Annotated in this window: 49 protein-coding genes (2 of these 49 only partly in view); 20 read left to right on the top strand and 29 right to left on the bottom strand. The window is 75.2% G+C overall.

Annotated features, from left to right (window positions below; translation table 11 throughout):
• The 6 genes in view from ACFYZY_RS24685 to ACFYZY_RS24710 are tightly spaced (at most 48 nt apart) and all read right to left on the bottom strand, a layout consistent with a single transcriptional unit that may run on beyond the window.
• Positions 1–238, bottom strand: the beginning of a protein-coding gene (locus ACFYZY_RS24685; protein WP_388697936.1) for an MFS transporter. Its footprint begins 1,028 nt before the window's first position; only the first 238 of its 1,266 coding nucleotides appear in the window; its start codon is at positions 236–238; its stop codon lies beyond the left edge, outside the window.
• Positions 239–286: 48 nt separating this feature from the next.
• Positions 287–1,492 (bottom strand): acyl-CoA dehydrogenase family protein, encoded by a 1,206-nt coding sequence (locus ACFYZY_RS24690; protein ID WP_388697939.1) that lies wholly within the window; start codon positions 1,490–1,492, stop codon positions 287–289.
• A gap of 22 nt (positions 1,493–1,514) precedes the next feature.
• Positions 1,515–2,498, bottom strand: a complete 984-nt coding sequence (locus ACFYZY_RS24695) for a 3-oxoacyl-ACP synthase III family protein (protein ID WP_388697942.1) — start codon at positions 2,496–2,498, stop codon at positions 1,515–1,517.
• Positions 2,499–2,515: 17 nt separating this feature from the next.
• Positions 2,516–3,853, bottom strand: coding sequence for an aminotransferase (locus ACFYZY_RS24700; RefSeq protein WP_388697944.1), 1,338 nt, complete (start codon positions 3,851–3,853; stop codon positions 2,516–2,518).
• Positions 3,854–3,882: 29 nt separating this feature from the next.
• Positions 3,883–4,620, bottom strand: a complete 738-nt coding sequence (locus ACFYZY_RS24705; RefSeq protein WP_388697947.1) for an SDR family oxidoreductase — start codon at positions 4,618–4,620, stop codon at positions 3,883–3,885.
• Between the two features lie 5 nt (positions 4,621–4,625).
• Entirely contained in the window at positions 4,626–5,624 is a 999-nt protein-coding gene (locus ACFYZY_RS24710) for a hypothetical protein (RefSeq protein WP_388697949.1), read from the bottom strand.
• Positions 5,625–6,107: 483 nt separating this feature from the next.
• Here ACFYZY_RS24710 and ACFYZY_RS24715 point away from each other — a divergent pair, with 483 nt between their 5' ends.
• Positions 6,108–7,079, top strand: coding sequence for a LuxR C-terminal-related transcriptional regulator (locus ACFYZY_RS24715; RefSeq protein ID WP_388697950.1), 972 nt, complete (start codon positions 6,108–6,110; stop codon positions 7,077–7,079).
• A gap of 115 nt (positions 7,080–7,194) precedes the next feature.
• On the opposite strand, the gene ACFYZY_RS24720 is transcribed toward ACFYZY_RS24715, so the two are convergent.
• Complete coding sequence (locus tag ACFYZY_RS24720; RefSeq protein ID WP_388697953.1) at positions 7,195–8,637, bottom strand: purine-cytosine permease family protein; 1,443 nt, start codon at positions 8,635–8,637, stop codon at positions 7,195–7,197.
• Positions 8,638–8,774: 137 nt separating this feature from the next.
• Between ACFYZY_RS24720 and ACFYZY_RS24725 the strand changes: the two genes are divergently transcribed.
• On the top strand, positions 8,775–9,407 hold the full coding sequence (locus ACFYZY_RS24725; protein ID WP_388697954.1) for a TetR/AcrR family transcriptional regulator: 633 nt from the start codon (positions 8,775–8,777) through the stop codon (positions 9,405–9,407).
• Between the two features lie 392 nt (positions 9,408–9,799).
• Here the strand turns inward: ACFYZY_RS24725 and ACFYZY_RS24730 are convergent, their stop codons facing one another.
• Entirely contained in the window at positions 9,800–10,714 is a 915-nt protein-coding gene (locus ACFYZY_RS24730; protein WP_388697956.1) for an MBL fold metallo-hydrolase, read from the bottom strand.
• A gap of 22 nt (positions 10,715–10,736) precedes the next feature.
• Positions 10,737–11,999 carry an MFS transporter gene (locus ACFYZY_RS24735; protein WP_388697958.1) on the bottom strand — a complete coding sequence of 421 codons (1,263 nt, stop codon included), beginning with the start codon at positions 11,997–11,999 and terminating at the stop codon, positions 10,737–10,739.
• Between the two features lie 130 nt (positions 12,000–12,129).
• Here ACFYZY_RS24735 and ACFYZY_RS24740 point away from each other — a divergent pair, with 130 nt between their 5' ends.
• From ACFYZY_RS24740 to ACFYZY_RS24800, 13 genes are all read left to right on the top strand, one after another.
• Positions 12,130–12,339, top strand: coding sequence for a hypothetical protein (locus ACFYZY_RS24740; RefSeq protein ID WP_388697960.1), 210 nt, complete (start codon positions 12,130–12,132; stop codon positions 12,337–12,339).
• Entirely contained in the window at positions 12,326–13,717 is a 1,392-nt protein-coding gene (locus ACFYZY_RS24745; protein ID WP_388697963.1) for an amidase, read from the top strand. The genes ACFYZY_RS24740 and ACFYZY_RS24745 overlap by 14 nt, the downstream gene beginning before the upstream one ends.
• A 182-nt stretch (positions 13,718–13,899) precedes the next feature.
• Complete coding sequence (locus ACFYZY_RS24750) at positions 13,900–14,463, top strand: TetR/AcrR family transcriptional regulator (RefSeq protein ID WP_388697965.1); 564 nt, start codon at positions 13,900–13,902, stop codon at positions 14,461–14,463.
• Positions 14,464–14,840: 377 nt separating this feature from the next.
• Complete coding sequence (locus ACFYZY_RS24755) at positions 14,841–16,442, top strand: FAD-dependent oxidoreductase (RefSeq protein WP_388697967.1); 1,602 nt, start codon at positions 14,841–14,843, stop codon at positions 16,440–16,442.
• A 149-nt stretch (positions 16,443–16,591) separates the two neighbouring features.
• Complete coding sequence (locus ACFYZY_RS24760; RefSeq protein WP_388697968.1) at positions 16,592–17,377, top strand: hypothetical protein; 786 nt, start codon at positions 16,592–16,594, stop codon at positions 17,375–17,377.
• A 2-nt stretch (positions 17,378–17,379) separates the two neighbouring features.
• Positions 17,380–17,859: a phage holin family protein gene (locus tag ACFYZY_RS24765; RefSeq protein ID WP_388697970.1), complete on the top strand. Its 480-nt coding sequence runs from the start codon at positions 17,380–17,382 to the stop codon at positions 17,857–17,859.
• Positions 17,835–18,506, top strand: a complete 672-nt coding sequence (locus tag ACFYZY_RS24770; RefSeq protein WP_388697973.1) for a DUF3618 domain-containing protein — start codon at positions 17,835–17,837, stop codon at positions 18,504–18,506. Before ACFYZY_RS24765 ends, ACFYZY_RS24770 begins: the two co-directional genes overlap by 25 nt.
• A gap of 278 nt (positions 18,507–18,784) precedes the next feature.
• Positions 18,785–19,027 (top strand): hypothetical protein, encoded by a 243-nt coding sequence (locus ACFYZY_RS24775; RefSeq protein WP_388697975.1) that lies wholly within the window; start codon positions 18,785–18,787, stop codon positions 19,025–19,027.
• Between the two features lie 110 nt (positions 19,028–19,137).
• The gene (locus ACFYZY_RS24780; protein WP_388697977.1) at positions 19,138–20,148 is read left to right on the top strand and encodes an SDR family NAD(P)-dependent oxidoreductase; all 1,011 of its coding nucleotides are present in this window, start codon (positions 19,138–19,140) and stop codon (positions 20,146–20,148) included.
• A 13-nt stretch (positions 20,149–20,161) separates the two neighbouring features.
• A complete protein-coding gene (locus tag ACFYZY_RS24785) occupies positions 20,162–20,608 on the top strand; it encodes an SRPBCC family protein (RefSeq protein WP_388697979.1) in 447 nt (148 codons plus the stop codon).
• Positions 20,605–22,185: a phytoene desaturase family protein gene (locus ACFYZY_RS24790; protein ID WP_388697982.1), complete on the top strand. Its 1,581-nt coding sequence runs from the start codon at positions 20,605–20,607 to the stop codon at positions 22,183–22,185. The genes ACFYZY_RS24785 and ACFYZY_RS24790 overlap by 4 nt, the downstream gene beginning before the upstream one ends.
• A 172-nt stretch (positions 22,186–22,357) precedes the next feature.
• Entirely contained in the window at positions 22,358–22,648 is a 291-nt protein-coding gene (locus tag ACFYZY_RS24795) for a hypothetical protein (protein WP_388697984.1), read from the top strand.
• A 167-nt stretch (positions 22,649–22,815) separates the two neighbouring features.
• Positions 22,816–23,103, top strand: a complete 288-nt coding sequence (locus ACFYZY_RS24800) for a WhiB family transcriptional regulator (RefSeq protein WP_388697987.1) — start codon at positions 22,816–22,818, stop codon at positions 23,101–23,103.
• A gap of 233 nt (positions 23,104–23,336) precedes the next feature.
• On the opposite strand, the gene ACFYZY_RS24805 is transcribed toward ACFYZY_RS24800, so the two are convergent.
• Positions 23,337–23,705: a PRC-barrel domain-containing protein gene (locus tag ACFYZY_RS24805; RefSeq protein ID WP_388697989.1), complete on the bottom strand. Its 369-nt coding sequence runs from the start codon at positions 23,703–23,705 to the stop codon at positions 23,337–23,339.
• Positions 23,706–24,123: 418 nt separating this feature from the next.
• Between ACFYZY_RS24805 and ACFYZY_RS24810 the strand changes: the two genes are divergently transcribed.
• On the top strand, positions 24,124–25,017 hold the full coding sequence (locus tag ACFYZY_RS24810) for an SDR family oxidoreductase (protein WP_388697991.1): 894 nt from the start codon (positions 24,124–24,126) through the stop codon (positions 25,015–25,017).
• A 60-nt stretch (positions 25,018–25,077) separates the two neighbouring features.
• Here ACFYZY_RS24810 and ACFYZY_RS24815 read toward each other — a convergent pair whose 3' ends face one another.
• The 9 genes from ACFYZY_RS24815 to ACFYZY_RS24855 all read right to left on the bottom strand — a co-directional run bounded on the left by ACFYZY_RS24815 (position 25,078) and on the right by ACFYZY_RS24855 (position 36,028).
• Positions 25,078–25,902: a metallophosphoesterase gene (locus ACFYZY_RS24815; RefSeq protein WP_388697994.1), complete on the bottom strand. Its 825-nt coding sequence runs from the start codon at positions 25,900–25,902 to the stop codon at positions 25,078–25,080.
• Positions 25,899–26,150, bottom strand: coding sequence for a BON domain-containing protein (locus ACFYZY_RS24820; RefSeq protein WP_388697997.1), 252 nt, complete (start codon positions 26,148–26,150; stop codon positions 25,899–25,901). The genes ACFYZY_RS24815 and ACFYZY_RS24820 overlap by 4 nt, the downstream gene beginning before the upstream one ends.
• Positions 26,151–26,345: 195 nt before the next feature.
• Positions 26,346–27,611, bottom strand: a complete 1,266-nt coding sequence (locus tag ACFYZY_RS24825; protein WP_388698000.1) for a cation:proton antiporter — start codon at positions 27,609–27,611, stop codon at positions 26,346–26,348.
• A complete protein-coding gene (gene nrfD / locus ACFYZY_RS24830) occupies positions 27,608–28,552 on the bottom strand; it encodes an NrfD/PsrC family molybdoenzyme membrane anchor subunit (protein WP_388698002.1) in 945 nt (314 codons plus the stop codon). The genes ACFYZY_RS24825 and nrfD overlap by 4 nt, the downstream gene beginning before the upstream one ends.
• Positions 28,549–29,520, bottom strand: a complete 972-nt coding sequence (locus tag ACFYZY_RS24835; protein ID WP_388698005.1) for a 4Fe-4S dicluster domain-containing protein — start codon at positions 29,518–29,520, stop codon at positions 28,549–28,551. Before ACFYZY_RS24835 ends, nrfD begins: the two co-directional genes overlap by 4 nt.
• A complete protein-coding gene (gene fdh, locus ACFYZY_RS24840; protein ID WP_388698007.1) occupies positions 29,517–32,795 on the bottom strand; it encodes a formate dehydrogenase in 3,279 nt (1,092 codons plus the stop codon). The genes ACFYZY_RS24835 and fdh overlap by 4 nt, the downstream gene beginning before the upstream one ends.
• A gap of 276 nt (positions 32,796–33,071) precedes the next feature.
• Positions 33,072–33,299 (bottom strand): hypothetical protein, encoded by a 228-nt coding sequence (locus tag ACFYZY_RS24845; protein WP_388698010.1) that lies wholly within the window; start codon positions 33,297–33,299, stop codon positions 33,072–33,074.
• A gap of 153 nt (positions 33,300–33,452) precedes the next feature.
• The gene (locus tag ACFYZY_RS24850; protein ID WP_388698078.1) at positions 33,453–34,706 is read right to left on the bottom strand and encodes a cytochrome P450; all 1,254 of its coding nucleotides are present in this window, start codon (positions 34,704–34,706) and stop codon (positions 33,453–33,455) included.
• A gap of 131 nt (positions 34,707–34,837) precedes the next feature.
• The gene (locus ACFYZY_RS24855) at positions 34,838–36,028 is read right to left on the bottom strand and encodes a zinc-dependent alcohol dehydrogenase (protein WP_388698012.1); all 1,191 of its coding nucleotides are present in this window, start codon (positions 36,026–36,028) and stop codon (positions 34,838–34,840) included.
• A gap of 180 nt (positions 36,029–36,208) precedes the next feature.
• On the opposite strand from ACFYZY_RS24855, the gene ligD reads away from it, so the two are divergent.
• Entirely contained in the window at positions 36,209–37,129 is a 921-nt protein-coding gene (ligD, locus tag ACFYZY_RS24860; protein WP_388698015.1) for a non-homologous end-joining DNA ligase, read from the top strand.
• On the opposite strand, the gene ACFYZY_RS24865 is transcribed toward ligD, so the two are convergent.
• From ACFYZY_RS24865 to ACFYZY_RS24875, 3 genes are all read right to left on the bottom strand, one after another.
• Positions 37,077–37,454, bottom strand: coding sequence for a DUF6213 family protein (locus ACFYZY_RS24865; RefSeq protein ID WP_388698017.1), 378 nt, complete (start codon positions 37,452–37,454; stop codon positions 37,077–37,079). The genes ligD and ACFYZY_RS24865 overlap by 53 nt on opposite strands.
• Positions 37,455–37,825: 371 nt before the next feature.
• Positions 37,826–38,419: a cysteine hydrolase family protein gene (locus ACFYZY_RS24870; RefSeq protein ID WP_388698019.1), complete on the bottom strand. Its 594-nt coding sequence runs from the start codon at positions 38,417–38,419 to the stop codon at positions 37,826–37,828.
• 38 nt (positions 38,420–38,457) lie between these two features.
• Positions 38,458–39,444: a helix-turn-helix domain-containing protein gene (locus ACFYZY_RS24875; RefSeq protein WP_388698022.1), complete on the bottom strand. Its 987-nt coding sequence runs from the start codon at positions 39,442–39,444 to the stop codon at positions 38,458–38,460.
• A gap of 247 nt (positions 39,445–39,691) precedes the next feature.
• Here ACFYZY_RS24875 and ACFYZY_RS24880 point away from each other — a divergent pair, with 247 nt between their 5' ends.
• Entirely contained in the window at positions 39,692–41,446 is a 1,755-nt protein-coding gene (locus ACFYZY_RS24880; protein WP_388698024.1) for a serine/threonine-protein kinase, read from the top strand.
• 172 nt (positions 41,447–41,618) lie between these two features.
• Here the strand turns inward: ACFYZY_RS24880 and ACFYZY_RS24885 are convergent, their stop codons facing one another.
• Positions 41,619–42,182, bottom strand: a complete 564-nt coding sequence (locus ACFYZY_RS24885) for an SRPBCC family protein (protein WP_388698027.1) — start codon at positions 42,180–42,182, stop codon at positions 41,619–41,621.
• 359 nt (positions 42,183–42,541) lie between these two features.
• Between ACFYZY_RS24885 and ACFYZY_RS24890 the strand changes: the two genes are divergently transcribed.
• Positions 42,542–42,835, top strand: coding sequence for a hypothetical protein (locus ACFYZY_RS24890; RefSeq protein WP_388698029.1), 294 nt, complete (start codon positions 42,542–42,544; stop codon positions 42,833–42,835).
• Positions 42,836–42,908: 73 nt separating this feature from the next.
• Here ACFYZY_RS24890 and ACFYZY_RS24895 read toward each other — a convergent pair whose 3' ends face one another.
• Positions 42,909–43,124, bottom strand: a complete 216-nt coding sequence (locus ACFYZY_RS24895) for a hypothetical protein (RefSeq protein ID WP_388698031.1) — start codon at positions 43,122–43,124, stop codon at positions 42,909–42,911.
• A 407-nt stretch (positions 43,125–43,531) separates the two neighbouring features.
• Here ACFYZY_RS24895 and ACFYZY_RS24900 point away from each other — a divergent pair, with 407 nt between their 5' ends.
• Positions 43,532–44,017, top strand: coding sequence for a flavin reductase family protein (locus tag ACFYZY_RS24900; protein WP_388698033.1), 486 nt, complete (start codon positions 43,532–43,534; stop codon positions 44,015–44,017).
• A 61-nt stretch (positions 44,018–44,078) separates the two neighbouring features.
• Here the strand turns inward: ACFYZY_RS24900 and ACFYZY_RS24905 are convergent, their stop codons facing one another.
• From ACFYZY_RS24905 to ACFYZY_RS24925, 5 genes are all read right to left on the bottom strand, one after another.
• Positions 44,079–45,935 carry a hypothetical protein gene (locus ACFYZY_RS24905; RefSeq protein ID WP_388698036.1) on the bottom strand — a complete coding sequence of 619 codons (1,857 nt, stop codon included), beginning with the start codon at positions 45,933–45,935 and terminating at the stop codon, positions 44,079–44,081.
• Positions 45,932–49,906, bottom strand: a complete 3,975-nt coding sequence (locus ACFYZY_RS24910) for a DUF5682 family protein (protein WP_388698038.1) — start codon at positions 49,904–49,906, stop codon at positions 45,932–45,934. Before ACFYZY_RS24910 ends, ACFYZY_RS24905 begins: the two co-directional genes overlap by 4 nt.
• Entirely contained in the window at positions 49,903–51,057 is a 1,155-nt protein-coding gene (locus ACFYZY_RS24915; RefSeq protein ID WP_388698041.1) for an AAA family ATPase, read from the bottom strand. Before ACFYZY_RS24915 ends, ACFYZY_RS24910 begins: the two co-directional genes overlap by 4 nt.
• 168 nt (positions 51,058–51,225) lie before the next feature.
• Positions 51,226–56,181 carry a DNA-binding protein gene (locus ACFYZY_RS24920; protein ID WP_388698043.1) on the bottom strand — a complete coding sequence of 1,652 codons (4,956 nt, stop codon included), beginning with the start codon at positions 56,179–56,181 and terminating at the stop codon, positions 51,226–51,228.
• Positions 56,178–56,636 carry the 3' portion of a DUF4132 domain-containing protein gene (locus tag ACFYZY_RS24925; protein WP_388698046.1) on the bottom strand. Its footprint extends 399 nt past the window's final position, so the window shows 459 of its 858 coding nt (coding positions 400–858); its start codon lies beyond the right edge, outside the window — the gene reads right to left on this strand; it ends in the stop codon at positions 56,178–56,180. The genes ACFYZY_RS24920 and ACFYZY_RS24925 overlap by 4 nt, the downstream gene beginning before the upstream one ends.

The raw sequence follows: 56,636 nt of genomic DNA on the forward strand, positions 1-56,636 counted from the left end.
ACCGGTCGACGAGCAGCCCGGAGAAGAGGGCGAAGAGCAGCCACGGGAGGCGGGACATGGCGGCCACGAGGGCGACGCCGTCGGCACCGCCGCCCAGGTGGACGGCGGTGGCCGGCAGGGCGACCTGGTAGACGCCGTCCGCCAGGTTCGAGCCCGCGCACGCGTTCCACAACCAGAAGAAGGGGCGCCCCAGGGACGTCCGCGAGGGGACGGCGGGATCGGTTGATGTCGCGGTCATCGGCTCCTCGTTCCGGGTGCGTGCGCGGGTCGTCCGGGCGGACCGGGATCAGTCCGTGCGGTGGGCCAGCATCTGGTTCAGGATGTTCTTGCGCTGCATCTCGCTGGTGCCCCCGGCGATCAGGGTGCCCAGCGCGTCCTGGACGATGCGCGTCAGGGGGCCGCGCATGAACCCGGCGTGGCCGTGCAGCCGCATCAGGTCCTGGGCGGCCTCGACCAGACCCTCGGAGCCCACCAGTTTGGCCACCGAGCAGCGCAGGGACGCCTCGGGGTCCCCGGCGACGAGGGCGTCGATGCCGGCCAGGGCGGTGGCGCGGGCGACCTCGACGGTGACGCGGATGTCGGTGACGCGGCCCTGGACGTACTGGTGGTCGAGGATCGGCACGCCGAACGCCTCGCGGCGGCGGGCGAAGTCGATGACCCTGTCGAGCTGGGGTTCCAGGAACGCCGCGATGACGAGGCCGTACAGGGCGCGGTCGAAGCTGATGACGTCGTACAGGGTGCGCAGGCCGTCGCCCGGTTCGCCCAGGACGGCGTCCGGGTGCAGCAGCACGTCGCGCAGGTGGATGGCGCCGGTCGGGCTGGTCCGCAGGCCGAGGAGCTGTTCGGCCGGGCCGCGGCGGACGCCGGGGCTGTGCAGGTTGACCAGGAAGAGGGAGATGTCCCGGCGGCCCAGTGCGGGCACGCGGCCGAGGATGAGGGCCCGGTCGGCGACGGGGGCGTTGGTGATGTGGTCCTTCGTGCCGCTGAGGCGCCAGCCGTCGGGGGTCCGCTCGCCGACGGTCCGGGTGCGGGCGACGTCCGATCCGCCGTGCGGTTCGGTCAGGGCGGTGGCTCCGACCGCCCCCTTCATGAGCGGGGGCAGCACGGTCCGGTGGTGGTGCTCGTTGCCGTGTTCCACCAGCGCCCGCACGAGGCCGGCGTGGGCGATGAGGGACAGGGTGAAGCCCAGGTCGTCGCTGCCCCGGGCGATGTCGGCGATGCCCTCGGCGAGGTCGCGCCAGGTTCCCCCGGCGCCGCCGAGGTGCTCGGGGACGCCGAGGCGCCACAGGCCCAGGTCGGCCAGGCGCTGCCAGGACAGGCGGTCGAGGACCTCGGCCTCGTAGGCCGTGTCGGCCCGGGGGGCGATGTGGGTGCGGGCGAACTCGGTGAAGGCGGACCCGCCGGAGGGTGTCCGGGGCGGGGCGGGGTCCGGGGTGGTGGTCGGGCCGGCGGGGGCCGTGGTGGGCGCGGTGGGCGCGGTGGGCGCGGTCATGTGAGGGTCTCCAGGGTGGGGTTCAGTACCAGCGCAGGACGAGGGCGCCGGCGGTCATGCCGCCGCCGACCGCCGCGAGCACCACGACGTCGCCGCGGCGCGGCGTGCCCGCGGCGCGGGCTTCGTCGAGGGTGATGGGGACCGAGGCGGCCGCGGTGTTGCCGTAGCGGTCGACGGTCATCGGGACGCGGTCGAGCGGGATGCCGGCCCGGTCGGCGCACTCCTCGATGAGCCGGGCGTTGGCCTGGTGGGTGATGAGGTGGTCGACGTCGCCGACGTCCAGGCCGGCGGCGGCGAGGGCGCCCTTGACCACGCGGGGGACGGCCTGGGTGGCGAAGTCCCACACCCGGCGTCCGTCCATGTGGAAGTAGTGGCGCCGCTCCTCGACCGTCCGCCGGCTCGTGGGCTCGCGGGTTCCTCCGGCCGGGATGCCGACCACGTCCAGCCGGGTGCTGTCGGCCATCAGGTCGCAGCCGAGGATGCCGTATCCGTCGGGGACGTGTCCCAGGACGGCGGCGCCGGCGCCGTCGCCGAAGAAGACGCAGGTCCCCCGGTCCTCGTAGTCCAGGATGCGGCTGTACGCCTCGCAGCCGACCACCATGACGTGCCGGTACTGGGGGAAGGCGCCCATCAGTCCGGCGGCGGTGGCGGTGGCGTAGACGAAGCCGCTGCACACGGCGCCGACGTCGAAGGCCGGCACCTGGTTCAGGCCCAGCTTGGCGTGGACGTTGCAGGCGGTGGAGGGCTGGATCTGGTCGGGCGAGCTGGTGGCCACCACCAGCGCGTCGAGCTGGTCGGGGGCGAGGCCGCCGTCGTCGAGGGCGGCCAGGGCGGCGCGGTGCCCCAGGTCGGAGGTGTGCTGCCCCGGGTCGGCCCGGCGCCGCTGCCGGATGCCGGTGCGGGAGGTGACCCAGGCGTCGGAGGTCGGCACCACTTGGGCGAGGTCGTCGTTGGTGACGACGTGGTCGGGCAGGTACGAGCCGGTGGCGAGGATGCCGATGGCCATCGGGCTGCTCCTTGCGGTCAGGCCGCTCGTCGGCCGAGCGAGTCGAGCACGTCGTGGTGGGCTGCGGTGAAGCGTTCCATCAGGTCGTCGATCTGGTCGGGCGTGATGATCAGCGGGGGCGCGAAGACCACGGTGTCGCCCATGGCCCGCAGGAGCAGGCCGCGCTCCTTGGCCGCCCGCAGGACGGCCTGTCCGATGCGGCCCGGTTCGTGGTCCCCCTGGGAGGGGTCGAACTCGACGCCGCCCAGCAGGCCGTGGTGGCGTACGTCGCGGACGAGTTCGGCGCCGCGGAACTTCTCCAGCGCGCGTTCGAGGTGCGGGGCGACGTCGCGGACGTGGCCGGGGATGTCGCGTTCCCGCAGGATGGCGAGGGTCTCGCGGGCGACGGCGGCGGCCACGGGGTGCCCCGAGTAGGTGAAGCCGTGCCCGAAGGTGCCGATCTGCCGGCTGCCCTCGGCCAGGACGGCGCTGACCTTCTCGCTCACCAGCGTGGCCGAGATGGGCAGGTAGGACGAGGACAGCCCCTTGGCGGTGGTGATGATGTCGGGGGTGAGGCCGAACTCGGTGGTGGCGAACATCGATCCGGTGCGGCCGTAGCCGGTGATGACCTCGTCCGCGACGAACAGGATGCCGTGGCGGTCGAGGACCTCCTGGAGGCGGGCGAAGTACCCGGCGGGCGGGATGATGAGGCCGCCGGCGCCGAGGATCGGTTCGGAGATGAACGCGGCGACGGTCTCGGGGCCGACCTCGTACAGCAGGTTCTCGAAGTCCTGGACGAGCCAGTCGACCTGCTCGGCCTCGTTCATTCCGCGCGAGGCGGGGTGCAGCGGGCTGGGGCAGTGCGCCGAGGGGAAGTCCTCGGTCGCGAACTGGAAGCCGTGGTGGATGTGCGGCAGGCCGGTGGCCGAACCGGCGGCCAGGGTGGTGCCGTGGTAGCCGCAGCTGTGGGAGATCACCTTGCGGCGCTCCGGCCGCCCCTGGGCCCAGTGGTAGTAGCGGGCGAACTTGATGGCGCTGTCGTTGGCGTCCGAGCCGGAGTTGCCGAAGAAGACGCGGCCCATAGGGATCGGGGCGATGTCGGCGATGTCGGCGGCCAGGGCGAGGGCGACGTCGTTGGTGCGGTGGTTGAACGATCCGTAGAAGGGGAGCCTGTTCATCTGTTCGGTGGCCGCGCGCACCAGGCGGGGCTCGCTGTAGCCGAGGGTCACGCTCCACAGGCCGGCCACGCCGTCGACGAACCAGTCGCCGGCTTCGTCGCGGACGGTGATGCCGGAGCCCTCGGTGATCACGTGCGGGGGCGTGTCGAGGTGGAGGGGGCTGTGGGGTTCGAGCAGGAAGGTGGGCGTGTCGGGCATGGGAGCTGCTTCCTTGTCCGGGGAGGGGGTCATCGGCCGCCGCCCACTTCGAGGACGGATCCCGTGATGTAGGAGGCGGCCGGGGAGAGGAGGAAGACCACGGCTTCGGCGACTTCCTCCGGTGTGCCGATGCGGCCCAGGGGAACGGTCGGCCGGAGCCGGTCGGGCCGGTCGGGGACGCCGTTGGCCCGGTGCAGTCCGGTGTCGATCAGTCCGGGGGCGACGGCGTTGACGCGGACGTCGTCGGCCGCCGCCTCCTGTGCGGCACCCCAGGTGTGGACGTTGACCGCGGCCTTGAGGGCGGCGTAGTGCACCCACTCGTGGCCGCCGCCGGTACGGGCTCCGGTGGAGGAGATGTTGACGATGCTCCCCCCGGCGCCGCCGCGGCCGCGGGCCATGCTCCGCAGGCCCCGGCGCGTGCACAGCGCGACGCTGCGCAGGACGGCGCGGTAGGCGGTGTCGAGCTGGGCGATGTCCAGGTCCGCGACCCGGGCCATGCCTCCGGTGACGCCGGCGTTGTTGACCAGGGCGGTGAGCGGGCCCAGTTCCTCCTCCGCCGTCGCGAAGAGGCGTTCGACCTCGTCCTCCTCGGCCACGTCGGCCCGGACCGCCATCGCCTCGACGCCGGACCGCCGCAGGTCGTCCACGACCCGGGCCGCGCCCTCGGCGCTCGACCGGTAGTTGACGCACACCGGCCGTCCCAGGTCCGCGGCGCGACGGGCGACGGCGGCCCCGATGCCCTGTCCTGCACCCGTGATGATGATCATGTGGGTCAGCCGTTGACCACGCCGTAGCGGTCGCCGAGGAAGAACTCCTCGAAGGCCCTGCGGGTGTGGACGTTGTGCGTCTTCAGCAGCCAGCGCTGCTTGAGCCCCTCGATGTCGTGGACGGCGTGCACCTCCCGGCCGTGGATGACGTGCCTGTTGGAGAAGGTGACCGAGTCGCCGGGCTTGGACACCCGCATCCGCTTGCGGGAGTGCAGCGCCGCGACGAAACGGTTCAGCACCTGCTGGGCCTCGTCGTCCAGGCCCCGGGTGCGGTCCTCGAAGACCCGGGCGCCCTCGTCGCCGTTGATGACCGCGTGGTCGTCGGCGCGCCGGTCGTGGAGGATGTTGCCCTCGCGGGTGGAGACGTCGTCGAAGGGCGTGTGGAACCTGGGCTGGGCGAGGACCTCGCGGTCGGAGTCGGTCAGCTCCTCCAGGGCGTCCAGGGTGACCGTGAAGGTCGAGTACACCTCGTTGGTGGGGGTGTCCCGGAGTGTGAGGGTGTTGACGAAGTCGGGGCTGACGAAGTGGTTGGCGAAGTCCCGGTGGAACTTGAGCGTTCCCAGCGTCTTCTGCGACTGGGTGTCGAACATGGACTCCTTGGGGTAGATGTCGTGGAAGAAGTCGCCGCCGTTGACGCTGAGGTGACCGATGATCTCGGTGCCCGTCAGGACCGCGTAGGCGGCCAGGAAGCCCTCGGCGACGAAGGTCTTCTTCAGCCGGTACTTCTCGTGCACGGGGTCCGCCGACCCGAACAGGGGCAGGTCCGGGTCGATGGGGGCGTTGCCGATGACGACCAGCGGTTCCTTGGAGAAGTCCCGCAGCATCGACCTCTCGCAGAAGTCGGTGAACCGGGAACCGAGCCGGCGGTCCCTGCGGAGTCCGGACACGTCGGCCATGTAGGTCTCGAAGTCGCTGTACGGGCTGGTGGCGACGTCCAGCAGGACCGCGCGCAGCGCGTCGCGCTCGGCGTCGGTGAAGACGAAGTCGTAGTCGATCTGCTGCATGGTGTGCGTTCCTCCGTCGGAAGGTGCCCGTGCCGGGGGCACGGGGACGAACGGTGGGATGGAGCCCGGCCGGCCGGGGCCGGGCGGCGGAGCGGCCCGGGCCCGGTCGCCGGGGCGTCAGATCCGGGGACGGGAGCCGTACCGGAGTCCGGCGGCGCCGTGTGCGGCGGGCAGCGGCCGGGTGCCGGACGGACGGGGCGCGCGGGCGCACGCGCCCCGGTCCCCGGGGGGCGGGAGGAGGTCCCAGATGTTGCCTTCTCCGCCGGTGGCCGCCGCCGGTGGCCGCCGGTGCGCGCGGCGGGCCCCGCGGGGGGCCGCCCCCGTGGGCGTCGGCGTGGCTCCCGCGGTCTCCCGTAGGCGTTTCATCCAGCTTCCCTTTCTGGTGTCACGGGTCGGGCAAGCCAACGGGTATCCGCGCCCGGGAGGGGCATGCGTTCGTCATGTGACAGCTAGTGGTAAGGCCACTACTGGACAGGGGGACGGATGTCATTGATCTTCGACCGGGTGGACGTGGAGCTCTATCGCGCCGAGGTGCAGAAGCCCCGGTACACCGACGCCGAGCTGGCCGAACGCCTGGGCGTGGAACCCGAGGAGGTGCGCGAACGGAGGAAACGGCTGGCCGACGCGCGCCTGCTGCAGCGGATCGACGAGGACGCGTGGGTGGCCCGCAGCCCCCAGGCCGCCGCCGACGCCCTGCTGGCGGACGAGGAGGAGGAGCTCGAACGGCGCCGCAGGGAACTCGCCCGGCGCAAGGAGGAGTTGCTGGCGCTGACCGCCGACTACCTCGACGCCCGCCGGTTACGTTCGAGCACGGGCCTCGTGGAGGTCCTGCACGGTGTCGAGACGGTCCGGGCCGCCCTGACCGAGCTGGCCGCCCTGTGCTCCCGCTCGGTGGACTCCATGGTTCCCGGGGGCGCGCAGAGCGAGGAGGCCGTCCGGGCCGCGCTGCCCCTCGACAGGGCCCTGCTGGACCGGGGCGTCGCCCTGCGCAGCCTGTTCCTCGACTCGGCCCGTTCGCACCCGGGCACCCACCGCTACCTGAAGGAGCTCCGGCGGGCGGGCGGGGAGGTCCGTACGGCCGCCCTCCTGCCCACCCGCATGCTGCTCTACGACGGCGCGACCGCCGTCGTCCCGCTCGATCCGCGCGACAGCGCCCTGGGCGCCGTGGTCGTCCACGACCGGCCGCTGGTCACCCTGCTGAGCGACCTGTTCCACCTGTACTGGACCCAGGCCGCGCCCCACCCGCCGGCCGACTCCGGCGGCGACCTCAACGAACTGGAGCGGTCCGTCCTGCGGCTCATGGCCGCGGGGCAGCTGGACGAGGCCATCTCCCGCCAGATCGGCCTGTCGGTACGGACCACACGCCGCATCATCAGCCAGCTGTCCGCCCGGCTGGGGGCCTGCAGCCGTTTCCAGGCGGGGGTCCTGGCCGTCGCCCGCGGCTGGGTGGACTGAGCGCGACGGGCGCGGGGGCGGACGGTGGCGGTGCGCTCGGGACGCGCCGCCGCCCGGGGCGGACCGTGCCGGTCCGCCCCGGGCGGCGTGCGGGAGCGTTCCCCGTCCGGTGGCCTCAGCGCCGTCCGGCCGCCTCCGGGATCGTGCCGAGGACGCGCGTCAGGACCGCGTACAGGGCCGCCGCGCCGAGGACGCCCACGGGGAGGGCGAGGTTGACGCCGCCCATCGCCGCGGCGAGGGGGCCGGTCCAGGAGGTCGAGCCGGCGCACAGGGCCGCCGCGCCGGCGCCGCCCAGGGTGGCGAGCATGCCGGCCCAGTTGACGCCCGCGCGGTACCAGAAGGGGCTGGTGCGGCTCTGGTCGTGGAGCAGTTCCCCGTCGTAACGGTTGCGCCGCAGGACGATGTCGGTGGCGTAGACGGCCATGCACGGGCCGGTGACGACCACGACCAGTTCCATCATGGTGTTGACGGCGGTGAGGAAGTCGAAGACCAGGAGCGCGAACAGGGTCATGGCGGTGCCGATGGCGCCGACGACGAGGACGGTGAACATCCGGGGCAGCCGTACGCCGATCGACTGCATCGACAGGCCGGAACTGTAGGCGGTGAGGCCGTTGTTCGCCATGGTGTTCACCACCACCGCGGTGACGAAGGTGGGGACGAACCAGGGCGGCATGACGCTCTCCAGCGCCGCCTGCGGGTCGCTCATGTCGAGCGTGGTGGCCGCGAGGGCCCCGACGCCCGTGAACAGGACGCTCGGCAGGTAGGCGCCGAACGCGGTCCACAGCGTGACGGCACGGCCGCTGGTGTGGCGCGGCAGGTAGCGGGCGAGGTCGGGGCTGTTGGCGTACGAGAGCGGGGCCGAGGCGACGAGGGTGAGGCCGGAGGCCAGGACGACGAGGTGCTCGGTCCCGGTGAGCGGCTCGGCGGGCGCGTACGACCAGTCCGCGTGACCGAGCACCATCGCGCTCAGGGCCAGGAACACCAGCGTGAGGAAGACGCTCACCGCGCCGTACAGCCGGACGATCGTCGCGTGCCCGTAGATCGCGATGACGATGGTGACGGCGGCGATCAGACAGACCACCACGACGTCCAGGGCCGCCGACTGGGCCATCCCGAGCTGGGCCGTCATGCCGATGCCGGCCGTCGAGGCCGCCGACCAGTTCAGCGCGAGGTAGAGCGAGGAGATCAGCCATCCGGTGAGCGCGACGACGAACTTGTTGCCGACGACCCCGTACATGGCCCGGGAGATCACGGAGCCGGAGGTCCCCGCCGCGGGGCCGCTGACGGCGATGAAGCCGGTCAGGAGCCAGAAGAGGTTTCCGGTGGCGATCACGGCCATCGTCTCGGGCAGGGACAGCCCCATCAGGACGAGGGTTCCGCCGACCACGAAGCTGAGGTAGCTCACGTTCGGCGCGGCCCAGACCGGGAACAGTTCGCGCGCCCTTCCGTGCCGCTCCGCGTCGGGCACGCAGTCGATGCCCCGGCTCTCGACCGAGCCCGCCAGATCGCGCCCCGTGTCGTACGAGGCCGGGACGGGGCCTGCTGGAGAACGCTGCATGGGTGTTCCTTCGAAGAGGGGGAAGACGGCGCGGTCCTCGCCACCGAGGGGTCCGGAGGGTGCGGCCGAAGGTTCTCCAGCCTTGTTGGTGTGTTAACCAATAGGCTGTTGGTGCGTCATCCAATAGTGTGATCCGCATGACGTCAACCCCTCGGGCCCCCCGGACCCGCAAGACCGCGGAGGAGCGGCGGTCCGACATCGTGCGGACCGCGGGCCGGCTCGCCCTGGAGCGGGGTCTGGAACGCGTGACGATGCAGCTGGTCGCCGACGAGCTGGGGGTGCGCCCCGGCCTGATCAGCTACTATTTCGCGACCGTCGACGACCTCCTGTGCGAGGCGTTCGTCCGGGCGGTCGGCCGCGAGCGCGCCGCCCTGCTGCCGGAGGCCGACGCCGCCCTGCCCCCGGTGCGGAGGCTGGCCCGTCTGCTGCACCGCCTCAACGGCGAGGAGTTCACCGACCTCGGCAGGCTCTGGCTCAACGCCCGCCATCTCGCGCGCTACCGCCCCGGCCTCGGGCGCGCCGTCGCCGAGCAGGAGGCGATCATGCGCGACGCCCTGACGGAGGTGATCGAGGACGGCGTGCGCAGCGGCGACTTCACCACGGCGGACCCCCTCGGGGCGTGCGTGGTCCTCCTCGTGGCGATCGACGGGCTCGGCGCCTACGCGAACGACCCGTCCCCCTTCGCCCACCCGGCGCTCGACACCCTGGTCTTCACCACGGCCGAGCGCGAGCTCGGCCTCGCGGAGGGCACCCTGCGCCACGCCGGCTGACGGCGGCGGGCGGGAGCCGTACGTACGCGCCGGGGCCCCCGGCGGCCGCTTCCGGCCGGCGGGCGGGGCCGGCACCGGCGCGGCTCCGCGTGCGGAGGGGCCGGTGCCCCGCCGCACGCGGGGGCGCCCCTCCTCCCCCGCCCCGGTGGCGGGGATGGCGACGTCTCCACCGACGACGGCGAACCGTTCCCGTTCGGCGCGTTCGCCGGACGTCGCCCGGGTTCCCCGGGCGGTTTCGTGGAGCCGCCGGTCGGAGAGCTCTTCGCTCCGTCCGGCCCGCGATCGCCCGAAGGCGCCTTCGCGCGGGTCGTTTGCCGGGCCCGGAGTGTGCGGCCAGCCCGTCACCGCCGGCTTTGACGACGATCTTCATGGGCGGACCGGACCGTCGCCGGTCAGCGCGGGTCGGCGGGGGCGGGCGAGAGCCGGTAGGCGCCCTCATGAGTGACGACACGGCCGGCGGTGGGTGGCGCGAAGTGGGTGCCCAGGACGAGGGTGTCCGTGCCGGCGAGCGATCCGAGCAGCTTGCGGCGCGATGCCTCGGACCGCTCGGGCTCGATGTCGACACAGGCGCCGATGGCCGGGTGGGCGAGCTGGACGGGGTGGTGGATGCAGTCGCCGGTGATCAGTGCCGTATCCCCACGGCTGGTCAGCTCAAGGGCGATGTGACCGGGGGTGTGTCCGGGGGTGGGGATCAGTCGCAGGCCCGGGACGACCTCGACGCCGTCCGCGGGGACGTCGACGAGGTCGAGCAGCCCCGCCTCCTCCACCGGGATCACGGAGTCGCGGAACATCTGCTCGCGCGCCTCCTCCATGTCGTACCCGGCCCAGAACTCCCGCTCGACGCGCGAGGTGATGTAGCGGGCGGCGGGAAAGGTGGGAACCCACTCTCCGTTCACCTCGCGCGTGTTCCAGCCGACGTGGTCGGCGTGCAGGTGGGTGAGGATCACCAGGTCGACGGAGTCCGGGGGGAATCCGGCCGCCGTGAGGCGCCGGAGGTAACCGGTGTTCAGGTCGTGCCAGGCGGGGTTGGCCCGTTCCTTGCCGTTGCCGATGCCGGTGTCCACCAGGACGCGCAGCCCGCCGACGGTGAACGCGAAGCTGTGGCTGTCGATCCGCAGGACGCCCTCGTCGTCGGCGAAGTGGGGGCGCAGCCAGTCCTGCCCGGCGACGACGTCCGGGGTGGCGCCGGGCAGCAGCCACGGTCCGGTGGCGGGCGGCAGGAGTACCTCGTCGATGCGGTGGACGGTGACGTCGCCCACGGTCCAGCAGGGGATGGTGGTCGGGTCGGTGGTCGGTGAAGTGCTCATGATCAGTTGTTTCCTTTGGTCTTCACGGAAGGTCGTCGTGCGCGTTGCGGGCCGCCCCGCGTCTCGGCACGGCGAGTGCCGCCAGGGCCGCGGCGGCGAGCAGGGCGGTGGCTGCGACGTAGGCGTGGGCGGCGGCGGCCAGCCCGTACTGCCGGGTGGCGGCGCCCGCGGCGACGGCGGGCAGGCTCATGGACAGGTAGCTGAGGACGTAGTAGGCCGCCAGGGTCGCGGCGCGGTCCCGCTCGTCGAGCGAGGCGAGCGTCATGCGCAGCGCTCCTTGGGAGACGGCCCCGAAGGCGACGCCCGCCAGGGCCGCGCCGCCGTAGACGGCGGGCAGGCCGGAGCCGTGCAGACCGAGCAGGCTCAGTGCCGCGGCCGGAACGACGGCCAGGCTTCCGCCGGTGGCGGCGGCGCGCGGCGCCGTGCACCGCAGCGTCCACACGGTGAGCGTGGCCGCGGCGGTGAGCACGAAGAAGACCATGCCGCCGGCCGCCTGTGAGGCCCCGGGGGCCGCGAGGTGCACGAGCGCCGGTCCGAGGGAGGAGTAGAAGCCGCCCAGGGCCCAGACGGCGACGACAGCGGTACCGACCACCAGCAGGGCGCTGCGCGCCGGCGGCGGCACGGCGAGGCGAGGGCGCAGCGACCGCAGGGCACCGGGGTGCGTGCGGGCCGTCTCCGCGGTGAACGTGACCGCGATCGCCTGGGCAACGAAGAGGACCGCCAGCAGGACGTACACGGTGACCGTCGGGGCGGGGGCGAAGCGTACGAGGAGGGTGGAGACCAGGACGCCGACGGCCATGCCCGCCACCGGGGCGATGCTGTTGGTCAGGGCGGACCGGCCGGGCCGCAGGGGGTCCTGAAGGTCGAGGAGGGCCGCTCCCGCGGCGCTGGTGGCCGCGCCGGTGGCCGCTCCCTGCAGGATCCGGCCGGCGATCAGCGCTCCGGCGCCGTCCGCCGTGGCCAGCAGCACCATGGAGGCAGCCTCCAGCAGCAGGGCGCCCACCAGGACGGGGCGCCGCCCGAGGTGGTCGGAGAGCGCACCCGTGGTGAGCAGCGCCAGCAGCAGCGTCAGGGAGTAGGCGCTGAAGACCACGGTGACGGTGAACGCGGACAGGGCCCAGGCGTCCTGGTAGCGGGGGTACAGCGGCGTCGGCGCACTGGACGCCGCGAGGAGGGCCGCCAGGATCGAGGCGTCCAGGGCGAAGGACGCCGCGCGCCTGGCGGTCCGGGTGCGGGCTCCCGGGCGGCCGGGTCGCGCGGGTGCGCGGGGTGTGACGGTGGGCATGGGATTCCTCGGCGTTAAACGCAACGGGTTTGCTTTAAGTCACCGTAGGCCCTACCGTCAGCTAACGCAAACTTTTAGCTTTTGGCTGGAGGTCGCTCCGCCGCCTCCAGCTCCGAGGAGAGAGAAGTCCATGCCCTCCGCCGAACTCACCCCGCCGGAAGCGGCCCGCTGGGCCGCCCGCACCGGGCTCCCGCTGCCGGCCGACCGCCACGCCGCGGTCGCGGCCACCGCCAACCACATCCACTCCGTCGTCGCGGTCCTGCGGGAGCTGGACTTCGGGGACACCCCGCCCGCCCCCGCCTACCGCGCGGAACAGGAGACGCACGATGCAGCCGTATGAACTGCCCCTGAGCGCGGCCGCCGACGCGATCCGGGCCCGGCAGCTGTCCCCCGTCGAGCTGGCCGACTCCGTCCTGGAGCGCGTCGAACAGGTGGACCCGCGCCTTCGGGCCTACGTCACCGTCACCGCCGAGCACGCCCGACGGGCCGCGCGCGAAGCCGAGAACGACATCGCGGCCGGCCGCCACCGTGGTCCGCTGCACGGCATCCCGATGGGGCTCAAGGACCTGATCGACGTCGCCGGCGTGGCGACGTCGGCCAGCTCCCGTGTCCGAGCCGGCCACCGCGCGGAGGCCGACAGCACCGTCGCCGCACGCCTGTCGGCGGCCGGAACCGTCCTGGTCGGCAAGACCCACACCCACGAGTTCGCCTACGGGCTGACCACCCCGCAGACCAACAACGCCTGGGACACCGGCCGGGTCGCCGGCGGCTCCAGCGGCGGATCCTCCGTCGCCGTCGCCGCGGGCACCGCCACCTTCACCCTGGGCACCGACACCGGCGGATCGATCCGGGTGCCCGCCGCGCTGAACGGGGTGGTCGGCTTCAAGCCGACGTACGGCCTCGTCCCCCGCCACGGCGTCACGTCCCTGTCCTGGTCACTGGACCACGTCGGCCCGATCACCCGCACCGTCGAGGACGCGGCCCTGGTCCTGACGGCCCTGGCCGGGCACGACCCCCGCGATCCCGCCTCCCTGACCGCGCCCGGCACGGACTACCGGCCGGTCGCGGACGCGGACCTGACGGGCCTGCGCGTGGGCGTGCCGCGCACCTACTTCTTCGACCACGTCGACGCCGAGGTGGAAGCCGCCGTACGGCGCGCGATCAACCAGCTCCGGGACCTCGGCGCACGCCTCGTCGACGTCGAGATCCCCATGACCCGCTACATCCACGCCACCCAGTGGGGCTTGATGGTGCCCGAGGCAACCGCCTACCACGAGACCAGCCTGCGCACGGTCCCCGAGCTGTACCAGGCCGACGTCCGCGTCCTCCTCGAGGCCGGCGAACTGATGCCCGCCGGGGACTACCTTCGCGCCCAGCGTGCCCGCACCCTCATGCGGCAGGAATGGGCGCGCCTACTGCAGGACGTCGACCTGATCGCCGCCCCCACCGTCCCGGCGACCGCGGTCAGGGCCGGCCAGGAGACGATCACCTGGGCCGACGGCACGGTCGAGAGCGTCTCCGACGCCTACGTACGCCTTTCGGCCCCTGCCAACATCACCGGGTTGCCGTCCCTGTCGGTACCGGTCGGCCACGATGCGGCGGGCCTGCCGATCGGCATGCAGCTGCTCGGGCGACCGCTCGGAGAGGGCGTGCTCCTGCGAGTCGGCCACGCCTACGAGCGGACCCGGCCCGCCCGCGAACTCGCGCGCGCGGCCTGAACGAGCGCTTCCGGCCCGGCCGAACCACTCCCTCCGGGCCGGAGGCGCCGCTCCTCGCGGGCGTGCACGAGGGGGCGGTGCGCACACGGCCGCGACGAGGAGGTCGTCGAACGAGTGGCCGGTTCGCCGTACGGGGACGGACGGCTCGCCAGACGCAATGATTTCGCTTTAAGGTGGGACGCATGAGCAGGCAGATGGTGCGCCCCGGTGGGCGCAGCGCCCGGGTCCAGGCATCGGTCCACGCCGCCGTGCACGAACTCGTGTCGGAGGTCGGCCGGGACGCCCTGACGGTGCCGCTGGTCGCCCAGCGTGCGGGTGTGACGCCGTCGACGATCTACCGCCGCTGGGGGGACCTGCAGGAGCTGTTGTCGGACGTGGCGGTCAGGCGTCTGCGGCCCGACACCGCGCCGGGGGACCACGGTGCCCTGGCCCCCGACCTGACGGCCTGGGCCGAGCAGTTCCTCGACGAGATGGCCCATCCCGCCGGTCGCGCCTACATTCGTGACGCCCTGCTCGGCGACCCGGACGGCGGCAACGCCGGCCAGTGCTCGGCCTACGCCGCCGACCAGATCGACTCCATCCTCACCCGAGCAGCTGAACGCGGGGAGAAGACGCCCGGCGTCGAGACGGTCGTCGACCGCGTCGTCGCGCCCATGATGTACCGCATCCTCTTCCGTCCGGACGGACTCGACGCCGCGTACGCGCGCCGACTCGTGGCGGAGGTCCTCGGCCCGACCGGCCCGTGACCGGGTGATCGCACCGGCGTACCCCTCCGGCAGCGCCTCCGCCGACCGAGCCTCGGATGCCGGAACGACCCCGCCGCGTGGGGCGGGCCGGCGTGCGCGGGCTCCGGCCCGTCCGGGCGCGGCACGGGCGAGGCCCTTCTCGCCGGAGGACGTCTGGTTCGCCGCCCGACGAGCGCGTCGGGGTCTCCCCCCGCCCGCACCGCCGCCACCCGCGTCCCGGGAATCTCCGCGGGCCCCGTACGGACTCGGACGCGGCCGGAACGGCTGACTTCCGGAACAGCGGGCAGAGGCGGGGCGACGGGCCGGGCGCGCGGAGAGACGGCGCGGCGCCCGAACGGCCCGGGGAAAGAGCCCCGCGCACCAGGGAGAGCACTGACATGACCGGACTTCCCGGCACCTACGAGTCGTACTGGATGGAGACCGGGAGGGGGCCCGGACACCCCGTCCTGACCGACGGGCTGGAGGCCGACGTGGCGGTGGTCGGCACCGGGATCGCCGGCATCTGCACCGCCTGGGAACTCGCGCGCACCGGCCGGCGCGTCGCCCTGCTCGAGGCCGACCGGGTGGCCGCGGGCGTCACCGGCCACACCACCGCGAAGCTCTCGGCCCAGCACGGGCCCCTCTACGCGCACCTGCGCGAGACGTTCGGCGCGGAGGGGGCGCGGCAGTACGCCCGTTCGCAGCAGGAGGCCGTCGAGTACGTCGGCCGGGTCACGGCCGAGCTGGGTGCCGACTGCGAGCTGGAGCGGGTGCCGGCGTACGTGTACGCGGAGTCGGCGGACACCGCCGAGCGGCTGCGGGCCGAGGCCGGCGCGGCGCGCGAGGCGGGACTCGACGCCTCCTTCGTGACGGAGACCGGCCTGCCGTACCCCGTCGCGGGGGCGGTCCGGGTGGAGCACCAGGCCCAGTTCCACCCGCGCAAGTACCTGCTGGCCCTCGTCGCCGACCTCGTGGCGCGGGGCGGGATCGTGCGCGAGCGGACGCGGGTCGTCTCGCTCCACGAGGGCGAACCCTGCCGGCTCACCACCGAGAGCGGCGTCGAGGTCGTCGCCGACGACGTCGTGGTGGCCACGCACTACCCGGTCTTCGACCGCGCCCTGTTGTTCTCCCGGCTCGAACCGCACCGCGAACTCGTCGTCGCCGCCGCCCTTCCCGCCGGGCGCGATCCGCGGGGGATGTACCTCACGCCGGAACGGAACACCCGGTCGGTGCGGACCGCCCCGTACCGCGGGGACGAGCGGCTGCTCATCGTCACCGGGGAGAAGTTCGAGCCCGGCGAGGGCGGGGTGGCCGAGCGGTACGAGAAGCTCGCCGCCTGGACCCTGGAGCACTTCCCGGACGCCCGGATCACCCACCGGTGGGCGGCCCAGGACAACACGAGCACGGACAGGGTGCCGTTCGTGGGGCGCTTCCACCCCGGTTCCCGGCACGTGTACGTGGCGGCCGGCTTCGGCGGCTGGGGCATGAGCAACGGCGTCATGTCGGGGCGGCTGCTGAGCGCGCTGATCGCGGGCGAGGACCTGCCGTGGGCCTCCCTGTACGACCCCCGGCGCCTCCGCGCCGCCGAGGCGCCGTCCCTCCTCAAGGCGCAGGGGTCGGTCCTCAAGCACTTCGTGGGCGACCGGCTCCGCCCCTCCCACACCGACACCGTCGAGGAGATCGCGCCCGGCACGGGGGCGCTCGTACGGGTCGGCGGGCGGCGCTGCGCGGTCTACCGCGACGAGGACGGCGGGACGCACTCGGTGTCCGCGCGGTGCACCCACCTGGGGTGCCTCGTCCACTTCGACGACGCGGAACGGGCCTGGGAGTGCCCCTGCCACGGTTCCCGGTTCGCCGTCGACGGCTCCGTGATCCAGGGGCCCGCCGTGCGCCCGCTCGAACCGCGTCCGCTTCCCGGCGAATCCGGTGGTTCCGGTGGTTCCAGTGGTTCCGGTGGTTCCGGTGACGGGGGCGGGGGCGGCGAGGGCGTTCCCGGATGACCGGGCGCCTCCGTCCGCGTCCGGCGCCCCCCATGACACGGAAAATCGATCGATGTCACCGGAAAGACCGGTCCGGGGGGATGTCCGGTGAAAGGGCGGGTACGCGCCGGACAACAGAGCCGATCACCGCTGATGGCCCAGGAGGAGCCTTGAGTGACTTCCAGGACTCGGACCGCCGGCAGGAAAGCAAGCCGGCGGCAGTAGCACACACAGCCCAGGACAAGGCGGGCGAGAGCGCCGCCCTGATCGGGGACAAGGCCACGGACGTCGCCCGGACCGCGAAGGAACAGGCCGGGAACGTCGTCGGTGAGACCCGGGCACAGGCCAAGGACCTCGTCGGAGAGTTCCGCGGTCAGCTCCAGGACCAGGCGCAGACCCAGACGCAGCGCCTGGCGGAGAACGTGCGGAGGATCGCGGCCGAGGTCCGCGACATGAGCGAGAACGGCAAGCCGGACTCCACCGCGGGTGAACTGGCCCGCCAGGTGGCCGACCGCGGACACCGGGTGGCCGACCACCTGGAACGACGCGGTCCCGACGGGCTGCTGAACGACCTGCAGGACTTCGCGCGCCGCCGGCCCGGGGTCTTCCTCGCCGGCGCGGCGCTGGCCGGGTTCGCGATCGCCCGGGCCGGGAAGGGCGTCGGCGCGGCGTCCTCGTCGTCCGGCTCCGACGGCGCGCGGGACTCGGACCCGACGTGGGGCGAGGACACCCCGCGCGCCACCCCGGCGCCCGACCCGCTCCCCACGACGCGGGGCGGCACCACGGGGTACGCGCCCACCGATCCCCCGGACACCTACGGGCAGTCGCAGCCGCCGCACGTGACCCACACGCCCCCGGTCACGCCGGCCCCGCCCGTCCATCCGCCCGTCACCCCCGACCCCACCCGGCCGGGGCCCGGGTACGGCGGGACTCCGCGCCCGGGTGAGGGGATCTGACCATGGCCATCTCCTCCCACGAACGGGTCTCGGTGCCCTCCGCGCCCCCGTCCGCGCCTCCGTCCGGAGCCCGGACCGCTCCCCCGCCGCCCGGGAGAGAACCGCACGACGCCTCGATCGGTGACCTGATCGGGGAGATCGGCACCGACCTCTCCCAGCTGGTGCGGGACGAGATAGAGCTCGCCAAGGCCGAGGTGAAGCAGGAGGCGACGAAGGCCGGCAAGGCGGCGGGCATGCTCGCCGGCGCCGGTTACGCGGGACACCTGGTCCTGCTGCTCGGCAGCCTGACGGTCGTCGCCGCCCTGAGCAACGTCATGAACGTCGCCTGGGCCGCGCTCATCGTCACCGCCCTGTGGGGTGTGGCCGGCGGCGTCCTCTACCTCACGGGACGCAAGCGCCTCGCCACCGTCAACCTCAAGCCCGAACAGACCGTGGAAACGCTGAAGGAGGACGCCCGGTGGGCACGACACCCGAGGAGCTGAGGTCCGATCTCGAGTACCGCCGCGCCCACCTGGCCCACAACGTCGACCGTCTGGCGGACCGGTTGACGCCGAGCAGGGTGGCGCAGCGCAAGGCCGCCTCCGTGCGGCAGGGATTCACCGACGTGAAGGAGCGTGTGATGGGTACGGCGCACGGCACGGGACACCGGATCGCCGACCGGACGGGGCAGGCGGGCGACAGCATCGCGGAGACCGCCCGCGAGGCCGCGGGCGGCGTGAGCGAGACCGTGCAGAGCGTGCCCGCCCGCGCCAGGCGCCGGACGCAGGGCAGCCCGCTCGCCGCCGGGATCATGGCGTTCGGCGCGGGAATGCTGGCGGCGGCCCTGCTGCCGACCACGGAGACCGAGGAGCGCGCGGGACGGCACCTCAAGGAGCACTCCGACGACCTCCTGGAGCCGGTCAGGCAGACGGCCGCCGAGGCGGCCCAGGAAGTCAAGGAGAACCTGCGCGAACCGGTCGCGGAAGCGGTCGAGTCGGTCAGGTCCACTGCCCAGGACGCGGCCTCCACGACCAAGGACGACGCCCGCCGCGCGGGTCAGGAGACCTCGGAGGGCGTGCGCCGGGTCGGGCAGGACACCGCCCAGGAGGTGCGCTCCCTCTCCGACGACCGGGACCGCCCGGGGAGCTGACGACGCCTCCGCCGCCCGGCGCCGACGGCGTCGGGAGCGGCGGGGAGGCGCGGCGGCCTCCGGGCCGGACGATCGCGCGGGGACCCCGGACCGGACGGTCCGGGGTCCCCGCGCGTGCGCCCGGAACGGTCACCGGGCACGCGACGGGGACGGTCACCGGGCGACGGCGGGAGCGGCACCCGCCGGTCGCGGAATCTTCACACGAACCGCCGTGCGCCGGGAGCGGGAGCGGGCACCCGCACGGAGAGCGAGGTTCGACAAGGAGGACATGTGCCGTGGTGGCGATCGCCGTTCTGCTCCTGCCCCTGCTGGGGCTTCTGCTCTTCCTGATGGACCGGATCGAGGACCGGGTGACGAGCCCGCCGAGGGGGTCGCGCCACGCCGGACGGCACCTCCGGCTGGTCGCGGGCGCCGGCCGGGCACCCGGGGAGGACCGTCCGGCCCGGCGCCGCCCGGCCGGACGCGGGGCCCTGCCCCGGGCCGTGCCCGCGCCGGGGACCGGGCGCGCCGACGCCGCGTGACGGCGCGGGGGGACACGCCCGGCGGGTCGTGGGACGCCGCTCGCGCATGAACCCGGCGAAACGGGTCATAGGCCACGCGTGAGAGGAGCCCGCGCGTGAGAAGAGGACCCATGGGGACAGGCCGACGCACCACCCCGCCCGGCACCGTCGTGGTGGTCACCGGGGCGTCGAGCGGAATCGGGCGCGCCGTGGCGCGGGCGTTCGCCGCGAGCGGCGCGCGCGTCGTGGTCACCGCCCGCAGCACGGACGCCCTGGACGAGGTCGCACGGCAGTGCGCGGAGGCCCACCCCCTGGCCGAGGCCGTGGCCGTCCCCGCCGACGTCACCGATCCGGCCGCGACGGCCCGGGTCGCGCGGACCGCGCTCGACCGCTACGGCCGCATCGACGTCTGGGTGAACGCCGCGGGCGTGGGCGTCCTGGGCCGCCTGGACCGGGTCCCGCCGGGCGACGCGCGCCGGTTGTGGGAGGTCAACGTCCTGGGCGCGCTGCACGGAACGCAGGCCGCGCTCCCCTCGATGCGCCGCCGGGGCCGGGGGGTGGTCATCGGTCTCTCCTCCGTGCTCGGCGGCGCCGTCGAAGCCCCCTACCAGGGCCACTACGCCGCCTCCAAGGCGGCCCTGATCACCCTCGACGAGGTGCTGCGTCAGGAGCTGCTGCTCTCCGGGGACCACGGGATCGCCGTGTGCACGGTGCTGCCGACCGGCGTCGACACCCCGTTCTTCCGGCACGCGGCCAACCACACGGGCCGCCGCCTGCGCGCCCTCCCCTCCGTCGCCACCCCCGAACGGGTGGCGCGGGCCGTCGTGGCCACCGCCGCCCGTCCCCGGCGGCGCGTGACCGTCGGACCGGGCTCCCTGTTCCTGCCGGCCGCCCACGCCCTGGCGCCCGGCCTGGTGCGGCGCGTGATCCGGCGGCGTACCGAACGGCACTACTTCGACGCGCCGGGCACGGCCCCGGTCACCGACGGCATCCTCCGCGACCCGTCCGGGGACACCGCGTCGGTGACCGGCGGCCGGCACGCGCGCGTCCGCACGGCGGGACGCCGGACCGCCGCCCTGGCCGCGGGCGCGGGTGCGGGCCTGGTGGTCCGCGCCCTCCGCGCCCGTCCCCGACTTCCCTGAGGAGAACGCACCCATGGCACAGTGGAACCGGCTCATCGAAGCCCCGCCCGAGGCCGTCTGGGCGGTCCTGAGCGACGGCCGGCTGTACTCGCGGTTCGTGGTGGGGACCCACGAGACCTGGGAGGAGGACGGGCAGTGGCCCGCCCCGGGCGCGGAGCTGGGCTACGTGCTGAAGCTCGGGCCCACGTCGTACCGCGGCCGTACGACCTCCCGGATCTGCGAACCGCTCCGCCGCCTCGAACTGGAGGCGAAGACCCGGCTGGGGACCGCCCGCATCGCCTTCCGCCTGGAGCCCTGGGGCGACGACACCCTCGTCGTCGTCGACGAGCACCCCCTGCGGGGGCCCGCAGCGCGCTGGCACAACACCGCCGTCGACGCGGTGACGCGCTTGCGCCACCGGGGGATGCTGGCGCGCCTGGAGAGGACGGCCACCGCCCGGCGGCAGGGGGCGAGGACGTGACGGCCCCCGACGCGGTGGTGATCGGCGCCGGTCCCAACGGCCTGGTGGCGGCCAACCTGCTGGCCGACGCCGGATGGCACGTCGTCGTCCTGGAGGCGCGGGACGAACCCGGCGGGGCCGTGCGCAGCGACCGGGGCGTCCACCCCGACTACGTCCACGACATGTTCAGCGCCTTCTATCCGCTCGCCGCCGCCTCCCCCGTGATCCGCGACCTCGCGCTCGACCGGTACGGGCTGCGCTGGAGCCACGCCCCCGACGTCGTCGCCCATCCGCTCGCCGACGGACGGTGCCCGGTGCTCAGCCGCGACGTCCGCGGGACGGCCGCCTCGGTGGACCGCTTCGCCGCCGGGGACGGCGCGGCCTGGGAGCGTCTGCACCGCATCTGGCGCGGCATCGCGGACGATCTGATCGGGTGCCTGTTCACCCCGTTCCCACCGGTCCGGGCGGGGCTGCGGCTCGTCGGCCGCACCGGTCCCGGGGACAGCCTCCGGCTGCTGCGCACCATGCTCCTGCCCGCCCGCCGCTTCGGCGAGGAGAACTTCGCGGGCGACGGGGGCAGGCTGCTGATCGCCGGGAACGCGCTCCACGCCGACCTGGGCCCGGAGTCGGCCCTCGGCGGCGGGTACGGCTGGCTGATGAGCATGCTCGGCCAGGACCACGGCTTCCCCGTCCCCGTCGGCGGGGCGGGCCGGCTGACCGACGCCCTCGTCGCGCGGCTGCGCGAGCGCGGGGGCGAACTGCGCTGCGGCCACCCGGTGGCCCAGGTGGTGGTCCGGGGCGGCCGGGCGGTCGCCGTCCGCACCGAGGACGGCACCGAGGTCCCCGCCCGCCGGGCGGTCCTCGCCGACGTCCCCGCGCCCCTGCTGTACACGCGTCTCGTCGGTGAGGAGCACCTTCCGCCGCGCCTCCGCGCCGACCTCCGCCGCTTCCAGTGGGACTTCTCCACGGTCAAGGTGGACTGGGCGCTCGACCGTCCCATCCCCTGGTCGTCCGAGGGCGCGCGCGGCGCGGGGACCGTCCACGTCGCCGAGGGCGTCGACGCGCTCACCCGCTTCGCCGGCCAGATCGCCATGCGGCAGGTGCCGGAGGTGCCGTTCACCGTGCTCGGGCAGATGACGACGGCGGACCCGAGCCGTTCCCCGGCCGGTACGGAGTCGGCGTGGGGCTACACGCACGTCCCGCAGCACATCCGCTCCGACGCCGGAGGGGACGGCATCACGGGGCGGTGGGACGAGCGCGAGAAGGAGGCGATCGCGGATCGCGTCGAGGCGGGCATCGAGCGCCTGGCGCCCGGGTTCCGGGCCTCCGTCCGCGCGCGGCGCGTCCTGGCGCCGCCCGACCTGGAGCGGCTGAACCCCTCGCTGGTGGGCGGCGCGGTCAACCAGGGCACCACCAGCCTGCACCAGCAGCTGGTCTTCCGGCCCGTGCCGGGCACGGGCCGGCCCCGTACTCCGGTCCGGGGCCTCTATCTGGCCTCCGCCACGGCCCACCCGGGCGGGGGCGTCCACGGCGCGCCGGGCGCCAACGCGGCGCGCGCCGCCCTCAGGGGCCCCCACCTCCCCCGCCGGCGCCGCTGACGCGGGCCGGAGCCGGTGTCCGGGTGCCGTCCCTCCGCGCTTCCGGCGGCGGCGGACGCGCTCGGATGCCGTCCGGGGCGGGTCGTGATGTGCTGGCAGGGGGGACGGTTCGCCGCCGCCCCGCCGCCGGGGAGGGCACGAGGCCCTGCCCGCCTCACGAGGAGGCACCGTCATGGCGCTCTTCGTCCACGCCGTCGTCCCGGGAACCACCACCGGGCAGTACGACGCCCTGCATTCCGCGCTCCAGGAGAGGCCCGGGATCTTCGAGGGGTGTCTGGCCCACGCGTGCGTGCCGACGGACGAGGGGATCGAGGTCTTCGACATCTGGGAGTCCGAGCAGCACATGAACGCGTTCGTCGAGAAGATGATGCCCGTCGCCGCAGAACAGGGCTGGCCCGGGGCGGAGGTCGCCCCGCGCGTCCTGCGCGTCCACAACCACTGGGTCCCCGGCGCCGCTGGCTGACCCGCGCGCGAGAACGGCGCGCGCGTCCACCGCCCGGGGACCGGCCGGTGGCGGGGGACGTCGCGTGTTTTTTCCTTCACCGGGCCCCGGACGCGTTTCGAGGAGGACATCGCGGCCAGACGTTCCCCGAGACCGTCGGACGAACCGGCTGAAGGAGGACAACAGGGATGGCGAAGGTGACGCGTCTGCCCGGCCGGGCGGAACACCAGTGGAATTGGCAGATGTCGGCCGCGTGCCGGGGCGTGGGGACCGAGGTGTTCTTCCACCCCGAGGGCGAACGGGGGCCGGACCGGGCCGCGCGCGAGGAGGCGGCCAAGGCCGTCTGCGCGACGTGCCCCGTACGGGCCCGCTGCCTGGAGCACGCTCTCAGCGTGGCGGAACCCTACGGGGTCTGGGGCGGCCTGACGGAACAGGAGCGCGAACTGCTGCTCCGCACCACCGCCGCCGCGGCGTAGCGAGAACGCCCCGGAGCGGCCCACGGGCCCGATCCCCCAGGTGTGCCCCCGGTCCACGGACCGGAGACGCGCCTGGGGGACCGGGTCGTGTGCGTGACGGACACGGCCACGTGGGCGGAGACCCAGATCCGTAGATCCGCAGATATCCAGATGTGCGAACACGCGGACACAGCGGCCCAGGACGGAGCGGGCCCGGACTCGGTGAGTCCGGGCCCGCTCCGTCCTCCGGGCCGTCAGACGACGCGGCCCCCGAACGGACCGCCCAGGCCGTAGTACGTGCCCAGCTGCTCGCGGTAGGCGGGGTCCTCCAGGTGCTTGTCGCGCTGGAACTCGGGAGCGTCCTTGATCTGCTCCTTGGTCCGGTCGACGTAGATCTTCCGCTCCTCCGGGTCGATCCGGGTCACGGTGATCGCCGGGAGGAGAACCTCCTTGCCGAAGATCCACACCCCGGTGTCCACGACCAGATAGGCGTCGTTGACCTCGTCGGAGTGCTTGTCGACCTTGCCGATGCTGCCGTCGGTCGCCTCGACCTTGTATCCGGTCAGGTCGGCGCCGGCCAGGTGCCCCGCGGTCGACCGGTAACTCCACGCGTGCTCAGTCATGCGAAAACAACTCCTCCGATGGGAAGGACGGCCGGTGTTCCGTCGCCGTCCTTCTGCTCCGTATGCGGTGCGCGGTGTCGTGCGCCGTTCCGTACGCGATGCCTCACTCGACGGAACCGTTCTCCGTCCGCACTCCGCCTGCCCCGGGCCCCGCGACTCATTCCCACGGACGCGGCGCGGGATGTTCCCGGCGGTACGGCACCCCGTTCGGCCCCTGTCCGGGGAGGAGGCGGGATACGGGCCGGGCGTCCGGGTAGCCGGACACCGTGGACGCCGTGGAGACCGAGAGGAACACCGCCCCGCGCCGTCGCGGGCGGGAACGGCGTCCGCGGGACCGGTGACGCGCGACGGCTCGCGGCCCTCCCCCGGCCGCCCGCCGCCGGTCCACGCTCATCCGCACCGCACGAAGGAACGGTTCATGTCACCTCAGGAAGCCCCCCGTCTGCCCGACCCGACCTCCCTCCACCCCGTCCCCCCGTTCCCGGAGCAGGAACAGGAGCACCCCGGTTCGACCGAGCGGATGGACCCCCGGCCCGACCACGGGGAGGACTCCTACCGGGGCCACGGCCTGCTCCCCGACCGCGCCGCGGTCGTCACCGGCGGGGATTCCGGGATCGGCAGGGCCGTCTGCCTGGCGTTCGCCCGCGAGGGCGCGGACGTCGTCTTCACCCACCTCCCCGAGGAGGCGGACGAGGCGGCCGAGACGGCGCGCCTGGTCCGCGAGGCGGGGCGCACGGCGGTGCCCGTCGCGTGCGACATCCGGGACGAGGAGCAGTGCAAGGCCCTGATCGGCCGGGCGGTGGACGAGCTGGGGCGCGTCGACCTCCTGGTCAACAACGCCGCCTACCAGATGTCCCAGCCGGACGGGATCGAGGCCGTCACCACGGAGCAGTTCGACCGGGTCATGAAGACCAACCTGTACGGGATGTTCTGGCTCACCCGCGAGGCGCTGGCCCACATGCCGCGCGGCGGATGCGTCATCAACACCACCTCCGTGCAGGGCTACCAGCCCAGTCCGCACCTCTTCGACTACGCGATGACGAAGGCGGCGATCGTCTCCTTCACCCACAGCATGGCCCAGCTCCTGGCCGAACGCGGCATCCGCGTCAACGCGGTCGCCCCCGGACCGGTGTGGACCCCGCTCATCCCCGCGACGATGCCGAGCACGGAGGACTTCGGCGCCCAGTCGCCGCTGGGGCGCCCCGCCCAGCCGGCGGAACTGGCGCCCGCGTACGTCTTCCTCGCCTCCCCCGGGGCGAGCTACATCACCGGCGAGGTCGTCAACGCCACCGGCGGCACCCCGCTGCCGTAGGCCTCCGGACGTACGGGTGCCCCCGCCGGCGGCCGGCGGGGGCACCCGTGCGTCCGGAGGTCACATGGGGGCGTCCACGGCCGGGGGCGGGGCGATCCGTCCGGTCCCCTCCCGGTCTCCCGTCTCCTCCCGTCCCCCCGCGAGCGGCAGGTGGTAGAGGGCGAACGCCTTCCGGATGACCGGCTGGGCGACGTTGCGGACGCGCACCCCGCCCGCCGTCATGCCGTGCTCGGTGCCCAGGTGGGCGTGGCCGTGCACCGCGAGGTCGGCGCCCGCGCCGTCGATGGCCTCGGCCAGGAGGTAGCTGCCCAGGAAGGCGTGGATCTCGACCGGTTCGCCCGCGAGCGTGTCGGGGACGGGCGAGAAGTGGGTGAGGGCGATCCGCGCCTCGCAGCCGGACAGGTCCTCCAGGGCACCGTGGAGGCTCTCGGCGGCGCGGCGCGTGGTGCGGACGAAGTCCTTCATCTCGCGTTCGCCGAACTCCCCGGCGCTGCGGCCCGCGAACCCGCCGCAGAAGCCCTTCACCCCGGCGACGCCGAGCCGCCCGCCGTCCACCGGCAGGAGCGCCGTGCCGCCCTCCAGGACGGTGACCCCCGCCTCGGTGAGGACGCGGGCGACGTCCGCCTCCCGGTCGGAGTGGTAGTCGTGGTTGCCGAGGACGGCCACGACGGGGACGCCGAGGTCGCGGACCTCGTCGGCGACGACCTCCGCCTCGGGGACCGTGCCGTGACGGGTCAGGTCGCCGGCGAGGAGGAGGACGTCCGCGCAGAGCGGCAGCGTCTCGAAGGAGGGACGCAGCAGACCCCGGCAGTCCGGGCCCAGATGGATGTCGCCGACGGCCGCCACCCGGACGACGGGCCCCTCGGGCCGCTCCGGGGCCGTCACAGCAGCTCCTCGGGCCGCTCGGGGGGATCGACGCAGGCGACCACCAGGTCCGCGCGGACCGGGAGCCCGGCCAGTTCCTCCCGGGCGAGCCGGAGGACGGCCTCCCGGCCCTCGGCCGTCGGCACGGTGCCCGTCAGGAGCACGGCCGCGCCGCGCGCCTCGACGCGCACGCCGAGTTCGGCCGTGTCCTCGCGTGCGAGCCGGTCTCTGAACCTGGCGATCCGGTACTCGTTCTCGCCGGTGTCCATCGTGGTCCTCCGTCCTGCTGTCCCTGTCGCGTCCCCGTGGGCCCGGTCGCCGCCCGGGACGGACGTTCTCACCGTCGCGTCTCCCCCGTCCCGACCGCACCATTCCTCCCGTTCCGTCGCGGTGGGGCGGGCGGCGGCGCGCCTGCCCGACCGCGCCCCGCAGCGGTGCGTACGGGCCGACGGACCGACGGGCCCTCACGGGGGCGCGTGGGACGGCCGGATCTCGCGGAGGCGGTCCAGGTGGCGGATGACCGGGGTGGCGCTCGCGCCGTGCAGCAGGACGGAGAGCGCCACCGTGGTGGCGGTCAGCACCCACAGCTCGTGGGCCCGCGCCTCGAACCCGTGGTGCCCGAGCGCGTACGAGAGGTAGAAGAGGGAGCCGATGCCGCGCAGGCCGAAGACGGCGGCGACGACGCGTTCCCGGGGGCCGGTGACGAAGCCGATCTGCGCGATCCACCCCGTCAGCGGGCGGACGACCACGATCAGGGCGAGGGCGAGCAGGACCGTCCGCCAGGTCAGCGCCTCGATCCCGGTGGTGGCGAGGTAGCGGCCGAGGAGGAAGAGCAGGGCGGCCGTCAGGAGGCGCTCGACCTGCTCGGTGAATCCGTGCAGCACCTTGTGGTAGCCGTGGCCGCGCTCGGCGGCCCGGACGGTGCAGGCGGTGACGAAGACGGCCACGAAGCCGTAGCCGTGGGCGAGTTCGGTGATTCCGTAGGAGAGGAAGGTGGCCGCGAGCGCGACGAAGCCCTCCATGTGTTCGGACAGCCGGAGCGAGGAGGCCCCGGCCCTGAAGAACATCCAGCCGAGGAGGCGCCCGAGGATCACCCCGACCGCGACGGCGACGGCCGCCCTGGCCAGGAGGTCGACGCCGAACCAGCGCCCCCAGTCCACCTCCGTGAGGACGCCGCCCGCGCCGGCGAGCGCGAGGGCGGCGAGGACGAAGGGGAAGGCCAGTCCGTCGTTGAGGCCGGCTTCGGCGGTGAGCGTGAAGCGGACCTCGTCCTCGTCGTCCTCCTCGTCGGTCGGCTCCCCCACCCGCACCTCCGCCGCGAGCACCGGGTCGGTGGGTGACAGGAGGGCTCCCGCGAGCAGCGCGGTGGCCGCCGGCCAGTCGAGGAGCCACCACGCGAGCGCGGTGGTCGCGGCGACGGTCAGGGGCAGGGTGATGCCGAGGAGCCGCCAGGGCCCGGCCCAGGCGCGCAGCCCGAAGCGCCGGTTCAGCGCGAGTCCGGCGCCCATCAGCGAGACGATCACGCAGATCTCGGTGACGTGCTCGATCCAGACCCGGTCCGCCACGGGGTCGACGTCGGGCAGGGGGACGGGCAGCAGGCCGGAGAGGGCTCCGGCCGCCAGGAACACCATGGGCATGGACAGGGGTCTGCCGCTGACGAGCCGCGGCACCACCGCCGCCGCCAGTGCTCCGAGGCCCAGAACCGCGAACGTTATGTCGGAAGGGGTCATGAAGTCCTTGTGTCGGCGTCCGCTTCGAGGCGTGCGCGCTGGGGAACGACGGTGTACTTGGGGTCCTCGGCCGAGGCGATGCCCGCGGCGAAGACGCCGAAGCGGGTGCAGGCGGAGCCCGCGAGCAGCGCCAGACCGCTCGTCAGGGCCGCCGCGCGGCTCCGGCCGGCGAAGAGGGCGGCTCCCGCGGCCCCGCCGGCCGTCAGGACCCGCGCGGCGCGCAGGAGCCGGCCCGCGCGCCCGGTCTTCCAGGTCTCGGCGACGACGGGGCCGAGGCCGCGTTCGGCGGCCCGGCTCGCCAGCCCCTCCCCCACCGCGGCGAGGACGGCGGCGCGGCGCGCGGGTCCGTTCTCCCCGCGGGGCCCGGCCGCGAGCGCCATGCCGGAGGCGGCGGCGGTCGCGGACGCGGCGAAGAGGTAGGGCAGTTCGCGGTGTGCGCCGTGCCAGGCCGGGACGGCGGTGTCCGCGACGAGGACGGCGGTGTACGTGGTCAGGAGCGGTCCGAGGAGCGCCGCCGCGCCCGTGGCGGCGGCTCCGGCCCGGGGCATCCGGCCGGTCACCGCGCTGAGGGCGGCGCCCCCGGCGGCGGGGCCGTACGCGGACAGGAGCCAGGAGCCCATGCTCATCGGGGAGGTGGGCTTGGCCACGCGCAGCATGTGGGTGAAGCGGGCGGGCCGGCCGAGGTCGTGGACGAGGGCGGCGGCGGAGAGGGAGACCGCCGCCAGGGACGAGACCTTGAGCGCCTTCGCGGTGGTCTCCCGGCCGGTGAGCTGGGCGCCGGCGGCAAGGACCGAGCCGGCTCCGGCGAGGCCGCCGAGGAACAAGTAGCCGGCGATGTCCCGCGCGGACCAGGAGGGGGCCTTGATGACCGGCTTGCCGTAGTACGAGGTGAACTCGGCCCGCTCCACCATCAGCCGCTCGCCGCGCCGTCGTCCGCTCATCGGGTCGCCTTCTTCCGTGCGAGGGCCGGCAGGGCGAACGTGACGGCGCAGCCGGCGAGGAGGGAGAGGGCGGCCGCGCCGGCGTGCCGCCACATGGAGGGGAGGTCGCGGGTGGTGACCCGCGGGTCGGGCGGGAGTCCGTAGACCTCGGGTTCGGCGAGCAGCAGGAAGAACGCGCCGTCGCCGCCGACCCCGTCCTCCGGGTCGTGGCCGTACAGACGGGCGCCCGTGACACCGGCCTCCCGCAGCTCCTCCACACGGGCGGCGGCGCGTTCGCGGAGTTCGTCGAGCGGTCCGAAGGCGATGGACTCGGTGGGGCACGCCTTGGCGCAGGCGGGTTCCTGTCCGGCGCCGAGCCGGTCGTAGCAGAGGGTGCACTTGAAGGCGCGGCCGTCCTCGGGGCGTTGCTCGATGACTCCGTACGGGCAGGCGGGGACGCAGTAGCCGCAGCCGTTGCAGATGTCCTCCTGGACGACGACCGTGCCGAACTCGGTGCGGAAGAGGGAGCCGGTGGGGCAGACGTCGAGACAGGCGGCGTGGGTGCAGTGCTTGCACACGTCCGACGACATCAGCCAGCGCAGTTCGCCGGGGCCGGTCTCCCCCGCCGTCCTCCCGCCGCTGTCGAGGGGGCGTCCGGCGGGGGCCTCCGGCCCGTCCGCGAGGGGCAGTTCGGTGCGGCCCTCGGGGGCCGGGACGCGCTGTTCGACGAAGGCGACGTGGCGCCAGGTGGAGGCGCCGAGGGCTTGGGTGTTGTCGTACGACATGCCGGTGAGGGCCATGCCGTCCTCGGGGATCGCGTTCCACTCCTTGCAGGCGACCTCGCACGCTTTGCAGCCGATGCAGATCGAGGTGTCGGTGAAGAAGCCGACGCGGGGCGGCGGGTCGGGGTGGCCCGCGTCGCCCGCCGGGTCGGGTTCGGGTCCGTCGAGCCGGTTGCCGGAGAAGAGTCCGCTGTCGAAGAGGTTCACGGGCGGGGCTCCGTTCCGGTGGTGGCGGTGATGCCGGCGCGGCGCCGGTAGTCGGCGACGAGCGCGGGCAGCGCCGGGCCGCGGGGACGGCGGCCGGGGCGGATGTCGGCGGTCAGCGCCTTGTCCTCCTGGATGTGGGCGTCCGGGTCGAGGGCGATGGCGACGAGTTCGTTGGCCGCGTCGCCGGTGGCGATCCCGTTGGGCCCCCAGTGGAAGGGGAGGCCGATCTGGTGGACGGTGCGGCCGTGGACGGTCAGCGGGACGATCCGCTCGGTCACCATCACCCGGGCCTCGACGGCGTTGCGGGCGGTGATGATCGTGGCCCAGCCGCCGTGTTCGAGGCCGCGTTCCTCGGCGAGCCGGGGCGAGACCTCGCAGAAGAACTCCGGCTGGAGTTCGGAGAGGTAGGGCGACCAGCGGCTCATGCCGCCCGCGGTGAAGTGCTCGGTGAGGCGGTGGGTGGTGACGACGTACGGGTACACGTCGGCGCCGGGCTCCCCGCCGCTGGGGTGGTAAAGGTTGCCCTCGCGGCTCTTGAGCTGCCGCACGGGTGACCGGGAGTGGTCCGGGTGGAGGGCGTTGGTGAAGGGCGAGTCCTGTGGTTCGTAGTGCGTGGGCAGGGGCCCGTCCTCCAGGCCGGCGGGGGCGAAGAGCCAGCCCTTGCCGTCGGCCTGCATGATGAACGGGTCGTCGCCGCGCAGCGCGTCGGGCCCGGTCGCCTCTTCGGGGGGTACGTGGTCGGGCGGCAGGTCCGGGATGAAGTCGGGCACGTCGGGCCCGGTCCAGCGCCCGGCGTCGGCGTCCCAGCGGAGGTACGCCTTCCGTTCGCTCCACGGGGTGCCGTCCGGGGCGGCCGAGGCCCGGTTGTAGAGGATGCGCCGGTTGGCGGGCCAGGCCCACGCCCAGTCGGCGGCCACCCAGTCCTGCTCCGTGTGGGGGGTGCGGCGGGCGGCCCGGTTGACGCCGTCCGCGTACACGCCGCAGTAGATCCAGCAGCCGCAGGCGGTGGAGCCGTCGTCCTTCAGCTGCGTGTAGGCGTCGAGCGGGGCGCCGTCGGGGCCGCGTCCGTTGATCTCGGCGAGCACGGCCTCGGCGATCGGTTCCTCCAGGGGGCCGTCGACGGGGTAGTCCCAGGTGAGGTCCTGGATCGCCCGGTCCATCGGGTCGTCGGAGGAGGCGAGGCGTTCCTTGACGCGGCGGCCGAGGTGGTAGATGAACCAGAGGTCGCTGCGGGCGTCGCCGGCCGGTTCGACGGCGGCGTGGTGCCACTGGAGCCAGCGGTTGGTGTTGGTGAAGGAGCCGGACTTCTCCGTGTGGGCGGCGGCCGGGAAGAAGAAGACCTCGGTGCCGATGTCCTCCGTGCGCAGTTCGCCGGTCTCGATCTCGGGGCCGTCCTTCCACCAGGTGGCGGACTCGATCAGGGAGAAGTCGCGGACGACGAGCCAGTCGAGCTTCGCCATGCCCAGGCGCTGCAGGCGGGTGTTGGCGGAGCCGACGGCGGGGTTCTCGCCCATCAGGAAGTAGCCCTTGCAGACGCCGTCGAGCTGGGCCATGACCGTGTCGTAGGTGCTGTGGGAGCCCGTCAGGCGGGGCAGGTGGCCGAAGCAGAAGTCGTTCTCCGCCGTGGCGGCGTCACCGTAGTAGGACTTCATGAGGGAGACGAAGTACGCCCGCATGTTGCCCCAGAAGCCCTTCTCGGTGCGGCTGGCGTCGATGAAGTCGTCCAGCGTCTCGTGGGCGTGGGCGTGCGGCATCGGCAGGTAGCCGGGGAGCAGGTTGAAGAGGGTGGGGATGTCGCTGGAGCCCTGGATGGAGGCGTGACCGCGCAGGGCCTGGATGCCGCCGCCGGGGCGGCCGATGTTGCCCAGGAGGAGCTGGAGGATGCTCGCCGCCCGGATGTACTGCGAGCCGGTGGTGTGCTGCGTCCAGCCCACGGCGTACACGAAGGCGCTGGTCCGTTCGCGGCCGGAGTTGGAGGTCAGGGCGGAGCAGACCTTGCGGAAGGTCTCCTGCGGGACGCCGCAGACCTCCTCCACGAACTCCGGGGTGTAGCGGGCGTAGTGGCGCTTGAGGATCTGGTAGACGCAGCGGGGGTGCTGGAGGGTGTCGTCCCGCCGGGGCCAGGGGTGGGCCTGGGCCCCGCCGGAACCGTGGGCCTCGGACTCGACCGGTTCACCGGTCTCGCCGGTTTCCCCGTCCCGGTCGTTCTCCTCGCGCCGTCCGTACTGCTCGTCGACCTCTCCGGTGGGCTGCTGGACCCGGCCGCCCTCGTACTGCCAGGAGGCCGGGTCGTAGTGCCGGTTCTCCTCGTCGAGGCCGGAGAAGATCCCGCCGAGGTCCTCGGTGTCCCGGTAGTCCTCGCCGATCAGGGTGGCGGCGTTGGTGTAGGCGAGGACGTACTCGCGGAAGTCCTTCTCCTCGCTCAGGACGTGGTGGATGATCCCGCCGAGGAAGGCGATGTCGCCGCCGGCGCGGATCGGGACGTGGAGGTCGGCCAGGGCGCTGGTGCGGGTGAAGCGGGGGTCCACGTGGATGACGGTGGCGCCGCGCGCCTTGGCCTCGGTGACCCACTGGAAGCCGACGGGGTGGGCCTCGGCGTAGTTGGAGCCCTGGATGACGATGCAGTCGGCGTGCTGGAGGTCCTGCATGAAGGTGGTCGCGCCGCCCCGGCCGAAGCTGGTGCCGAGGCCGGAGACGGTCGCGCTGTGGCAGACCCGGGCCTGGTTCTCCACCTGGACCACCCCGAGTCCGGTGAAGAGCTTCTTGATGAGGTAGTTCTCCTCGTTGTCGAGGGTCGCCCCGCCCAGGCTGGCGATGCCCATCGTGCGGGCGGTGCGCACCCCCTCGTGCTCCCACTCCCAGGTGCGCCGCCGGGTCTCGATCACCCGGTCCGCGACCATCTCCATCGCCGTGTCGAGGTCGAGCCGCTCCCAGTCGGTCGCGTACGGGCGCCGGTACAGCACCTCGTGGCGGCGGGCGGAGCCCGTGGTGAGCTGGAGGGTCGCGGAGCCCTTGGGACAGAGGCGGCCCCGGCTGATCGGGGAGTCCGGGTCGCCCTCGATCTGCACGACCCGGTCGTCCTTGACGTACACCTGCTGGCCGCAGCCGACGGCGCAGTAGGGACAGACGGAGGGGACGACCCGGTCGGCGGTCGCGGTCCGGGGACGCAGTCCCTCGGTGCGCGGCGAGGTGGCGGCCCGGCCGCGGCCGAGGGGGTCGGCGCCGGTGAGCTGGCGGTATACGGGCCAGCGGCGCAACGGTTCGAACGCACCCATCTCCGTGTCCTCACGTCCTGACGTTTTCGCGCCTTCGCGTCCCGGCGCCTTCGCGTCTCGCATCCGGGGCCGGTCTCCATGGCGAGCACGGCTCCGGTCCAGGCTGCCCCGGCGGCGGGGCTCCCGCGACCCGGAGGGCGCGGCCCGGTGACGGCGGCCGGCCGGTTCCGGTCCGGCGGGCCTGGCCGGGTCGCGGTCCGGGGCCGCCGGGGCCGGGCGGAACCGCGGGCTCCGGTCCGGGCGGCCTGGCTGGCTGGCTGGGCCGGGACCGCCCGGTCAGTCGGCCGGTTCGTCGGGGGCGGGCTGCTCGGGATCCACGCCGCCGGTCTCCGGACGGCCCCGGGGGCCCGTACCGGACTCCTCCGTGTCCGGCAGGCCGCCGTCGCCGCCCGGAACCTGGGGAAGGGGGATGGCCGACGGGTCCTCGCCCTCGACGGCCTGCTGGTCCTCGCGGTCGCGGGGGATCGGTTCCTCCGACTCCCCCGGCGTGTGCGGCTCGCGCATCCTGGTCTCCTCTCACCGGCCGCGACGACGGCGGCCTCGTACGGAAGGCGGGGCGGTCCGGCGCCCCGGGCACGGCCCGGGGCGCCGCCACCGGGTCCGCTGCTACCTCCGGTGTCCGGAACGCCGCCGGCCAAACGTCCGGCGGCCTCGCGGTCAGCCCACCGGGGCCGGCGCCTCCGCGCGGACGCGCTCCATGACGTAGCCGCTGCGCGGGAGGGTCGGCACGCGACTCAGGGGGATCGACAGGTCCTGGTCGGGCACCTCGTGGGGCAGCCGGGCGAGCCGCGGGACCAGGGCGGCCAGGAGGGCGAGGGTGATGTCCTCCCCGGGGCAGCGGTGGCCCGCCGCCGGGTCGCCCCCGCCCTGCGGGACGAGGTCGTCGCGCCCGATCACCACGCCCTCCCGGGTGAACCGGGCCGGGTCGAAGGAGTACGGGTCCGGCCACAGGTCCGGGTCGTGGTCGTGGCCGTACAGGTCGAGGAGGACCAGGCTGCCCTCCGGGATGGTGACGCCGCCCCACTCGGTGTCGGTCGCGGCGAGGCCGCCGGTGAACGGCGCGAAGGGGTAGAAGCGGCGGACCTCCTGCGCGAAGCCCCAGGCGTGGCGCTCGTCCGCCGCGAGGAGCGCGCGGTGTTCGGGCCACCGGTGCAGGGCGTGGGCGGAGAAGGTGAGGAACCAGCTGACCGCGACCGTGGGACGGAGGACGTTCAGGAGTTCCACGGCCGCCGTGTGCGGATCGAGCCGCCGGCCGTCGGCGTCCACGTGCGCGGCGACCGCCCGGGCGATCGTGGCGTGCTCCGGCTCCGGGGGGAGGCCGGCGCTCCGGAGCTCCCCGATCAGCCGGGCGAGCCGCCCTTCCTGGCGCTTCCTGGCCAGCCGGGCGCGGACGTGCCGGGGGCCCACGGTGGCGAAGCCGTCCACCATGGCCACGAGGTCCCGGGCGGTGGCCTCCTCCTCGTCCGCGGGCAGGGGGACCCCGGCCCAGTCGTGCACGGCCCGGGTCAGGACGCGGGCGGACTCGTGGAAGAGGACCACCCGGTCCCGCCCCCGCCAGTCGGCCTCCGCCCGGTCCCACTCCTCCTGGGCCTTGCGCGCGAGGGCCGCGACCCGCGCCGGGTCCTTGAGCGTGTCCAGGAAGAGGGCCTTGCGCGCGCGGTGCGCCTCCCCGTCGAGGGTGTGGACGGCTCCGCGCCCGAAGAGGGTGTCCAGGACGGGCCCCGGCATGGCGTCGTGCCGGCGGACGTGCTTCTCGTCGTAGAAGAAGTCCACCGCCTCCTTGCCGTGCAGCGCGGTCCCCCGCTTCCCGAGGAGCCGTACCGGCACGGCCGGGACGTCGTGGGCCCGCCGGCGCAGGTCGGGGAGCCAGGCGTACCCCTTGAGGAGCAGAGGTGCGGTGCTGTCGGGCAGGGGGGTGCGCGTGCGGCCGGTCGTGTCCCGGGGCGCCGTATCGGGGATCTTCATGAAGGACGACTTCCACGAAGTCATGACTTCACACTATTCGTCCGGCGGACGAGTGGACCGCGCCGCGCGGGGCCCGGTCAGCGGCCGGGGGTCAGCACCGCCTTGACCATGCCGTCCTCCTTGGCCTGGAACGTCTTGTACGCCTGGGGCGCGTCCTCCAGGGGCAGGGTGTGGGTGGCGAAGCCGTCGACGCCGAGCGGGTCGGCGTCGTCGAGGAGCGGCAGGATGTCCTTCACCCACCGCCAGACGTTGGCCTGGCCCATGCGGAGCTGGATCTGCTTGTCGAAGAGGCTGAACATCGGGACGGGGTCCACGGCGCCGCCGTAGACGCCGGACAGGCTGATGGTGCCGCCCCGGCGGACCACGTCCACCGCCGTGTCGAAGGCGGCCATGCTGTCCATGCCGGCCCTGGTCATCAGCTTCTTGCCGAGGGCGTCGGGGAGGAAGCCCGGGATCTTCTGGGCGGCCTTGGTGAGCGGGGCGCCGTGCGCCTCCATGCCGACGGCGTCGATGACCGCGTCCGTGCCCCGGCCGTCCGTGAGGTCGCGCACCCGGTCGCCGAGGCCGTCGCCGAGCTCCTTGAGGTCGAGCGCCTCGACGCCGCGGTCCCGGGCGCGCCGGAGCCGGTCGGGGACGAGGTCCACGCCGATGACCTTGCTCGCGCCCCGGTGGAGCGCGATGCGGGCGGCCATGTCGCCGATGGGCCCGAGCCCGAGGACGGTCACGGTGCCGCCGGGCGGGACGTCGGCGTAGGCCACGGCCTGCCAGGCGGTCGGCAGCACGTCGGAGAGGTAGAGGTACCGCTGGTCGGGGGCGTCCCCGGACACCTTGACGGGCAGCGTGTCGCCGAAGGGGACCCGCATGAACTCCGCCTGGCCGCCGGGGACCTGCCCGTAGAGCTTGGTGTACCCGAAGAGGGAGGCGCCGGTCCCGTACTCCCTGACCTGGGTGGTCTCGCACTGCGACTGGAGCCCCTGGCCGCACGTCCAGCACGTGCCGCAGGAGACGTTGAACGGCACCACCACCCGGTCCCCGGGCCTGAGGTTCCTCACCTCGGGGCCCACCTCCTCCACGATGCCCATGGGCTCGTGGCCGAGGATGTCGCCGGGGTCCAGGAAGGGCCCGAACACCTCGTACAGGTGCAGGTCCGAGCCGCAGATGCCGCTGGAGGTGACCCGGATGATCACGTCCGTCGGATCGACGATCCGGGGATCGGGCACGGTGTCCACCCTGACGTCGCGGTGTCCGTGCCAGGTCAGCGCCCTCATGGTCAAACTCCTCACGTACGGCTGCCGGGGACAGGTCGCGGCTGCCCCGGACGGCGGGGTCGTATGCGCTCCCCGGCCACGGCGTCCGGGGGAACACCGGTAGCGGCGCGTCCTCGCGGGTAGCGGTCCCACGGGGGCCCACCCGTGGCGGACGGCGGAAGACAGAAGGAGGAGGACGCGATGGCGGACACGCGGAAGGTGCGGGCGGGCAGGCGCACCGTCACGATCGGCCGTCCGGAGAAGGTGCTCTTCCCCGGGGACGGCATCACCAAGGCGGACCTCGCGGAGTACTACCGGGCCGCGGCGCCGAGGATGCTGCCGCACCTGCGGGGCCGTCCGCTGACGATGGAGCGGCATCCGAACGGCATCGGCGACCGGGGCTTCTTCCAGAAGGAGGTGCCGGACCACTTCCCGGACTGGGTGCGGCGCGCCGAGATGCCGAAGGAGGACGGGACCGTCACGTACGTCCTGGGCGAGGACGCGGCCACCCTGGTCCTCCTCGCCGACCAGGGCTGCGTGACCCTGCACCGGTGGCTGTCCAGGACCGACCGCCCGCACCACCCGGACCGGCTGGTCTTCGACCTCGACCCGGCCGGGGAGGGGTTCGCGCCGGTCCGGGAGGCCGCGCGGTGGCTCCGCGGCCTGCTGGACGAGGTGGGGCTGCCGTCGCTGCTCATGACCACCGGTTCACGGGGCCTGCACGTCCTGGTGCCGCTGGACCGGAGCGCCCCCTTCGACGACGTGCGCGCCTTCGCCTCCGGCGTCGCCGGGGTGCTCGCCTCCCGCCACCCCGACCGGCTCACCACCGAGGTGCGCAAGAAGGCGCGGGAGGGGCGCCTGTACCTCGACGTCCAGCGCAACGCGTACGGGCAGACGGCCGTGGCCCCGTACACGGTGCGGTCCCGGCCGGGCGCGCCCGTGGCCGCCCCGCTGGACTGGGACGACCTGGACGACCCGGAACTCGACGCGCGCCGCTGGCGCCTCGCGGACGTCGGCGCGCTCCTGGCGAGGAACGATCCGTGGAGGCCGGCCCCGCGCCCCCGCTCGCTCAGGGCGGCGGCGGACCGTCTCCGTCGTACGGATCGCCGTAGCGGTCCCTGAGGGGGTCGTCACCGGGGGAACCGGGACCGGCCGAGGGTCCCCCGCCGCCGAACGGGCCTCCGTCGTCGAAGGGGCCCCCGTCGTCGAACGGGTCCTCGCTCCCGGGCGGCGCGAGCGCGATGCACTCCACGTCGATCCGGTCGGCGACCTCCGTCAGGGCACCCGCCAGGACCGCCACCGTCTCCGGGGCGAGGCCGGGATCGTCTTCCTCACCGGTCGACTCCAGCCACCCGGCCGCGAGGTGCCGGAGCAGCCCGGTCACCTCGTCGGCGGGAAGCACGAGGTGGCCGTCCGGCAGGAGCACCAGGGACATGGACGCGTTCATGAGGATCCGACCTCCGTGTCGCCGACGTGTATCGGGGTGGGCCGCCCGCGGGCCGGACGCTCCCGGCCGCCTCCGGGCGGACGGCGGCCCGGCAGGACGCGTGCGCGGCTCACCGCCGGCCCGCCCGGAAGGGCCGGCGCGGGAGCGCGTGCGACGTGCCGATGCCGGTGTTCATGCCGTACACCTTCTCCCTCGTGTTGGGGAGGACGGTCCGGTGGCGGCCGTGTCCGGCCCGCCCGTCGCCGGGAAGGATCTCTTCCGCTCCTCCCCGCCCCTACCCGGCGCCGCGTGCCGTACGCGCGGGTCCGCGCTCCCGTGTGGGGGCGGCCGCCCCCGCGCCGTCCCGGCCCGGAAAACCGGGCCGGCGGCCGTCACCGGTCCGGGGCGTCCGTGGTGTCCGCCGTGTCTGCGGTGTCCGCCGTGTCCGCGCTCTCCAGGGCTTCGTCGGCGGAGCAGATGCGCGCCCCCATGTTGACCTCCATCATGCGCAGGGCGGCGTCGGCCAGGTCCTCGTGGATGTGGGCCACGGCGTCCCGGGGGATCGTGACCGAGAGGTGCCGGATGTGGGCGTCGAGGGCGGAGTAGAGCACGCACTGCTCCGTGACCTGTCCGCAGAGCACGAGGTGGTCCACGCCGAGCGTTCCCAGCAGGTAGGCGAGCGGCGTCTCGAAGAAGATCGAGTGGCGCGCCTTCACGACGAAGTAGGACGTCTCGTCCGGCCGGACCGGATCGACCAGGTCGGCGCGCGGGCCGTCGAGCGCCGCCTCCAGGATCTCCCCGTGGTGGGAGCGCCACTTCCCGAAGTTGTCGTTGACGTAGATCACCGGGAGGCCCCGCTTCCGGGCGCGCTCCAGGAGGCGCTCCACCGCGGGGAGGGCCCGTTCCACCGAGGGGACGAGGAGTTCCGCGTCGGGGTGGTCGTAGGCGTTGAGCATGTCGATGATCACGAGGGCGGTCTTCGTCATGCTCCCCAAGTAACCAGATCTCCGGCCCGCACGCGTGTTCAGCCGCCTGCCGGGGAGCGTCCGCCGAGCGCGTCCTCCCGGTACTGGCGGGGGGTCGTCCCGAAGGCCCGGCGGAAGGAGCGGGTGAAGTCGGCCGGCCGGGGGAAGCCCCAGCGCGCCGCGACGGCCTGGACGGTGACGTCCCGGAGGGCGGGGTCGGCCAGGTCCCTGCGGCACTGCTCCAGACGGCGGCGCCTGATGTACGCGGCGACCGTTTCGCCCCGCTGCTGGAAGACGCGGTGGAGGTAGCGGACGGAGATGCCGTGGACCCCGGCGACGGCGGGCGGGGTGAGGTCCGGGCTGCCCAGGTGGCCGTCGATGAACGAGGTGATCCGGAGGAAGAGGACCTCCTGCCGGGATTCCCCGGGCACGGCGCGTTCCCGGTCGACGTGGTGGGCCAGGAGGGTGACCGCCAGGTCGAGGAGGGTGGTGCCGAGGCGGGCCAGGTCGCCGGGGGTGCACCGGTCCTGCTCCTCGACGAGTCCGGTCACGAACCGGGCGTACAGGCTGCCGACCCCCTCCCTGCCGGACAGGGGGGTGGCGAGGAGTCCGCCGATGTGGCGGGCCTGGAGGGGGACCATGCTCTTCGGGAACTGCAGCAGCACCGAGTCCGCCGCGCCCCCGTCCGTCTCGGCGCGGGCGTCGAACGGGAGGGAGCTGTCGTAGAGCACCAGGTCCCCCGGCCCGAGGAGGGCACTGCGCCGGTCCTGTTCGATCGCCTGGCGCCCGGAGGTGATCAGGGCGAGCTGGTACTGCTCCGGGTCGCTCTTCCGGATCAGCGCGGGGCTGCGCTGGGAGACGAGCCCCGAGTACGACATCGCCGTCAGGTCCGCCGCCCCGAGCGACACCCCGCGCAGGCGGCCGCCGAACCGCTCCGGGTCCGTGAAGCGGAACCTGGTCGGCACCAGGGCGAGGGCCGTGGTCTCCACCCAGGCGTCGATCCGTTCGTGGACGGGCAGCTCGAAGCTGTCGAAGATCGTCTGCATGCCGGCCCTCCCCCTGGCTCGTACGGTTCGCCCCCGCGATCCGCGCACCCCCGGGCCGAGTGCACGGTGTGCCAACTGTAGTGCGCCGAGTGCTAAGGACAAGCCCGTCCATGATCAGGCAGGCTCGGAACCGGGATGCGGAGCGCGGGGGTGCGCACTCCGGAACGGGCCCGGGCAGCGAGAGGCCCGGCCCCGGACCCGGGGTGCGGAACGCGCACGCCGGTAGGACGAAAGTGGAGAGTGGCTCATGACGAGCAACGGGGAACGGCCGCAGGAGCCGACGAGTTACGGGCTCCGACCGCCGGTTCCCGCGCCGCGGCCCGGCGATCCGGCCCGCCCGGCGCCCGCCGCGCCGCCGGGGTTCGGGGCCCCGGTCGCGCCCGGCGCCCCGGGGGCCGAAACGGCCCCCGGGGCGCCGGAGCGCCCCCCGGGGGCGTCCGGGCGCGGTCCGGCGGAGCACGGGGGTGCCGCCGGCCCGCGCCCGGGGACGAAGGACGGCTCCCCGCCGGACACCGGCGCGGGCCGCCTCGTGGGCGGCCGCTACCGCCTGCTCGAGCGGCTGGGCGCGGGCGGCATGGGCACGGTGTGGCGCGCACGGGACGAGGCCGTCGACCGCGACGTGGCCGTCAAGGAGCCCCGGGTCCCGGAGCACTTCTCCGCCGCGGAACGCCGCACCGCCCACCAGCGCATGCAGCGGGAGGCGCGGGCCGCGGCGCGGATCGACCACCCGTGCGTCGTCACCATCCACGACGTCGTCATGGAGGACGACCGGCCGTGGATCGTGATGGAGCTCCTGCGCGGGAGGTCGCTCGCCGAGATCCTCGACGAGGGCACCCTGGAGCCCCGGGAGGCGGCGCGGATCGGGCAGGCCGTCCTCGGCGCGCTCCACGCCGCCCACGAGGCCGGGGTCCTGCACCGGGACGTCAAGCCCGGCAACGTGATGGTCTGCCACCACCACCGGGTCGTCCTGACCGACTTCGGGATAGCCCAGGTGGAGGGCGAGCAGAAGCTCACCGAGACCGGGGCCTTCATCGGCTCCCCCGAGTACATCGCCCCCGAGCGGGTCCTGGGGCGCCGGCCGGGCCCCGAGTCCGACCTGTGGTCGCTCGGGATCATGCTCTACCAGGCGGTCGAGGGCGTGTCGCCGTTCCGCCGGCAGACCACTCCCTCGACCCTCCAGGCGATCCTGCTCTCGGAACTTCCGCCGCCGCAGCGTTCGGGCGAGATGACGGGGCTGATCACCGGACTGCTGCGCAAGGAGCCGGAGAACCGGCTCACCGCCCAGGCGGCGCAGCCCCTCCTGGGCGCCCTCGCCGCTCCTCCGGTCCGCCCCGTCCCCGAGAGGACGCCCACCGTCCTGGCGACGGGGACGGCGACGGAGGCCGGCGGTCCTCCCGCTCCGCCCCTGGTCCGGTTCGCCCGGAGCCGCCGGGGGATCGCGGTCGGCGCGGCCGCCGCCCTGGCCCTGATCGCCACTCTGGTGTTCCAGTTGACGGGCGACAAGGTGCCCGAGGGCTGGAAGCGGTACGACGAGTACCGGATGCGGCTGTCCGTCGCGGCCCCGTCCGACTGGAAGATCACCGTGTGGGAGGACCTGGACCCCACGAAGGAGGCGTACCGCAGCACGCGGTACACCTCGCCCAAGGGCGACCTGTGGATGGAGGTGGTCAGGAAGGAGAAGGCCACCGAGACGCCCCTGGCCATCGTGGACCGGTGGAAGAAGGAGCACGAGACGGCCTCCGTGCCGTCCGGGGGCGCCGCCAGTGTCGGCACGGTGGAACCGACCACCCATCAGGGCCGTGACGCGGCGTTCTTCACCGAGAGCTACAGCAAGGAGGGCGAGGGCACGCCGCGGCGGCTGCACAAGGTCCTCGTCGTGGTCACGTCCCGGCAGGACCGCCTCAGCCTGGAGGTGGACGTGCCCGCGGGGGACGGCGCGGAGAAGACCGTCACGGACCTCATGAACAAGGCGCGCGCGACCTTCGAGATCCGGGACCTGTGACCCGGGATCCGTGACCCGCTCCCCGGGAATCGGGCGGGGACCCGGTGGGGGGCGTGCGGAGAGCGGCACGGGGCCGCCTCCGCGCGGGGCGGTTCGCGGAGTGCGGTCCGCGCGGTGCGGACAGCGGCGGGGCCGGTCACGGACCATCGTCCGTGACCGGCCCCGCGCCCGTTCAGCGCTGTCCGGGGACCCCGGGACCGGCCGGGGGAACCGGCGGGGTCCCGAAGCCGGGCGAGGAGGTGCCGGACGGCCCCTGGGCGTCCGCCGGGCCCGCCGCGTCCGAGGGCCGGACGCGGCCGCGCCAGCCGCCGGTCGCCCGTCCGCGCTCCTCGATGAACTCCTTGAACCGCTTGAGGTCGCCCTTGACCCGCAGGTCCAGGATGCCGAGGGCGTCGCCGGCCTTCTCCACCACGCCCTCCGGCTCCACCTCCATGGCGAGCCGGACCCGGGTGCGTCCTTCGTCGAGGCGCTGGAAGGTCACGACGCCCTTCTGCCGGACCTCGCCGTCCACGGTGCGCCACGCGACGCGCTCGTCCGGCAGCTGGTCGACGATCTCGGTGTCGAACTCGCGCCGCACCCCGGCCACCTTGGTCCGCCAGTGGGTGTGGCGGTCGTCGATCTGCCGGATCTCCTCCACCCCTTCCATGAAGTGGGGGAACTCCTCGAACTGCGTCCACTGGTCGTACACGTTCCGCACCGGAACGTCCACATCGATGGTCTGCTCGACCGTACTCACGGGTCGGCCTCCTCCGTGTCGTCGTGGCTCGTCTGTGGTCGTGGCCCGCGTACCCGGCCTTCCCCGTCCCAATCGGGAGGCGGCCGCGCGGACCCCGGACGGGAAAGGTGCAGGCAGGCGCGTTCCTTGCATAATGGGGGTGGCAGTCCCCCGTCGAGCTGCCTCGGGCTGGACACAGGGCGCCCGGCGAAGAGCGGTCCCGCGGGCCGGCTCACGCGAGGAAGCGGCGCCCACGGTGCCCCTCCCGATCCCCGTGAACTTCTCACCGTGCGCCGCACCGGGGCCGCTCGCCGGTCCCTCCCCACCGATCACGGCCCTGTGCCGCGCCCACGGCGCCCGCCAGGTCCGGGAGGTAGACCATGCTCATGAGCCACGCCTTCGAGGACGGCACCCTGCACCTGAGACTCCTGCGCGAGCTCGACGTCACCAGCCGCGCCGCGGCGGCCCTGGAGATCGAGGCGATCGTCTCCGCCTACCGCCCCGCCCGGGTGTTCCTGGAGTTCCCGTCGGCCTGCCCGTCCCCCGCCTCGTTCAGCGCGCTCGCCAGGGCGCGAAGGATGTGCGCGAGCCTCGGCATCCCCCTGACGGCGAGCGGCCCGGCCGCCGCCCCGCTCCAGGCGCCCGGGAGCGCGCCTCCCGCCGTGAGCGCCTGAGGGACCGGCGTACGACGTGCGACCGGGGGCCGTGAGAACTCACGGCCCCCGGTCGCACCGGTTCGGGTCTTCCCTACGCGTCCTCGTGGCGACCGCCCGAGATCTCGTCCCCGTCGGCCTCGTCGCTCTCGCCCGCCTCGCCGACGACCGCGTCGGCCGCCTCCTCGCGCGCCTCCCGGTCGCCGCTCTCTCCGGGAGCCTCGGAGGGCGGAGTGGTGCGCGGGTCCGATTCTTCGTTCCGGTGGTGGGTCATCTGGCTCTCCCTGATCTCGTTCGGGGCGGTGGACACGGTGCGGACGCGAGGCGGTGGGCCGGTCGGGCCCTGCCGGCCCCCGGGTGACGACGGCGCCCCTCGGGGTCCCGGGCCTCTCGTCGGGCTCCCGGCGGGCGGGGCCCGTACGGCTCCGCCCGCACGGCGGGAGCCGCGGGCCGGAACGGGCCGGCGGGGACGGGGCGCGGACCGGGGCGACGGCGCTCGGGTCTCGTGTCCATGGGTCTGCCGCTACCCCGCGCCGAGGACGTTATGTCGTACGGGCGGCCCGTGTCGCGCGTTTGCCGGGCGGCCATCGGGGGACACGGGGTTCCCCGGGCCGCCTCTCCGAGGGGCCCGGGCGACAGGGCGCTTCCGGGAACGGGGGGTGCGGAGACGCGTCCTTTCCGCGTCCCGCCCCTCACCGCCCCTTCCGGGAGTTCACCGTGGCCGGCACCGACGGTTTCACCGACGCGCTCGACTATCCGATGTACGTCGTGACGGCCTCGGCCGGGAACGACCGGTCGGGCTGTCTGGTGGGGTTCGCCTCCCAGTGCTCGATCGACCCGCTCCGCTTCGTGGTGTGGCTCTCCACCGCCAACCACACCTGCCGCGTCGCCCACCGCGCCACCCACCTGGCGGTCCACGTCCTGCGGAGCGACCGGAAGGGGACGGCGGCGTGGTTCGGGGAGCGGACGGGCGACGACACCGACACGTTCGCCGGGGTGGACTGGCGGCCGGGGCCGGGCGGAGCACCGGTCCTCGCCGACTCCTGCGCCTGGTTCGTCGGCCGAATCGTCGGGCGCGTCGGGGGCGGGGACCACGTCGGCTTCCTGCTCGCCCCCGTCGAACAGGGCCCGCCCGACACGGTCCGGCCGCCGCTCCTCCGGTTCGGTGACGTCGTGGACCTCACGCCCGGACATCCGGCCTGAGCCCACCGGCCGTCCCCTCAGGGCGCGGGCCTCCTCGCCCGTACCGGCCCCGGGCCCCGCGTCACGACCAGGAGGCCACCACCAGCGACCTCTCCGCCGCCGCCAGGTGGATCGCCGAGGCGAGCCACGCCCGCGCGTAGCCGTCGGCCGAGGCGTCGGTGAGGCGGCCGAAGACGTCGCGGGGGCGACGGTCCGCCTCCGCCGTCAGGGCCTCCGCGAGCCGCGCCGCTCCGCCGAGTCCCGCCCGGCGCAGCGGCGCGAGGAGGGCCGCCGCGTCCGTCCCCCGCCCGGCCTCGGCCACGGCGCGCCGCCCGCCCGCGACCCCCGTCTCCAGGAGCCGCCGCACCCGCCACAGGGGCGCGTCCGCCAGCGGGTCCGGTACGGCGGCCGGCGGACCGGGCCGTCCGGCGGCCGTCCCGCGCGGGACGTGCTCGCCCTGGAGCCGGTCGTAGCCCAGATCGGCCCGTCCCAGCCACTCGTCCGGCAGCCGCAGCGTGTACGGGGCCCCCGGCACCGGGCCGACCGCCAGCGGCGCGAGCGTCGCCGCCCGGTCCGGGTCCGGACGGCCCAGGACCCGCAGCGCGAGGCCCGGGTGCTCCGCGATCCGGCGCAGGTTGGCGGCGTACGGCAGCTCCGGGTGGGGGTGGGCGGGGCGCAGCCGCAGCAACGGCCCGTCCCCGGCGACACGGACCACGAGGTACTCCCCCACCGCGCCGGCCACCTCCACGTCGCACCCCAGGAGCGCGGCTCCGGGCCCGTCGCTCTCCCCCGTGCCCCGGTCGAGCGCCGCGGCCGCCGCCTCGCCCACCGGCCGGGCGAACAGCGCCGCCGCGGGCTCCCGCGACCAGTCCGTCCCGCGCAGCGGCGTGGCGCTCACGCTCCGGCCCGCGCCGAGCCGCCCGTCCGCGGAGACGGTGGCGCCGACGATCAGCAGCCCTCCGCGCGCGAGGCCCGCGTGGTCGAGGACCGCCCCGCCGAGCGCCACGGACGCGTTTCCCGCGCCCCTGGCACGGGCCAGTCCCCCGGGCCGCACGTCGGACACCGTGTAGGGGGTACCGTCCGGGCCCAGCAGGTGGGTGGTCACGCCCCCGTACCCGGTGGCGGACAGGACCGGCTCCCGGCACAGGCCGTACACCCGGAGGCTGCCGCCCTGTCCGTAGGCGCGGCGCGCGGTACCGGTCGCGCCGGGAACCGCCGTGCCCGAGGCGAGCGGTGCGGCTCCGGCCAGCAGGTCGCGGAAGGCGTCCGCGAGGTCGCCGAGGCGCTGTCCCCGGCTCCGTTCCCGCGCGGCGCGCAGTCCCCGTACGACGCGCAGCGCGGCGGCCTCGGCCCGGGGGAGCCCGGCGAGGCGGGCGGTGTGGGCGGCGCGCAGCAGTTCCGCCTGGACGACCGCCCCGCCGGCCGCGACCCCCGCCGCCAGGGCCTCGGCGGCGGCCTCCCACAACGCGGTCGCGGCACGGACCTGCGCGGGGGTGGGCGGGGGCGCGGTGTCCTGGGCCGGCGCGGGGGCGGCGGAGGCGGGCGGGGTGCCGTGCGCGCTCCCGGAGGGCGCGGCCCGTCCGGTTCCGGCGTCCGTCGCCCCGGAGGGTCCGGAGGGGTCGGGCGGTTCGGGCGGGGCCTGCGCGTCCGCGAGCGGCGCCGCGCCCAGGACCGCGGCGCGGTGGAGGCAGCGCGGGGCCAGCAGGCAGGTGCAGAGCGCCTGTCCGGCGTCGGTGACCGTTCCGGAGGGGCCGGGGTCCAGGGTGACCACCGTGTCCTCGCCGAAACGCACGGACAGGGCTCCGCCGGCGGTCCGGACGGCGCGTCCGGCACAGTCCGCGATCGCGGCGTCGAGTCTCCCGCGCAGCCGGGCGCTGAGCTGTTCGACGGCTTCGGCGAGGACGTCGGGGGCGACGGGCGGCAGGGGTTCGGGGCTCAACGGGGTTCTCCACGGAGGCGGTCGCCCACCCAGCGGGCGAGGGCGAGCGGACTGAGGGCGGCCACCGGCATGCCGGCGGCGACGAGTTGGCGCGCCACCGGGACGGAGTAGCGGGGCGCCCCGGCGTCGTCGAGCGCCGCGCAGCCCAGCAGGTGCGCGCCGGAGGAGGCCAGCGCGCGCACCTCGCCCAGGAGGCCGGCGAGCGGTGCGCCCTCCTCGAAGTCGCTGACCACGACGACGAGGGTGCGGCTCGGCACGGTGATCAGGGAGCGGGCGTGCGCGAGGCCCGCCGCGATGTGCGTGCCGCCGCCGACCCGGACCTCCAGGAGCAGCGACAGGGGGTCGTCGACGCGGTCGGTCAGGTCCACCACCCGCGTGGAGAAGGCCAGGAAGTGCGTGGAGAGGGTCGGCACCCCGCCGAGCACGGCGGCGGTCAGCGCCGACCAGATCACCGACGCCTCCATCGAACCGGAGACGTCGACCACCAGGACCAGCCGCCAGTCCGCCTCCCTGCCCGCCCGGGTGCCGAACACCGGCCGTTCCGGCACGACCACGATCCGGCCGTCGTCCGCGCGCCGGGTGTGGGCGAGGTTGGCGCGCAGGGTACGGGCGAGGTCGAGGCGGCCGCCGGGCCGGCGGGTGGGGCGCGGGGTGGCGAGCCCGGAGAGCGCGGGCCGCAGCCGGGTGGCCAGTTCCCGGGCCAGTTCGTCGACGAGCCGCTTCACCAGCGGGCGCAGCCGGGCGAGTCGGGCCTCGGGCATGCCGCCCGCCAGGGAGAGGACCGAACTCAGCAGCTCCACCGAGGGGCGCACCGCCGCCGGGTCCAGCTGGGTGAGCGCGTCGGCGCGCCCCGCGTCGGCCGCCTCGGCCAGGACCTCTTCGCGCACGTCGGCCCCGAAGAGGGCCTCCAGTTCCCGCGACCACTCCCGGGCGGTGGGGAAGGACGGTTCCGGTCCCCCGCCCCGGCCGGACCCGCCGCCCTCCAGGTCGTCGGCGCCCTCGCCGCGTCCGGTGCCGTAGAGCTCGTCCAGGGCGCGGGCGTAACGGCGGGCGCCGGCGGGCAGCCGGTCCTCGTGGCGGCCGAGGAGGAGGCGCCACCGGTCGGCCGGGCCGAGCCGCCGGTCCCCCGGTGCTCCGGCCGCGTGCGCGTCCGGCGGACCGGTCACGGGTGCGGCGGCGCCCGGGGCGGAACGGGAGGCCCCGGAGGCGTCCGGCGCGGAGGGGAGCTTCCCGGAGGCGTCCCGGTCCGGGCCGGGAGCCCCGGAGGCGTCCGGGACGGGCAGGGCCGACGCCTTCAGCGCGGCCAGGCCGGCCGCGTCGGCCGCCGTCCACAGGGCGAGCAGTTCGGGCGGGACGTCGAGGGAGAGGTCGAGCCGGTCCCCGAGCCGTTCGGTCACGGTCGTCAGGAGGCGCTCCCGGGCGGCCGGGGCCAGCGCGTCGAAGCCGCCGCGCAGGGCCGGGAGCCGGTCGAGGAAGTCCCGGTCGGACAGGGCGTCGATCCGGTCGAGGAGCGGGGTGAGCGCTCCCGGGGACACCTGGAGCAGGGGGCCCGCGGCCGTGAGCAGGCCCGTGAGGCGCTTCACCAGGGCCCGCCGTGTGCCGGGGGAGGTCGCGCCGTCGATCCAGTCCGCCACCCGCTCCCCGAGCCCGGTGGCCGGGTCCAGGTCGAGCATCACCCGTGCGGCCAGGGCCGCGCCCTGGATCAGCGGCGAGCCCTCGGCGGCGAGTCCGGCGAGGGCCCGGTCCATCCGGAGGCCCAGGTGCCGGGCGGCCGACCGGTCCGCGAGCGCCACGAGGGCGCCGGCGTCCGCGGGGGTGTCGCTCCCGGCGAGTCCGGGCAGCGACCGTACGGCGGCCTCCAGGAGGTCGCCCGTGAGCGCGCCCGCCGTGGCGCGGGCGTCCCGGGTGGTGCCGGGGTGGTGGCCGCGCCGCAGTCCCTCCAGGAGGTCCAGCGCCCGGAGGAGGTCGGGGAGGCCGGCGGTGCCGGGCAGCACGGCGGCCGCCTCGGCCAGCCGCGCGTCGACCAGCTCCGGCAGGTCGCAGCGGGCGGCGGCGGTGAGGCCGGTGAGGATCTGGTCCGGGGTGGGGCCGCCCTCGGCGGCTTCGCGGCGCGCGATCCCGGCCAGGGTGCCGGCGGCGGCCCGGTCGGCGGTGACTCCCCGGACCCCGGCGAGGTCGAGCCTCGCGGGCACGGACGGGTTCCAGGCCAGACGCCACTTGGTGCCGAGCGCCGTGCCGTCGCCGGTGGCCGCCACGGCGAGGGGTTCACCGTAGGAGGCTCCGATGACGAGCAGGCGTTGCAGCAGGATCTCGCGGCGGCCGTCGAGGGGGGAACGGAGCGGGTCGAGGCGGACCTCGCGGGGTTCGGGGTCCGCCGGGCACGGCAGCTTCAGCCGGGCGAGTTCCTCCTCCACCGAGGGCCCGAGGCCGGAGCGGGGAGCCCGGGGGGCGGTCCGGCCGCGCGCGGCGCCGACGAACACGGTCTCCAGGGCGCGGGCCAGCGCCCGGCCCCGGCCCAGGGGTTCGCCCTGACCGAGGACGGTGGTGACGGCTTCCAGGAGTTCTCCGCGTCCGGGCGCGGGGAGCCCGCGCAGCGTGGCCAGGTCGCAGGCCAGCCGCAGCGTCTCGGCGGCCTCGCCGGTGCCGGCGGTGTGGCCGGCGCGGCGCAGTTCCCGGCACAGACCGGTCACCGAGGCGGCGGCGGCCTCCCGGATCCGGCCGGGGTCGCCGGCGGCGGTGAACACGGCCTGCTGCCACAGCGGGTCGCGGATTCCGGCGGGGTAGCCGGACCGGGAGTCGAGCAGGTCGAAGGAGTACGGAACGAACGAGGTCACCGCTCCGTCCGTGGTCGCGGGGGCGACCTCGACCACCGGGGCCACCGGGGCCACCGGGGAAGCGGGGGCCTCCGGGGGCGCGGGAGCCGTCCGGGCGCGGCCCCGGCCGGTCCCGGACGGCCCGGCGGCGCCCGGTCCCGCCGGGACCTCCGCGTCCGCGCCCGGGCCCTCGCCCGTACCCGCGCCCGGGTCCTCGTCCGTGACCCGGCTCGCGTCCGTACTCGCGTCCGCGTCCCGATCCGTGCCGGCGTCCATGGCCGCCGGTGCGAGCAGGGCGGGTGCGTGGAAGGCGCCGATCACGGCGGCGACCCGGCGTCCTCCGGCCGAGGCCCCGGCGATCACCCGGCGCATCCGGGCTTCGCGGGCGAGGTCGGTGGCGGACACCGGGGCGTCGTCGCGCAGGGCCCAGCCCACGCCGAGGGCCGCGCGGCGCACCGCTTCGGGGGAACAGCCGGGCGCCAGCACCTCCACGGTCCGGTCCCACATGTCCTCGCCGTCCCGGCCGGTGCCGGCGGCGGCGAGCGCCCCGGCGAAGGAACGGCGCCCCTCCGCGTCCGGCCCGGCCCGGCGGGCGCTTCCGCCGGACCCGCCCTCCGCGTCGGCGGCGGACGCGGGGGCGCTCCCCCCGTCCGTACCGTTCCCGGGGCCGGCCGCCTCCGGTCCGCGGCCGGTTTCCGCGCCCGCGGCCCGCTCCGCGCCGGGGTCCGGGTCCGCCGGCACGTCGATGCCCGGGAGGCCGTCCCCTCCCCCGTCGTGGTCGGCGTCCGGGTCCGACGGCGACCGACCGGGGTCGGTCAGGGGGAGGTCGCAGCAGACGACCTCCGCCCCGTGGGCCCGTGCCCATCGCAGCGCCGCGAGTTCCGGCGAGAAGTCCGCGAAGGGGTAGAACGACAGGCGTCCGTGCCCGTCCGTCCCGGCCAGCGCGACGGGGACGACGGTCTCCGGGTCCGTCAGGTGCTCCAGCCAGGGCTGGAAGTCGGCCGGCAGCTCCACGCAGACCACCTCGGCACCCGCCTCGTCGAGGAGCGCGGGCACCACGGCCGCCAGGGCCGGGCTGTGGTGGCGTACCCCCAGCAGGTACGGGGCGCGCGACGCGGCCAGCGCGTCCACGGCCGCCCGGGGATCGGAGAGCGTCACCGCAGGCTCCCGCGCAGGTCCCAGAGGCGGCGCCACATGGCCGAGCCGTTCTCCGCCCGGCGGCGGACCGGACCGTCCCAGTAGCCGAGGAGGCGCGCGTGGTCGGCCGGGTCGTCCTTGCGGACGACGCCGAGGAGGTGGCCCGGCAGGAGGTCGAGGACGTCCCCTCCCGGGAGGTACGCGGCCGCGACCCCCAGCGACGCGGCGACCTGCACGGCTTCGGCGGTGGACATGACCGTGCCGGGCCGTTCCACGTCCCAGCCCTCGGTGGAGCGGCCGGACCGCAGGTCCCGGAAGACGGTGACGAGGGCGTCCAGGACCGCGTCGTCGACGCCGAAGGAGGCGCCCGCGCGCCGGACCGCCGCGACGGCCTGCCGGCGGACCAGGGCGGCCTCGGTGTCGGCGTCGGCGATCGGGTCCACCGTCTCGAAGTTGAACCGGCGCTTGAGCGCGGCGGACATCTCGGAGACTCCCCGGTCGCGGAGGTTGGCGGTGGCGATGACGGTGAACCCGGGCGCGGCGGCGACCACCGCGTCCTCGGTGGAGGTCAGTTCGGGGACGGTGATCCGGCGGTCGGAGAGGACGGAGACCAGGGCGTCCTGGACTTCGGGCAGGCAGCGGGTGATCTCCTCGACGCGCACCACCCGGCCGGTGCGCATCGCGGCGAGCACCGGGGAGTCGACGAGGGCCCCCGGGGTGGGGCCCTGGGCGAGCAGCAGGGCGTAGTTCCAGCCGTAGCGGAAGGCGTCCTCGGTGGTTCCGGCGGTGCCCTGCACGGTGAGCGAGCTGGTGCCGCTGACGGCGGCGGCGAGCAGTTCCGAGAGCATCGACTTGGCGGTGCCGGGTTCGCCGGTGAGCAGCAGGCCGCGCTCGCCCGCGAGGGTGACCACGCAGCGTTCCACCAGGGCGCGTTCGCCGACGAACTTGGGGGCGATCCCCAGCTTCGGCGGCAGGTCCGCGCGGCGCTCGGGCAGGGCCAGTTCCACGCCGTCGCTGCCGCAGACGAACGTGACGACCGCGCGGGGGGTCAGCACCCAGCCGGGCGGGCGCGGGCCGGGGTCCTGGGCGGCGAGGAAGGCGAGTTCGGCGGCGTGGCGCTCCTCGGCCGGCCGGACCTGCCGGGCGGGGGCGGGCTGTTCGGTGACGGTCATGCGGGGTTCCTCCGGGGGTGGGTACGGGTGACCGGCGCGGCGCACCGGGTGGGGTGCGCCGCGCCGTCGTCGGGGGCGTGCCTTCCGGCCGTGCCGCCCCCGCGGACGGCGGCGGGCGCGGGCCCGCCGTGTCGTCGCCGGGGCCGGCGGCCGGTCGGCGGCGGTCCGTCAGCGGCGGCGTCTGGTGCGCCGGACCTTCAGCTCCTCGAAGCGGGGGACGTCGCCGTCGAGGACCCGCCGCCAGGCGCGGGCGAACAGTTCGGCGGCCGGTTCGGCCGGCACCAGGACGCCCAGGACCGGCCGGTCGTCCGCGACCGGTCCGTACATCGGCAGCTTCCACCGCTCGACCGGCGGCACCGGCGCCTTCTGCTCGGACCAGGCGCCGGGCAGGAACAGCGACCGTCCCGCCCTGGCCCGTACCGCCGACACCACCAGGTCGGTGGCGGCCAGTTCGGCACGGGCCGCCTTGAGCCGGGCCGGCTTCCACCCCGTCCACCGGGCGGTGTTGCGGTCGGTGGGGTCGGGCATGGCGAGCAGCATCAGGTACAGCGCCGCCGCGTCGGCCCCCAGGCCGTGGGCCGTGGCGACCTCCGCCACCAGGCCGGGCACCGAACGGGACGAGTCCTGCGGCCACCAGGTGCCCTCCCGGTCCGTCCCGCCGGCCGCGGGCGCGCCCGGGTCGGCGAGGAGCCGTGCGAACGCCGGGTCGTACGCGCGCCGCAGCGCCGTCTCGATCCCGGTCGGTTCCTGGCCGGGGCCGCGCAGCGCCGCCAGGTGGGGGTCGGAACCGGTGGAGTCCAGCAGGACGGTCCGCAGGGCCGGCCGGGGCCGGTCGTCGTGGGTGGCCATGAGGACCGCGCCGTACCGTTCGTGGTCCGGCGCCGTCTCGGTCGGGGTGCCCGCCACCTTCCGGAAGTCCGGGAGGCTGGTGTAGTGCCCGGCGGGGAGGAGGAGCGCGGGTGAGGCCAGGCGCTGTCGTACGGCGGTGAGCGCGCCGGGCAGCGCCGCCCGCACGGGGTCGCCCGCGGGCAGCCGGTGGGCCAGCCAGGCCGTCAGGGCCACCGCGCCCGTCAGGACCGCGTCGGTGAACGGGTGGTCGACCGGTTCCACGGTCGTCGGCCGGTCCCCGGAGATGTGCCAGGCCACGTCGGTGCCGAGTTCGGGCGACGACGCGGGGTCGAGGAGCGCCGGGAGGGCCCGGTGGACGGGCCAGCCGCCCCGGACCGCGCGGACGGCCTCGCCCAGGAGCGCGTCGGGCACCCGGGCGCGCCGTCCCACGCGCGCGTTCCAGACGGCCGCCGCCGACGCCACGTCGGGGCCCTCGCTCCACAGGCGCGCGGGGTCGTCGGGCAGGAGGGCCGCCACCACGGCGCGCCGCACCTCGACCGGGAGCGCGCGCAGCTCGCCGCGGGCGTGGTTGGCCTCGGTCGCCTTCAGGCCGAGGGTGGTGCGCAGCTCCGTCGGCAGGAAGGCGCTCTCCCATCTGTCCACGTTCGGCATGCCGGCGAGGACGAGCCGGGCCAGCGCTCCGGAGGCTCCGGTGAGCCGGCTGAACTCTTCGGCCGCTTCCGGGAAGAAGGGGGCCGCCGTCCGGCCCTCCGCCTCCCGCAGGAAGGCGGTGAGCCAGCCGGGGGCGCGCCCGCGGTCGCCCACCGGCGCCGCGCCGCGCAGGGTGTACGGGCCGGGTGCCTCGAAGCGGCCGTCGGGATCGTGGAACAGTGCCTCGAACTCCCGCCCGTCGGGGACACCGCTGTCGTTCTCGGTGATGCCGAGGACCGCTCCGCCGCCCAGCGGGAGGACGGTGGCGTGCGAGACGGAACGCTCCTGGCCGTCGGGGGTGAGCAGGTGGGGAGCGGCGAGGTGGAGCGTCACCCGGCGCCAGTGGGCGGCCGATCCCGCCGCCGAGGCCAGTCCCAGGGCGTCGATCCGGCCGAGCACGCCGAGCAGCGCGGCCCGGTGCGCAGCACCGCTGCCGGGTGCGACGGCCCGGTAGGCGATCAGGGCCGGCTGGTCCAGGAGGGAGACGAAGGGCAGCGGGGAGTACGGCAGGGAGGGCAGGTCGTAATGGAGTCTGCCGGGCGGAGCCGTGGCGGAGGTGTCGGTCCGCGCCGCCGCCAGTCCGTCCAGGAAGCGGTGGACCACGTCCGTGTCGGCGCCCCGGCCGTAGTAACCGGAGGCGGTGAGTCCGTCGAGCGCCTCGCCGAGGAGTTCGTCGGAGGGGCCCTCGACGCGGACCTCCGCGGTCCCGGCCGCCGGGTCGAGGCGCGCGGCCACGGCGTCCAGGTCCTTCTGCTGCGCCACGGCGAAAAGCACGGTCTTCGCCACGCCCGCGACCAGTTCGGGCGCGGTGATCCCCGGGAACGCGGCGGCCACCAGTCCGGGAACGTCCGCCGCGCGCTCCGCGAGGACGGCCGCCTTGAGCAGGGTGCCGGCGGTCTCCGCGTCGGCGGCGCGCAGCACGGCCGATCCCCGGGGGTCGCGCGGGCGCAGCGCGTACAGGTGGGACACCGGCGGCAGGGGTCCGGCGGCGGTGCGGTACATGTCGCTCCGGTCGCCGTCGGCCGTCGTGGTGATCACGCCGTCCGGGTCGGTGAGCGACAGCGTCCGCCACTGCCGGGTCAGCGCCCTGGGGCGGTCGTCGCCGGGGAAGGTCAGGAGGGCGACCGGCATCTCGGAGCCCTCGGGGAGGGAGACGCCGCGGCCCGCGGTGTCGTCGGCGCGCCAGCCGTCGCCGGGGACGCGCAGGACGCGCCAGCCCAGCAGGCCGCCGGGGGGCGTGCCCAGGGCCGAACCGTCCACCGCCGGGGCGGGCCGCATCCACGAGGAGTGCGCAGCCAGTTCGGCGCCGGGGGCGTGCCGGCGGGTCGCGTCGGCGAGGAAGCCCGGCCGGGAGCGCCGGCCCCGGGTGCCTTCGGCGGGGTCGTACTCGGTCCAGCCGCTGTCGCCGTCCCCCTCGTTCCCCTCGCCCCTCTCCCAGACCCAGTACGAGGTGCCGTCGGAGAGCACCGGTGCTTCCCGGGGCAACTTCGTGTCGCCGGCGTGCAGGACCCCGCCGCCGGTGGTGCGTCCGCCGCCGGGGAGCGGCAGGCTGGGGTGTCCGGAACGGACGGACCAGTGGCTGACGTCGCCGTCCAGGGTGAGCACGCGGTCGGGCGCGGTGTGCCAGTAGCCCTCCGCCGGGCCGTCGCCGTAGCCGGTCCAGAAGACCAGGAGGGCTCCGTCGACGTAGTGGAAGCCGTACCGGCGGGAGGAGTGTCCGGCGGGTGCGCGCAGGTCGTGCGTGAGGACGGTGGAGTCCGCGCCGACGACCCGTGCCCGGTGGGCGTTGGCGACGATCAGGTGGGGCCACGCCTCGACGACGGTGAGGTCGTCGGGGCCGCCGCGTCCGGGGGCCAGTTCGGCGACCGCCTCCTCCCACGCGGGCCAGTGGAGCTCTTCCCACAGGCCGCCCCGCAGGGTGCGTGCCAGGATCGCGCCGAGGTCGGCGGAGGCCGCGGCGGCGACCTCGTCCGGTGCGAGCGCGAGGACTTCGGCGGGCAGCCACGACAGGCGCGCGATCGCCCCGGGCAGTCCGGGCAGTCCCGCCGCCACCGAGGCGCGGGCGACGTCGCGCATCCACTCGGTGAGCATCCGACGGCCGCCGGCGGTGGCGGCGAGCCGGCGCATCACGTCGGCTCCGGCGGTCCCGCCGCAGCCGTCCGCGGCGCGCCGGAAGGCGGGCCGGAAGCGCGGGTCGGCGGCGATCGCGGCCAGGTCGCGGGGGGCGTCGCCGCGCGCCCAGTCCGACAGGTTGAGGGAGGCTCCGCTCCTCTTCCGGGTCTCCGGTTCCGGGTCGGCGACCGGGATGTCCAGGGAGAGCAGCAGGTCGAGGAGGTCGAGGTCCTCGACGCCTATCCGCAGGCAGCCCCGGCCCCCGGGGCGGGCCGCCAGGTCGGCGCGCAGCCGTCCGGCCGCCCGGTCCACCAGGTCGAGGAGGGCCGGCAGGGCGGGGCGGCTGCCCCAGCCCCGGTGCCGGGCGGCGTGGAAGCGCTCCAGCCAGCCGGCCGTACCGTCGGCGCAGCGTTCCTCCGGCGGCGCGTCCGCGTCGGTCAGTCCGGCGTCCGCCCCTGACTCCGTGAGGACGTCCAGCCACAGCTCGCCGGGTCCGGCGTCGTCGGACGCCGGCATCATCCCCAGGAGCGTGCCGCGTACGGCCGGGACGCGGCGCGCCAGGGCGGTCAGCGCGGCCCGGTGCGTCTTCCACCATCCTTCGGCCGCCCGCAGGGTGGCCGGCAGCGGCAGGAGGTCGGTGAGGTAGTCCTGTTCGGCCTCGGCTGCGGACAGGCCGGCGGCACGGGCCAGGCGCCGCAGCTCCGCGGTGACCTGCGCGGAGGGGGCGAGCCCGCCCGCGGTCCGGCGCACGCACAGCCGCCGGAAGCGCTCGTACGCCTCCGCGGGGGCGAGCCGGGCGGCGAGGTCCTTGCCGTATCCGGCCAGGACCTTCACCGGGAGCGCGCCGGCCAGGGCGAATTCGAGGAAGACGGCGTCGAGCCGGTCCTCGTCGACGGGGAGGCCGTGCTGGGCCTCGCTGGTGCGGGCGCGGGCGAACAGCTGCCCCGCGTACGTGGTGTTGTCGACGCCGAGGAAGACCCGGGCGGCCTGCTCGTAGAAGACGGGCAGGAAGTGCGGGACGGCCGAGGCGAGCCGGCCGGCGAGTTCGTGGCAGGCGTCCAGGGCGGCCTTGGGCCTGGTCCTGGCCTGCCGGGCGAGGCGGTCGAGCTCCGGTACGACCGCGAGGGCGTGGTGGCCGTCCTCGGGGTGGTGCACCAGGACCCATTCGGGGAAGCCGAGCTCCCGGCGGTGGCCGAGGCCCACGACGGCCGGTTCCCCGTGGGGTTCGAGGCCGAGGAAGCCGGCGGCGAGGTCCTCGGCGGGGCCGAGTTCGGCCGCGGCCAGCCGGACGACGACCCGGTCGTCCCCGAGGGCCGGATGGCGGTAGGTCCGGGCGGTCAGTTCGACCGCCGAGGCCCCCGCTCCCCCGGTGCCGGCCGGGAGCACCGCTCCGGCCCTGAGCAGGTCCGCGCCGTCGCGGGCGCCGCCCGGGGCGGCGAGGGAGTTCCTGTCGGAAGCGGTCGTGCCGGTCACGCGTCCCCACCCTTTTCGATCGTGCGGCCGGCGTACAGCGCCGCGGCCATGCGCATTCCCTCGGACCAGGCCACCGGTCCGACCTCGTTCAGCCGTACGGCGCGGCCCTCGTCGTCGTGCCAGCCGAGCCCGCCGGTCTCCGTCTCGCCGTCCCAGTAGGGCTCCCCGATCCACACGGACGCCTCCGCGGCGCGGCCCCCGTCACGGACCCGGCAGGTGGCGTAGCCGCCGGACACCCGGTAGCCGAGCGAGGTCGCGCGGGCCGCGAGGCCGAAGCGCGAGGCGAACCTGCCGCCCGCGTAGTCCCGTACCTCCGTCGCCGTCCCGGGGTGGGCGCCGGCCGGCCGGACCCAGGTGGCCCGGTGGATCTGCTCCACCCGCTGGGTGATGCCGAGTTCGGCCGCGAAGTCCCGCACGTCGTCCAGGTCGGGGAGGAGCACCGGGTGCGGGAGCGT

Source organism: Streptomyces sp. NPDC001744, assembly GCF_042892575.1.
Lineage (GTDB): Bacteria > Actinomycetota > Actinomycetes > Streptomycetales > Streptomycetaceae > Streptomyces.

Coding starts and splice junctions, on each gene's coding strand:
- ACFYZY_RS24690 (WP_388697939.1), bottom strand. CDS start 1,492: ATGACCGCGCCCACCGCGCCCACCGCGCCCACCACGGCCCCCGCCGGC.
- ACFYZY_RS24695 (WP_388697942.1), bottom strand. CDS start 2,498: ATGGCCATCGGCATCCTCGCCACCGGCTCGTACCTGCCCGACCACGTC.
- ACFYZY_RS24700 (WP_388697944.1), bottom strand. CDS start 3,853: ATGCCCGACACGCCCACCTTCCTGCTCGAACCCCACAGCCCCCTCCAC.
- ACFYZY_RS24705 (WP_388697947.1), bottom strand. CDS start 4,620: ATGATCATCATCACGGGTGCAGGACAGGGCATCGGGGCCGCCGTCGCC.
- ACFYZY_RS24710 (WP_388697949.1), bottom strand. CDS start 5,624: ATGCAGCAGATCGACTACGACTTCGTCTTCACCGACGCCGAGCGCGAC.
- ACFYZY_RS24715 (WP_388697950.1), top strand. CDS start 6,108: ATGTCATTGATCTTCGACCGGGTGGACGTGGAGCTCTATCGCGCCGAG.
- ACFYZY_RS24720 (WP_388697953.1), bottom strand. CDS start 8,637: ATGCAGCGTTCTCCAGCAGGCCCCGTCCCGGCCTCGTACGACACGGGG.
- ACFYZY_RS24725 (WP_388697954.1), top strand. CDS start 8,775: ATGACGTCAACCCCTCGGGCCCCCCGGACCCGCAAGACCGCGGAGGAG.
- ACFYZY_RS24730 (WP_388697956.1), bottom strand. CDS start 10,714: ATGAGCACTTCACCGACCACCGACCCGACCACCATCCCCTGCTGGACC.
- ACFYZY_RS24735 (WP_388697958.1), bottom strand. CDS start 11,999: ATGCCCACCGTCACACCCCGCGCACCCGCGCGACCCGGCCGCCCGGGA.
- ACFYZY_RS24740 (WP_388697960.1), top strand. CDS start 12,130: ATGCCCTCCGCCGAACTCACCCCGCCGGAAGCGGCCCGCTGGGCCGCC.
- ACFYZY_RS24745 (WP_388697963.1), top strand. CDS start 12,326: ATGCAGCCGTATGAACTGCCCCTGAGCGCGGCCGCCGACGCGATCCGG.
- ACFYZY_RS24750 (WP_388697965.1), top strand. CDS start 13,900: ATGAGCAGGCAGATGGTGCGCCCCGGTGGGCGCAGCGCCCGGGTCCAG.
- ACFYZY_RS24755 (WP_388697967.1), top strand. CDS start 14,841: ATGACCGGACTTCCCGGCACCTACGAGTCGTACTGGATGGAGACCGGG.
- ACFYZY_RS24765 (WP_388697970.1), top strand. CDS start 17,380: ATGGCCATCTCCTCCCACGAACGGGTCTCGGTGCCCTCCGCGCCCCCG.
- ACFYZY_RS24780 (WP_388697977.1), top strand. CDS start 19,138: ATGGGGACAGGCCGACGCACCACCCCGCCCGGCACCGTCGTGGTGGTC.
- ACFYZY_RS24785 (WP_388697979.1), top strand. CDS start 20,162: ATGGCACAGTGGAACCGGCTCATCGAAGCCCCGCCCGAGGCCGTCTGG.
- ACFYZY_RS24795 (WP_388697984.1), top strand. CDS start 22,358: ATGGCGCTCTTCGTCCACGCCGTCGTCCCGGGAACCACCACCGGGCAG.
- ACFYZY_RS24800 (WP_388697987.1), top strand. CDS start 22,816: ATGGCGAAGGTGACGCGTCTGCCCGGCCGGGCGGAACACCAGTGGAAT.
- ACFYZY_RS24805 (WP_388697989.1), bottom strand. CDS start 23,705: ATGACTGAGCACGCGTGGAGTTACCGGTCGACCGCGGGGCACCTGGCC.
- ACFYZY_RS24810 (WP_388697991.1), top strand. CDS start 24,124: ATGTCACCTCAGGAAGCCCCCCGTCTGCCCGACCCGACCTCCCTCCAC.
- ACFYZY_RS24820 (WP_388697997.1), bottom strand. CDS start 26,150: ATGGACACCGGCGAGAACGAGTACCGGATCGCCAGGTTCAGAGACCGG.
- ACFYZY_RS24825 (WP_388698000.1), bottom strand. CDS start 27,611: ATGACCCCTTCCGACATAACGTTCGCGGTTCTGGGCCTCGGAGCACTG.
- nrfD (WP_388698002.1), bottom strand. CDS start 28,552: ATGAGCGGACGACGGCGCGGCGAGCGGCTGATGGTGGAGCGGGCCGAG.
- fdh (WP_388698007.1), bottom strand. CDS start 32,795: ATGGGTGCGTTCGAACCGTTGCGCCGCTGGCCCGTATACCGCCAGCTC.
- ACFYZY_RS24845 (WP_388698010.1), bottom strand. CDS start 33,299: ATGCGCGAGCCGCACACGCCGGGGGAGTCGGAGGAACCGATCCCCCGC.
- ACFYZY_RS24855 (WP_388698012.1), bottom strand. CDS start 36,028: ATGAGGGCGCTGACCTGGCACGGACACCGCGACGTCAGGGTGGACACC.
- ligD (WP_388698015.1), top strand. CDS start 36,209: ATGGCGGACACGCGGAAGGTGCGGGCGGGCAGGCGCACCGTCACGATC.
- ACFYZY_RS24865 (WP_388698017.1), bottom strand. CDS start 37,454: ATGAACGCGTCCATGTCCCTGGTGCTCCTGCCGGACGGCCACCTCGTG.
- ACFYZY_RS24870 (WP_388698019.1), bottom strand. CDS start 38,419: ATGACGAAGACCGCCCTCGTGATCATCGACATGCTCAACGCCTACGAC.
- ACFYZY_RS24875 (WP_388698022.1), bottom strand. CDS start 39,444: ATGCAGACGATCTTCGACAGCTTCGAGCTGCCCGTCCACGAACGGATC.
- ACFYZY_RS24880 (WP_388698024.1), top strand. CDS start 39,692: ATGACGAGCAACGGGGAACGGCCGCAGGAGCCGACGAGTTACGGGCTC.
- ACFYZY_RS24890 (WP_388698029.1), top strand. CDS start 42,542: ATGCTCATGAGCCACGCCTTCGAGGACGGCACCCTGCACCTGAGACTC.
- ACFYZY_RS24915 (WP_388698041.1), bottom strand. CDS start 51,057: ATGACCGTCACCGAACAGCCCGCCCCCGCCCGGCAGGTCCGGCCGGCC.